Here is a 57,276-nt window from a genome sequence, read left to right as displayed (position 1 = left end):
GGTGCACCCGGTCGGTCACCCGGCGCCGCGTTCGCTGCCGCTGGTCGACTGGGCCGAGAACTGCTCCTCCCACACGCGTGCCTGGTGGGCCGCGCAGGACTGGATCCCGGCGGCGACGGTGCGCGCCGAGGACGACGGGGCGGTGCTCTCCATGGTGGGCAGCGGTTTCGGCATGGCCATCATGCCGAGGCTCTCGCTCGCCGGGGCGCCGCCCTCCGTCGAGGTCACCGATCTCGGGGCGGAGCGGCCGACGCGGAAGGTCGGCTATGTGACCACCCCCGAACTGGCGGCGACGGCGGCCGTCAGGGCACTGGTCCGCGAACTGCGGGCCGGAAGGAAACCGCAGGTCAACGCAACGTGACTCGTTTCACCGTCTCAGATAGTAGGAAGTCCGAGTAATTGTGGAGACAGATGCGCGGTCCTGTCCTAGCTTTGTAGGAGCCGAACGTCTCGCTAGACCAAGCGAATGGCGGCCGTGAGCCGGACAGCATGCAGGCAACCCCTGCGGTCCGTGGCTCCCCGCCTCTTCCGGCGTCTCGTAACCCCCTTCAGCACTCCAGGAATTATCGAAGGAGTCGATTCTCCATGGCCGAGACGACCGTCCGCCGCCGCGTCCGCCACGTGACCCGCACCAGCGAGTCCGAGCGCAAGAACGCCGCCGCCGCTCTCCAGCGCGCCCTCGACCGCCGGGACAACGGCGGCGAGACCGGCCACTGAGCAGCGGAAGCCGTGGTAACACCACCCATCAGCCGGGAGCCGCGCCCGCACGGGGTGCGGCGCGGTCTCAGCGACCGCGCCGCACCTCGAAGTGGTCGATGCGCTTGCCGTTCTGGTCCAGCGCCGACACCCTGAGCCTCGGCGTGCTGCCGCTCTCCGCCTCCACCGAGAGGAGGGAGAAGCCCCGGTAGCGCACCCGCGACCACTCCACCGTCTCCGCCTGGCTGTGCTGGCCCTTCGCCCATTGCATGGTGTCGACCGTCCCGTGCCGGGTGACGTGCCCCTCGTAGCTCTCCTTGACGCCCGCCGGGAACCCGTACAGATCACGGCCGCCGCCGCCCGCCGTGACGTAGACGATCCCGTCCTTCGTCGGGTCGGTGGATGCGCCGATGGGCACCGCTCGGCCGACCTGCCCCTTCTTGATGGCGTCGGTCCGCTCGTACACGTGGTTGTGCCCGTTGATCACCAGGTCCACCTGGTGCTTCGCGAACACCGGCAGCCACTCGCTCCGCACCCCGCCGTCCGAGGCGTGCGCGGAGGTCGAGTAGGCGCAGTGGTGGAAGAAGACCACGAGGAAGTCGACCCCCTTCGCCGCCCGCAGTTCACCCAGCCTGCGGTCCAGCCACTTCGTCTGCTTCCCGCCGGTGTAGCCGAGGTTGGCGGTGATCTCGTACGACACGTCGTTCGCGTCGAGCGCCACGACGCCGACGTTGCCGTAGGCGAAGGAGTACACGCCCGGGGCGTGCGACGGGTCGAAGCCGTTGTCCGGGAGGGACCAGCGGGCGAGCTGGCCGCCGTAGCCGTCGGGGGAGTACCAGGCCTCCATGTCGTGGTTGCCGGTCGTCACCATCCACGGGACGGTCCGGGAGACACCCTCGTTCTGCTTGAGGAAGAGGTCCCAGTACGTCGGGTCGTAGCCGTCCGTCGTCTTGCCCTGCCCGTTGGTGTCCGCGTAGCAGATGTCACCCGCGTGCAGATGGAACGCGGGATTCTCGCGCAGGATCAGGTGATCGTTCGCCGCCGCCGCGTTGCTCACGCCCTGGTCGCCGAAGGCCGTGAACACGAACTTCTCCGGGCTCGCCGGCGCCGTACGGAACGAGCCGATCGTCGAGCGGTGGGCCGGGGCGGCCGGGTCGAAGCCCTCGTGGCCGACGCCGTAGTAGTACGTCGTGCCGGGGCGGAGGCCGTCCAGGGCCGCGTGGACGTAGTACTGCTCGACCGCCGAGCGGACGCCGGTCAGGCCGGGGGTGTGCAGGGCGCGCACCTCGGCGGTGATCCTGCGGCCGAGGTCGTCGGGCTTCGTCCCGACGCGCACGTACGGCTTCCTGACCGCGAACGGCACCTGCCAGGAGATCCGCATCTCCGTCCTCGGGTCGGTGCCGAAGGCGAGATGGCGGCCGAAGGGGGTGACCACCGCGCCGGGGACCTTCGAGGTGGCGGGGGAGGGGAGCGTGGTTTTGGCGTCGGTGGTGCTCTTGCCGGCGCACCCCGTCAGCAGCCCGCCCGCCACCGCGCCCGCCGTCACCAGGGTGCGGCGCCGGGTCAGCTTGGTGCGCAGGTACTCGTACTGCTCGGCCATGCTCATCCGGACCGCGAGGTGTTCCGGGATGCCGACGTCAGGTGTCTCCATGTCGATGAAGTTCCCAGTGAAGGTCAACGGGCGCCATGCGTAAGGGTGAACGTACGTCGAACGGCCGACACCGCTCCCTCGATGCGCGTCCGTATCATGGACACCCGGTGTCATCCCATGGGACGCGGAGTACGGTGGCGGGCATGTCTCGCAGCATCGATCTCGCAGTGATCCCCGGTGACGGCATCGGTCAGGAAGTCGTGGCCGAAGGTCTCAAGGTCCTCTCCGCCGTCCTTCCGCAGGACGTGAAGCTGGAGACCAAGGAGTTCGACTTCGGCGCCCGCCGCTACCACGCGACCGGTGAGACCCTCACCGACGCCGACCTGGCCGCGCTGAAGCCGCACGACGCGATCCTGCTGGGTGCGATCGGTGACCCGTCGGTCCCGTCCGGGGTACTTGAGCGCGGCTTCCTGCTGAAGCTCCGCTTCGCCTTCGACCACCACGTCAACCTGCGGCCGAGCAAGCTGCTCCCGGGTGTGGCGACCCCGCTCGCCGGTGAGCCGGAGATCGACTTCGTCGTGGTCCGCGAGGGCACCGAGGGCCCGTACACGGGCAACGGCGGCACCATCCGCAAGGGCACCGAGCACGAGGTCGCCACCGAGGTCTCCGTCAACACGGCCTTCGGTGTCGAGCGCGTGGTCCGGGACGCCTTCGCCCGCGCCCAGGCCCGCCCCCGCAAGAAGCTCACGCTGGTCCACAAGAACAACGTGCTGACCTTCGCGGGCCACCTGTGGACGAACGTCTTCAACAAGGTCGCGGCCGAGTTCCCCGAGGTCACCACCGACTACATCCACGTGGACGCGGCGACGATCTACCTCGTCACCGACCCGGCCCGCTTCGACGTGATCGTCACCGACAACCTCTTCGGCGACATCATCACCGACCTCGCCGCGGCCGTCTCCGGCGGCATCGGCGTCGCCGCCAGCGGGAACATCAACCCGTCCGGCGAGTTCCCCTCGATGTTCGAGCCCGTGCACGGCTCCGCGCCCGACATCGCGGGCCAGGGCAAGGCCGACCCCACCGCCACGGTCCTGTCCGTCGCCCTCCTGCTGCGCCACCTCGGCTACGAGGCCGAGGCCGTGCGCATCGAGGAGGCCGTCTCCGCCGACCTCGCGGAGCGCACCGGCAGGCCCGCGCGCAGCACCACCGAGATCGGCGACGCGCTCGCCGTACGAGTAGCCGGCTGACCCGCCGCTCTTCTCGAAATCTCTCGCAGTATTTCGAAGCCGCCGGGTCGCACATGCACCCGGCGGCTTTTCTTACGTCCCCGCCGGGTGCCACCATCATCCCTGGGTCGCATTCACGCCGTTTTCGTCCACGGTCCACCTCGCGCGATAATCGAACGCGGAGCCGCGGAATGAGGCAATGCTCGGACGTCCTAACACTGGCCACTGGCAGTCGAGGGCGTGAGCGCGGCCCGTCACACACAACCGGTGAAGGACAAGCACTCATGACGACGCCCACGATCGAGCTCAAGCCCTCGGCCTCGCCACTTTCCGCCGCCGAGCGCGACGCGATTCTGGCGAACCCCGGGTTCGGCCGCCACTTCACCGACCACATGGTGACGATCAAGTGGACCGAGGGCCGCGGCTGGCACGACGGCCAGCTCGTGCCGTACGGCCCGCTCTCCCTCGACCCCGCGAACATGACCCTGCACTACGCGCAGGAGATCTTCGAGGGCCTCAAGGCCTACCGTCAGGCCGACGGCTCGGTGGCCACCTTCCGCCCCGAGAAGAACGCCCGCCGCTTCCAGACCTCCGCCCGCCGCCTCGGCATGCCCGAGCTGCCGGTCGAGACGTTCATCGAGGCCTGTGACGTGCTGGTCCAGCAGGACCGCGACTGGGTCCCGGCGCACGGCGGCGAGGAGTCCCTCTACCTCCGCCCGTTCATGATCGCGACCGAGGTCGGGCTGGGCGTGAAGCCCGCCAACGAGTACCTCTTCCTCGTCATCGCCTCCCCGGCCGGCGCCTACTTCCCCGGCGGCGTGAAGCCCGTCTCCATCTGGGTCTCCGAGGACCACGTCCGCGCCGTCCCCGGCGGCATGGGCGACGCCAAGACCGGCGGCAACTACGCCGCGTCCCTCCTCGCCCAGGCCGAGGCCGCCGAACAGGGCTGCGCCCAGGTCTGCTACCTCGACGCCGTCGAGCGCAAGTGGGTCGAGGAACTCGGCGGCATGAACCTGTACTTCGTGTACGGCAACAGGATCGTCACCCCCACCCTCACCGGCTCCATCCTGGAGGGCGTCACCCGCGACTCCCTCCTCACCCTCGCCCGCGACCTCGGCTACGAGCCGGAAGAGGGCCGGATCTCCATCGACCAGTGGCAGCGCGACTCCGAGAACGGCACGCTGACCGAGGTCTTCGCCTGCGGTACGGCCGCGGTCATCACCCCGGTCGGCACGGTCAAGCGCACCGGCGCCGAGTGGCAGCAGTCCGCGGGCGAGCCCGGCGAGGTCACGCTGAAGCTCCGCGCGGCACTTCTCGACATCCAGCGCGGTGACGCGGTGGACAAGCATGGGTGGATGCATCCGCTGGGCTGAGCCGGGCTCCCGGTCGAGGGCCGGAAGTTGGTTCGACGCGTATCGCCTCCCCCGTGCGGGTATCCACTGATTCCGCAGGAGACGGGAACACGGGGGAGGGAACGCGGTGAGTGGTGGGCCGATACCGCGACTGCGCTGGCTGCTGCGCGCGTTACGCACTCCGCGCCGCCCGCAGAGCCTCACCGTGCTCGCGCTGCTCGCCGCCGTCGCCGGACTCCTGCTGTGGCGGGCCGGCACGATGGACAGCTACGCCGAGAACCTCTCCCTCAACCTGGGCACCGACCTGGTCGGCGTGGTCATCACCGTCTTCGTGATCGGTCCGCTGATCTCCCGGGCCCAGGAGGGCCGGGTCCGCGAACACACCCGGCTCGACTACGAGTGGTTCGCCGCGCAGGTGTACGGCTCCACGTCCAACGTGAAGGTCCTCGACACCTTCTCCAACCTGTTCGGCCCGCAGTTCTCCGAGCGCCTCTTCCGCGGTGTCCGCTCGGCCACCGCGCACGGCGCCCGGGTGCAGATCCTGCTCCTGGACCCCGACTCGCTCGCCGTGATCCTGCGCGGGCGCGAACTCGGCGAGCAGAGCGCCGACATCCGCCGCGACATCATGCGCAACCTGCGCACCCTGGACCGGTTCGTGCAGCGGCTCGACGAGCACTCCCGGAACCTGCTGGAGGTACGGCTCTGCTCGACCTCCCCCGGAGTGACCCTCTACCGCTGGGACGAGCGCTGTCTCGTCTCCTTCCTCACCGTCGGCCGGCTCTCCGGCGAGGGCGTCCAGTTGGAGGTCGCCGTCCGCTCCCCGCTCGGCACCTTCGTCGAGCAGCGCTTCGACGAGCTGTGGCAGCAGGGCAAACCCATGGACCGTTTCACCCATCTGCCGGTGACCCTGGTCGACGCGTCCGACGGACGGCGGGAGTTCAGCTGCCGCTTCGTCTACGTCGACGACCGTCTGTACGTCGAGGCCCCCGACCTCGTCACCTACCTGGCGCGCCGCCGCCTCGACCAACTCTCCGCCCACAGCGGGGTGCTGGGCCCCGGCGAAGAGTTCGAGGTCATGGTGGTCGACGACCGCAGCGAGCTGCACGGGCGGCTCATCCACCACTTCACGGAGAAGTACGATGCGCAGGCGGCGGCCTTCGTGGAACTACGGCCGCCTACGGTCCTGGTCACGGAATAGAGGGCCCCGGCACACATGAGTTCAGCGCACCACCCCCGCTTTCGCGCCTTCACGCCCCGTGACCTGGACGGACTGCTGAAACGCGTGTCCCTGTCGGCCGGCGAACGGCTCGCCCTGAGGGCCGTTTCCTCGGTGCTGCCCTTCCGTACGAACAGTTACGTCGTGGACGAGCTGATCGACTGGTCGGCGGTGCCCGACGACCCGATCTTCCGGCTGACGTTCCCGCAGGCCGGGATGTTGCCCGAACCCGACGTCAAGCAGATGGCCGACCTCCTCTCCCAGGAGGCACCGAAGGCCGAAGTCCTGCGCACGGCCCACGAGATCAGGATGAAGCTGAACCCGCACCCCTCGGGCCAGCTCGACGCCAACGTGCCCGTGCACGAGGGCGAGCGGTTGGAAGGACTCCAGCACAAGTACCCGGAAACCGTGCTGGTCTTCCCGCGCCAGGGCCAGACCTGCCACGCCTACTGCACGTACTGCTTCCGCTGGCCGCAGTTCGTCGGCGAGTCCGAACTCCGCATCGCCACCGACGACATCGCGACCACGTCCGCCTACCTCCGCGCCCACCCCGAGGTCACCAGCACGCTCATCACGGGCGGCGACCCGCTGGTCATGAGCACGGAGGTCCTGAGCCGTTACGTCGACCCCCTCCTGGAGATCGACACGATCCGCTCGATCCGCATCGGCACCAAGTCCCTCGCGTTCTGGCCGTACCGCTTCACGACCGACCGGGACGCCGACGACCTGCTGCGCCTCTTCGAGAAGGTGGTGGCGAGCGGCCGTCACCTGGCCCTGATGGCCCACTTCACGCACCCCCAGGAGCTGCGCCCGCCGGTCGTACGGGAGGCGATGCGCCGGGTACGGGGCACGGGCGCCGTGATCCGCTGCCAGGGCCCGCTGGTGGCCGGCATCAACGACAGCGCCGAGGCCTGGGCCGAACTGTGGGACGAGACGACCACGCTCGGCGCGGTGCCGTACTACCAGTTCGTCGAGCGCGACACCGGCCCCCAGGGCTACTTCGGCGTCCCGCTGGCCCGCGGCCACCAGATCTTCCGCGACGCCTACGCCCGAGTCTCCGGCCTCGCCCGCACGGTCCGCGGCCCGGTCATGTCCGCGATGCCCGGCAAGGTCTGCGTCGACGGCATCGCCGAGGTGGCCGGCGAGAAGGTCTTCGTCCTTCACCTCATCCAGGCCCGCGACCCGTCCCTGGTCGACCGCCCGTTCTTCGCGGCCTACGACGAGAGCGCGACCTGGTTCACGGACCTGAAACCGGCTTTCGGCGCGAGTGAGTTCCTGCCGGGGCTCGCGGCGCACTGACGCCTGCCCGGCCGTGAGCGCGAGGTACACCACACCGCCCACCACCCCCGACAACAGGAAACTGCAGTCCACCCCGCCCGTCAGCGACAGCAACGGCCCCTCGTACGACGGCAGGGACACGGCCAGCAGCCCGACCCTCGCGCCGACCGCCCAGGAGACCGCGGCCGGGATGTTCCAGCCCGCGCGGTACCAGTAAATGCCGCCCCGGGAGCGGCGGTTGAAGACCTGGAGGGCGTCCGCGTCGTACAGGCCCCGGCACCGTACGAATCCGATGAGCGTGATGACCGCCCACGGCGTGCCGATCGCCGTCAACAGCAGTACGAAGGACGTCATCGCCGACTGCGCGTTCCAGGCGATGGGGGTCCCCCCGGGCGCGAGCGAAGCCGAGCGTTTGGGGGAGGCCGACGAACACGCACACCGTGGCGACGATCGCGACCGTGCAGGTGGCCCGGGTCCGCGACGCGCGGGACAGGATCGCGTCCAGGTCGAGGCCCATGGAGTAGAGCATCAGCCCGGCGTTGCCGACCGAGCCCGCCGAGGCGGCGAGCAGGAGCGGGACGAGGTACCAGGTGGGCGACGCCGACACCAGCGGGCCCGCGTAGTCGAGGGCCGCGCGCGCCCCGAACGCCGTGAACGTGCCGAAGAGCTGGGGGATCAGGAGACCGGCGATCAGGCCGAGCCAGGTGGCGTGCAGGATCTTGCGGGAGGTGTGGCGGGCCGGGGAGATGTAGCGCGTGTAGTCGCCGAGGAGGGTGATGAAGGCGATCGGCCCGGACAGTCCCGCCGCCACCGTCGCAAGACACCACGTCGGCCAGAACCCGCCCAGCAGATAGCCGCCCGCGTCCGGCAGCGCACCGGTCGTGAAGTGCGGGGCGTACGCGATCACGCCCAGGACCAGCAGCGCGGTCATGCCGACCGAGAGCACGCGGGACATCGCGAGCAGCACCCGGTAGCCGTAGACCGCGCCCGCGACGGTCGCCCCGGCGAGCAGCGCGTAGACGACGGCGTACGACGTTCCGTCCGCCGGCAGTCCGAACAGCCGCCCCAGCACGCCCACCATCACATCTCCGCCGATCCACACGGTCAGCGCGGTGTAGCCGAGGGCGAGGAGCAGTCCCACGACCGAGCCGACCAGCCGCCCCCGCACTCCGAACTGGGCGCCGGACGAGGTCGACAGGTTGGTGGCGGTGCGCAGGGAGACCAGGGCGAGCGGGGCCGTGAACACCGTCCCGACCGCCGTGCCCGCGACGATCGACGAGACCGAGGCCCACCAGTCGAGCCCGAAGGACGGCGGCAGCCAGCCGAAGATGATCACGCCGAGGCAGAGGTTGGAACCGAGCAGGATCGACACGAGGTCACGCGGACCGCTGGTGCGCTCCTCGTCGGGGATGGTGTCGACTCCGTGCTGTTCGATCGGCATGGTGGGTCCCTTCAGTTTTAGAGTGACGCTCAATGTGAACCGGGGATGGCCAACCCGTCAACCGTTCCAGAAATGGGTTTTACCGTTTAGAGTGATGCTCTAAAGGAGGGACATGGGATGAGACTGACCCCCACAGAACGCGACCGGCTGCTGCTCTTCTCGGCCGCCGAGCTGGCCCGCGCCCGCAAGACGCGCGGCCTCCGGCTCAACGTGCCGGAGGCCACCGCGCTCATCGCGGACACGGTGTGCGAGGCGGCCCGGGACGGTGCGCGACTTGCCATCGCGATCGAGCGCGCTCGGTCGGTCCTGGGGCCGGACGACGTCCTGCCCGGGGTCGCCGATGTCGTCACCGAGGTCCATGTCGAGGCGGTCTTCGACGACGGTTCCCGGCTGGCGGTCGTCTCCGATCCCATCGGCGGGGGACTCGGGGGCGAGGCCCCGGGCGCGCTCCTTCCCGGGCCCGCGCACGCCGAGCCCGAGGCGGTCGTCCGGCTCACCGTCACCAACACCGCGACCGTGCCCGTCTCCGTGACGTCCCACTTCCACTTCTTCGAGGCCAACCCGCGCCTCGACTTCCCGCGCGCCGAGGCCTACGGCATGCGGCTCGCCGTACCCGCCGGATCCTCCGTCCGCTTCGGCCCGGGCGAGAGCGCCGAGGTCGGTCTGCTGCCGATCGGCGGTGAGCGGATCGCGATCGGTTTCGCCGGGCTCGTCGACGGTCCGCTGGACGCGCCGGGCGCGAAGGAAGAGGCGCTGCGCCGGGCAACCGCCTGCGGTTATCTGGGAGTCGAGCTGTGAACCCGTACGAGTACGCCGCGACCCACGGCCCCCGCGCCGGCGACCGCGTCCGCCTCGGCGACTCGGGTCTGACGATCCGCGTCGAGTCCGACTCGCAGCGCTACGGCGACGAGTTCCTCGCCGGCTTCGGCAAGACGGCCCGCGACGGACTCCACCTCAAGGCAGCCGCCGTGCGCGAGACCTGCGACGTGGTCGTCAGCAATGTCGTCGTGATCGACGCGGTGTTGGGCATCCGGAAGGTGTCCATCGGGATCCGGGAAGGCCGGATCTGCTCCATCGGGCGGGCAGGGAATCCCGACACCCTCGACGGGGTGGACGTCGTCGTCGGAACCGGTACGTCCATCGTCTCCGGCGAGGGGCTCATCGCCACCGCCGGTGCCGTCGACACGCACGTCCATCTGCTGTCGCCGCGCGTCATGGAGGCCTCCCTCGCCTCCGGGGTCACCACGATCATCGGGCAGGAGTTCGGCCCGGTGTGGGGCGTCGGCGTCAACTCGCCCTGGGCGCTGCGCCACGCCTTCAACGCCTTCGACGCCTGGCCGGTCAACATCGGCTTCCTGGGCCGGGGTTCGTCCTCCGACGCGGCTCCGCTGGTCGAGGCGCTGGCCGAAGGGGGCGCGTCCGGCTTCAAGGTGCACGAGGACATGGGCGCCCACACCCGCGCGCTGGACACCGCGTTGCGGGTCGCCGAGGAGTACGACGTCCAAGTTGCCCTGCACAGCGACGGGTTGAACGAGTGCCTGTCCGTCGAGGACACCTTGCGGGTGCTCGAAGGGCGCACCATCCACGCCTTCCACATCGAGGGCTGCGGCGGCGGACACGTGCCGAATGTGCTGAAAATGGCGGGAGTTCCGAACGTCATCGGCTCCTCCACCAACCCCACTCTGCCCTTCGGCCGGGACGCGGTCGCCGAGCACTACGGCATGATCGTCTCCGTCCACGACCTGAAGACCGACCTGCCGGGCGATGCCGCCATGGCCCGCGACCGTATCCGCGCCGGGACGATGGGCGCGGAGGACGTGCTGCACGACCTGGGCGCGATCGGCATCACCTCGTCCGACGCGCAGGGGATGGGCCGGGCGGGGGAGACGGTCCGCCGTACGTTCGCGATGGCCGGGAAGATGAAGGCCGAACTCGGCGCCCCTGAGGACCACGACAACGAACGCGTCCTGCGCTACATCGCCAAGCTGACCATCAACCCCGCGATCGCGCACGGACTTTCGCACGAGGTGGGGTCGCTGGAGGTCGGCAAGCTCGCCGACATCGTGCTGTGGCGGCCCGAGTACTTCGGCGCGAAACCGCAGCTGGTGCTGAAGTCGGGGTTCCCGGCCTACGGCGTGGTCGGTGACCCCAACGCGGCGACCGACACCTGCGAACCCCTCGTCCTGGGCCCGCAGTTCGGCGCGCACGGCAGCACGCCCGCCGACATCTCCGTGGCGTTCGTCGCGCAGGCGGCCCTGGACCAGGGCGGGGACTCCATGCCGACTCGCCGCCGCCGGGTGGCAGTTCGCGGCACCCGTGGCATCGGTCCCGCCGACCTGCGCCTCAACTCCCGTACCGGAGCGGTCGACGTCGACCAGCGCACCGGCCTGGTCACCCTGGACGGCGAACCGATCCGCTCCGAACCGGCCGAGTCCGTCTCCCTCAACCGCCTCTACTTCCTCTAGGCCCCCCGGAGTTCCTCATGACCTATCGCATGCCCCCCGAGTGGGCCCCGCACGAGCGCACCTGGATGGCCTGGCCGGGACCCAACCCCACCTTCGCCACCGACGAGGAACTGACGGAGGCCCGCGCCGCCTGGGCGTCCGTGGCCCGTGCCGTGCGCCGCTTCGAACCGGTGACGATGGTGCACGGGCCGGGCCAGGGCGGGTCGGCGCGCGAACTGCTCGGCCCGGACGTCGAGTTGGTCGAGCGCGACCTCGACGACGCCTGGATGCGGGACATCGGCCCCACGTTCGTCACCGACGGCCGTGAACTGGCCGCCGTGGACTGGACGTTCAACGGCTGGGGCGGCCAGGACTGGGCCCGCTGGGAACACGACTCCAAGATCGCCCGCCATGTCGCGGACCTCGCCGGAGTGCCGGCCCTGAGCAGCACGCTCGTCAACGAGGGCGGCGCCATCCACGTCGACGGCGAGGGCACCGTCCTGCTCACCGAGACGGTCCAGCTCGGCGCCGGCCGCAACCCCGGCTGGGCGCGCGAGCAGGTCGAGGCGGAGATCCACGCCAGGCTCGGCACCACGAAGGCCATCTGGCTCCCGCACGGCCTCACCGGCGACTACGGCGTCTACGGCACCCAGGGCCACGTCGACATCGTCGCGGCCTTCGCCCGGCCCGGCACCGTACTGGTCCACAGCCAGCGCGACCCGGCCCACCCGGACCACGCCCGCTCCCAGGAGTACCTGGCCCTCCTCCGCGCCGAGACCGACGCGAAGGGCCGCCCCCTGGAGGTCGTGGAGGTCCCCGCGCCGACCGTCCTCAAGGACGAGGACGGCCACTGGGTCGACTACTCCTACATCAACCACTACCTCTGCAACGGCGGGGTCGTGCTCTGTGCCTTCGACGATCCGAACGACGAGGTCGCGGCCGGTATCCTCCGGCGCCTCTTCCCCGAGCGGACGGTCACGCCGGTGGACGCCCGTACGATCTTCGCGGGTGGTGGCGGTATCCACTGCGTCACGCAACAGCAGCCGAGGGTCTAGGGAGTCGGGCGATGGCCGGTGCGCGGAAGAACGCGCCGCCGCGCGAGGAAGTCCTCGCCGCAGCCATGCGCATGATCGCCGAACGCGGTCTGGAACAGCTCACCATGGCGGCGCTCGGCCGCGAGGTCGGCATGAGCAGCGGCCATCTCCTCTACTACTTCCACTCCAAGGACGAACTGCTGCTCCAGACCCTGGAGTGGAGCGAGGGCAGACTGGGCGCGGAGCGCGGACGCCTGCTCACAGGCCGTGCCACCGCTCGCGAACGCCTCGACGCGTACGTCTGCCTGTACGTCCCCGACGGCCACCGCGACCCGCACTGGACGCTCTGGCTGGAGGTCTGGAACCGCTCGCAGAACGCCGACGACGCGGCCCGCGACCGGCAGGCCGCCATCGAGGGCGTCTGGCACCGCGACCTCGTCGCCCTGATCGCGGAGGGCGTCTCGCGCGGTGAGTTCCGGGCCGTCGACCCCGACCGCTTCGCCACCCGCCTCCGCGCCCTCCTCGACGGCTTCTCCATCCACGTCGCGATCGGCCTGCGCGGCACGGACCGGGCTCAAGTTCTCGTCCACGTGAGGGAGTTGGTGGAGGAAGGGCTTCTCGCGGACGCGTGACCTTCCGTCCCGGTTGTACGCAATACGGCCGATTGACCCGGTAGTGCGTGGTGCGTTTGCCTCGAATGGAGCCCTCGGCGCAGGGCCGGGGGAGAAGCGTCCACGGGGATCTCAGGGGGAAGCATGTCCAGATCCGCAGGTGTGTTCGGCGTCGGCCTGGGGGTGACGCTGCTGCTCGCACTCGTCTCGCCGGCCGCCGCGTCCGCCGCACCGCATGTGCCCGGCACGGAGAGGGTGAGCACGGCCGCCGACGGAAGCCAGGCCGACGGACCCTCGGGCGACCCGGCGATCAGCGCCGACGGCCGCCATGTCGCGTTCGTGTCCCGGGCGGCGAGCTTCGGCTGCGCGGAGTTCACCCCGTGCCTGCTGGAGAAGGACCTGGGCACCGGCGCGGTCACCAGGATCGACCTCGGCAGCGGCTACACGTACGGCTCGCCGATGCTGAGCGCCGACGGGAGCCGCGTCGCGTTCTCCGCGGGCACCCGGTTCCTGGCGCCGTACCTGTACGACCGCGCCACCGGCCGCACGGAGCGGCTGTGGCCCGAGAACCCGCCCGGATCAAACGAGTTGGGCCGCGCCCAGTCGATCAGTCCGGACGGCACGCACATCGCGTACACCATCGGCAACCGCAACGGATCGTCGAACTTCCGGCTCCTGTACGTCCGTGACACGGCCACCGGCACCGACACCCTGGTGTCCCCGGCCGAGGAGGGCGACAAGAACGGCGTCTCGGTGAGCGGCGACGGTCAGAAGGTCGCGTACGGCACCCGCAGCGACTCCGAGGCGGACCCGGCCGACGTCTTCGTCCGGGACCGGCGGACGGGCGAGCGGACCCAGGTCGACCAGGGGCTCGGCGTGGCCTTCCTGGTCCGGATCACCGCGGACGGCAACCGCGTCCTCCTCGACGCCGAGGGCGGCCTGTACGTCCACGACCTGCGCACGGGCACGTCGCGCCGGGTGGCCGAGGGGCAGCCGCGGGCGGCCACGGCGGACGGCCGGTACGCCGTCGTCACGGGCGAGGACGGCACCCGGGTGCGCGACCTGCGGACCGGGCTGCGCGGGGCGGACCTCGCGCCGTACGCGATACCGGGCGAGGAAGGGCTGGCCGCCGGAGGACGTGCGGTGGCGTTCGCCTCGGACGCGTCCCACCTGGTGACCGGCGACACCAACAAGGCGGCGGACGTGTTCGTCTTCTCGGGCGGGATCGGGAAGAACCCGACCCCGATGCCGTCCGTCACCGAACGGATCAGCACGACGCGGGACGGACAGCAGCTCGCCACCGCGTCCCACGACCCGGTCATGGCGGACGGGCGGACCGTGTCCTTCACGTCGGACGGCAATGTGTTCGTCAACGCGTTCGACACGGTCTCCCTGGTCAACTCCAGCACCCAGAAACCCTCGGCCGAGGGCACACCCTGCACCAGCGGGCGCATGACCGGCTACGTCGCACCGCACGCGACCGACGCCGCTCCCGAGGTCTTCGTCCGTGACCTCTCGGTCGGCAAACTGGGCGGCATCTCCTCCTACCAGGGCATCCGCTTCACCTGGATGGGACAGCCCGCGGTGGACCCCGGCTGCCAGTGGATCACCTACGCGGCCACGCTCCCGGCCACCGACACCGACCCGCATCCGCAGCCCCGGATCTACCGCTTCAAGTTCAACGGCGGCACGGTGGACGTGGTCAGCGCCCCCACGGGCGAGGCGGCGGACCACCCGGCCATCAGCGGCCAGGGCCGTTACATCGCCTTCGAGCAGGGCGGCGCCGTCCACGTCCGTGACCTGGACACCGGCACGCTGGAGCAGGCCGGCGACCACGCGTCGCGGCCTTCCCTCAGCGAGGACGGCCGCAAGGTCGCCTTCCAGCACGGCCGGTACGTGGACGTCCGCGACCTCGACGCCGGGACCACGATCCGGTTGCGTGGCAGCCGGCCCTCGCTCGCCGGGAACGGCGCGAGTGTCGCGTACGTCCGGGACGGGGCCGTATACCTGCGTGAACTGGCCACCGGGGCAACGCAGTTGATCAGTGTCGACGTCCGGGGTCACCGTAACGACCTGCCGGCCGGGCACCCGTCCGTCAACGCGGACGGCACGGTCGTCGCCTTCGAGTCGGCGTCCCCCGATCTGCTGGTGGGGGACACCAACGGGGTGTCGGACATCTTCCTGCGGACGGTCGGGTGATCGACCGCATCCTGAGACACCCATGAGCGGAGCACGGGGGCTGTGCCAGACTGCCCCCGTGTTCTCGTTCGCCACGATTATTGGCAGCAGGCGCGCCGGTCCGCAGTGACCGCCTCGTACGACCAGGTACGGGCGATCACCGTCGTCTCTCGACCCGCGCGCAGACCTCTCGCACCCGCGAGGGGTTTTTCGCTTTTCTGGCCCACCTTCAGCCGGGAGAGCAGTGCGAGGGATCATTGAGGGACGGTGGAGCCGGTCATTCCGGTACAGACCGAGATTCAGATCCTCAGGAGCCAGACACCATGACGGAAACCAGCGCACTCGACGATGCGTTCCACGTCTTCGACACGACCCTGCGTGACGGCGCGCAGCGGGAGGGCATCAACCTCACCGTCGCGGACAAGCTGGCCATCGCCCGGCACCTGGACGACTTCGGCGTCGGTTTCATCGAGGGCGGCTGGCCGGGCGCCAACCCGCGGGACACCGAGTTCTTCGCCCGCGCCCAGCAGGAGATCGAGTTCAAGCACGCGCAGCTGGTCGCGTTCGGCGCCACCCGCCGCGCCGGCGCCAAGGCCGCCGAGGACCCGCAGGTCAAGGCGCTCCTGGACTCCGGCGCCGATGTGATCACGCTGGTCGCCAAGTCCCACGACCGGCATGTCGAGCTGGCCCTGCGCACGACCCTCGACGAGAACCTGGAGATGGTCCGCGACACCGTCTCCCACCTGGTCGCCCAGGGCCGCCGCGTCTTCGTCGACTGCGAGCACTTCTTCGACGGCTACCGCGCCAACCCCGACTACGCGAAGGCGGTCGTACGGTCCGCCGCCGAGGCCGGCGCGTCCGTCGTGATCCTCTGCGACACCAACGGCGGGATGCTCCCGGCGCAGGTCCAGGCGGTCGTCGCCACGGTTCTCGCCGACACCGGCGCCCGGCTCGGCATCCACACCCAGGACGACACGGGCTGCGCGGTCGCCAACACCCTTGCCGCCGTCGACGCGGGCGCGACCCACGTCCAGTGCACGGCCAACGGCTACGGCGAGCGCGTCGGCAACGCCAACCTCTTCCCGGTGGTCGCGGCCCTGGAGCTGAAGTACGGCAAGAAGGTCCTCCCCGACGGCAAGCTCCGCGAGATGACCCGCATCTCCCATGCCATCGCCGAGGTCGTCAACCTCACCCCCTCCACGCACCAGCCGTACGTCGGCGTATCGGCCTTCGCCCACAAGGCCGGCCTGCACGCCTCCGCGATCAAGGTCGACCCGGACCTGTACCAGCACATCGACCCCGAGCAGGTCGGCAACACCATGCGGATGCTGGTCTCCGACATGGCGGGCCGTGCCTCCATCGAGCTCAAGGGCAAGGAACTCGGCGTCGACATCAGCGGCGACCGCGAGCTGGTCGGCCGGGTCGTGGACCGCGTCAAGGAGCGCGAACTCAAGGGCTACACCTACGAAGCGGCCGACGCCTCCTTCGAACTCCTCCTCCGCGCCGAGGCGGAGGGCAAGGCCCGCTCCTACTTCCAGGTCGAGTCCTGGCGCGCGATCGTCGAGGACCGCCCCGACGGCAGCCACGCCAACGAGGCCACCGTCAAGCTGTACGCCAAGGGCGAGCGCATCGTCGCCACCGCCGAGGGCAACGGCCCGGTCAACGCCCTCGACCGCGCCCTGCGCGTGGCCCTGGAGAAGATCTACCCCCAGCTCGCCAAGCTCGACCTCGTCGACTACAAGGTCCGCATCCTGGAAGGCGTCCACGGCACGTCCTCCACGACCCGCGTCCTGATCTCCACGTCCGACGGCTCGGGCGAGTGGTCGACGGTCGGCGTCGCGGAGAACGTCATCGCCGCGTCCTGGCAGGCGCTGGAGGACGCGTACACCTACGGCCTCCTCCGCGCCGGCGTCGAGCCCGCCAAGTAGCCCGCCCTCAGCAGGAGTTCTCGGCGAGTCTCTCGAACTCGCCGAGGCTCATGGCCTTGTCGTCGGCCCAGACCTGGCCGGGCTTCAGGGCGGTGATCTGTTCGGTGGAGAAGTCGACGAACCCGTTGTACGAGTCGCCGGTGACGTAGTGCCCGAAGGTCAGCGAGTAGTGGTGCTTCGCCAGGAGCCGCTGCTCGCCCCGGTGCCGGGCCCGCCAGGCCGCCGGCGGCGAGAACAGCGGGAACTCGGCGTCCCCCTTCAGCTTCTCCTTCCGCACGTCCCACCCCGTGGTGACCGGTCCGTCGTCGATCCCCCTGGCCCACCCGTCGAGCGACGGCGACTGGTAACTGTCGTCCCCGCAGGGCCGGATCAGCGCGTACGGCGCCCCGTCCGCCCCGACCCGCACCCCGGCCAGCGGCAGATCCTCGGCCGTGCACCCGCCGAGCAGCAGACACCCCGCCACCGCACCCACGACCGCCGCCGCCCTCCGGGTCAGCACGCGTCGTCCACGAGGTCGTCGAAGTCGTCCCGGCTCATCGCACGGCTGTCGGCCCAGACCTGGCCGGAGTGCAGCGACGTGAGGTCCTTCGCGGTGAAGTCGAGGACGCCGGTGTACTTGACGCCGGGGCCGTCGATCACCGTGAACTTCAGGTGGTAGGTGCGGTCGGGCGCCAGTGTCTGCGGCCCGGCCGCCTCGGTCCGCCACGAGCGGGGCGGCTCGAAGAGCGGGAACGTCGTTGTGCCGAAGGGCTCCCCGGGGGGCCCGATGAGAGGTGTCCCCCAGTGGGTGTCCGCGCCCGGGTCCTCCGGTGTCCCACTCGCCCCGTCCGCTGCTTCTTCCGCGGTCCAACTGTCGAGGTCGATGCTCGCCGCGCGGTCGTGACCGCACGGCCGTACCAGCGCGACCGGCCGGCCGGCCGTGTCCAGCCAGGCCGCGGCCAGTGGCAGCTGCGCCGGACTGCACGCGCTCAGTAACCCCACCCCGGCCGACACACCCACAACCGTCACTACGACATGTCTCATGCCCCGCCCCCCCCGTCGAGGGCGGGACACGACCCGCCCTGCCTACTGCAAGTGCCACTTCTGGTTGGCAGCCCCCGTGCACGTCCAGATCTGCGCCCGCGTCCCGTTCGTCGACGAATTGCCCGTCACGTCAAGGCACTTGTTGGCCGCCGTATTCACCACATCACCGGTCGAGGAGTTGTACGACCACTGTTGCGCGGCGGTTCCGTTGCAGTCGTACAACTGCACCTTGGCCCCGTCCGCCGTCGAAGCCGACGTCACGTCCAGGCACTTGCCGAGCGCCCGCACCGTGCCGTCGGTGCCCACGGTCCACTGCTGGGCGGTCGAGCCGTTGCAGTCGTAGAGCTGGACGGCGGTGCCGTTGGTGGTCGAAGCACCGGCCACATCAAGGCACTTGCTCGCGAGGCCCACGAACGCACCGGTCTGGGCGCCCCCGCCGGACTGCGTGCCCGTCCACGTGAACGTCGCCGAGGTCTTGCCGGGGAGGGAGTAAGTCGCGTGCTGGCCACCCCAGTTGATGGTGACGGTCTTCGCGGTGGACGCGTCGTTGTACGCGATCAGCGCCTTCGAGCCGTCGGGGTTGCGCCACGCCACGTTGGGCACGTTGGTGGACGCCGTGGAGGCGATCCGCTGGGCGCCCGGCCGGACGAACTTCGTCAGCTGGCCCATCGTGTAGTACTCGACGGTGTAGTCGACGGTCCCGCTGGCGCCGTCACCGTTGTGCACGGTGATCAGGCCCGTGCAGGTGCCGCAACCGCCGTTGTGCGGGCCCATGTTCTGGTCCACGGCCAGCGACCACTTGGTCACCGACTTCGCCCAGTTGCGGGTGTAGTCGATGATGTTGTTCATGTCCTCGCGCTGCTGGTTGGCGATCCAGGTGCCGCCGGAGTGCTCGGTGCCGAAGGCGTCGAGGGTGGGGTACTGGTTGTGGACGGTGGTCTGCTTGGTGACCCCGCTGATGTCGCTGTAGCCGTGCCAGGCGATGCCGCCGAAGTTGGGGTTGGAGCGGACGGCCGCGTCGTCCACGGTCGCCGCCGCGTACGAGTCGTATACGTCCCAGTTCCAGTCGTGCGCCAGCACCTTCGTCGTCAGGCCGGACGCGTTGAGCTTGGGCAGCAGCTCGCTCTTCGTGAAGTAGGCGAGCCCGGAGGCGTTCCAGCTCATCGACGGGTAGCCGGAACAGCAGGTCGGCTCGTTCTGGACGGTCACGTACGAGACCGGAATGCCCTGGTCCTTGTACGCCTGGAGGTACTTGATGAAGTAGTTGGCGTAGGCGCCGTAGTCCTCGGACTTCAGCCAGCCGCCGTTGAGCGAGCCGCTGTCCTTCATCCACGCGGGAGCCGTCCATGGCGAGGCCATGACAGTCAGAGAGGGGTTGAGGGAGAGCGCCTGCCTGGTCAGCGGCACCACGTCCGCCAGGTCGTGCGCGATCGAGAAGGAGGTGAGGTTCGGGTCGGTCCGGCCGGAGGCCACGTCGTCGTACGTGTACCCGTACCGGGCCAGGTCGGAGGCGCCCATCGGATTGCGCAGGAACGACAGCCCGATCCCGTCCGTCGGCGAGAACAGCTTGGTCATGGTCGCGTTGCGGGTCGCCGTCGACAGCGCGCCGCTGCTGTTCATCAGCCAGGCCGCGGTGTCCGTGAAGGACGCGCCGCCGCCGGTGAAGGTCTGGTAGCGGGTGTTCTCGTCGACGGTGATGTTCTCGCCGCTGCCGCCCGTCCCGGACGAGAAGGCGAACGGGGTCTGGGCCTGGAGGCCGCGCGTGACATGGCGTCCGGCGGCGTCGTCGGTGGTGGTGAGCCAGGCCGTGACCTGTTCACCGGCCGCGTGCGCGGGTGGTACGGCGGCGGTGAAACCGGCCACGGAGAGCAGCCCGGCGAGCAGCAGCCGGGCCGTGCGGGGGGTTCTCCTGGACATGGATGCGTTAGCCCTTCCTGACGAGACGTCTTGACGGGTCTGCGGGCCGTTAGTTAACTCACGGCGTGATCTAAGTCATGAGTGAACTGTGCGATCCCAGAGTGAACCAGAGCCCCAGAGCCGAGGGAAGGTCCATGCCAAGAACCGCCCTGCTCGTTTCCACCGCCCTGTGCGCCGCGCTGCTGTCACCGGCCGCCGTGTCCCAGGCGGCCGCCGCCGCCGACCCAGCCCCCACCCCCGTAGACCGCTTCGAGGGCGAGGTGCCCTTCGCGAGCCAGCCCGCCGAGGGCATCTTCACCTGGGGCGGCGACAACGACGACCCGCCCCAGCTGGCCCTGACCGCGAGACCGGACGCCCCCGAGGGCGCCAAGGTACTCACCGGCACGTACGACATCAGCGGCTACGGCGGCTTCACCCACGACTACGCCGCGACCGAGCCCGCCCACGACTGGTCCGCCCACCAGGGCATCCGCTTCTGGTGGGACGGCCAGAACACGGGCAAGTCGGCCAACTTCGAGATCAAGGACGGCGGCGCCAACGGCGAGGCCTCCGAGCTGTGGACGACGTCCTTCACGGACAACTTCACGGGCTGGAAGCAGATCGAGATCCCGTTCACCGACTTCGTGTACCGCACGGACTACCAGCCGGTCGGCGGCATCGACCACGTCCTCGGGCTGACGCAGATGTGGGGCTACGCGGTCACGCTCCCCGTCGGCATCAAGAGCCAATTCGCCATGGACGACGTCGAGTTGTACGGCAAGGCGGATCAGTCGCTGCGCGCGAACGTCACCACCGACTCGGCCGTCCACCCGGTCAAGGAGGGCGGAACGGCCACGGTCAAGGTCACCGTCGCCACCACCGGTTCCGCGCCGATCGACGACCCGGTGACCGTCGCCTACACGTCCGACGGCGGCACCGCGGAAGCGGGCAAGGACTACACCCCGGTCTCCGGCACCCTCACCTTCCCGGCGGGCACCGCGTCCGGCACCACGCAGACCGTCAAGGTCCGCACCCTCAAGGACAAGTCCGCCGAGAACGCCGAGACGATCCCGCTGAAGCTCACGGTCACCGGCGCCAAGGCCCCGGCCGAGACCCCGCAGGTCGTCATCGACGCGCACGGACTGCCGTACCTGGACAGCAAGTTGCCGGTCAAGAAGCGCGTCGCCGACCTCGTCAAGCGCATGTCGCCGGAGGAGAAGGCCGGGCAGATGACCCAGGCCGAGCGCGGCGGCATCGGGACCGGCGCCGACATCGCCACCTACGACCTCGGCTCACTGCTCTCCGGCGGCGGCTCGACCCCCACGCCCAACACGGCGGCCGCCTGGGCGAAGATGATCGACTCGTACCAACTCCGGGCGCAGGCAACGCGGTTCCAGATCCCGCTGATCTACGGCGTCGACGCGGTCCACGGCCACAACAACCTGGCCGGCGCCACGATCATGCCGCACAACATCGGCATCGGCGCGACCCGCGACCCCCAACTCGCCGAGAGGACAGGCTCGGTGACGGCCAGTGAGGTCCGCTCGACCGGTGTCCCGTGGGACTTCGCGCCCTGCCTCTGCGTCACCCGTGACGAACGCTGGGGCCGCTCCTACGAGTCCTTCGGCGAGGACCCGGCGCTGGTGCAGTCCATGGAGACGATGATCCAGGGCCTCCAAGGCGCCGCGAACGGCAAGCAGTTGAAGGACGACGACAAGGTCCTCGCCACCGCAAAGCACTTCGTCGGCGACGGCGGCACGGCCTACGGTTCCTCCACCACCGGCACCTACACCATCGACCAGGGCGTCACCACCGTCACCCGGCAGCAGCTGGAAGCCATCCACCTGGCGCCGTACCAGACGGCCGTGGACCGGGGCATCGGCACGGTCATGCCGTCGTACTCCTCGCTCGACATCGTCGGCGACGGCCTCGGCCCGGTGAAGATGCACGCCCGCGCCGACATGATCAACGGCGTCCTCAAGAACCGGATGGGCTTCGACGGCTTCGTCATCAGCGACTGGAACGCCATCGACCAGCTCCCCGGCGACTACGCCTCCCACGTCAGCACCTCGGTCAACGCGGGCGTCGACATGATGATGGTCCCGTACAGCTACAAGGACTTCAGCTCGACGCTCGTCGCCGAGGTGAAGGCGGGCCACGTCACCGAGAAGCGGATCGACGACGCCGTGTCGCGCATCCTCACCCAGAAGTTCAAGCTCGGACTCTTCGAGAAGCCGTACGCCGACACGAGCAACGCGGCCCGGATCGGGTCCAGTTCGCACCGGGCCGTGGCCCGGCAGGCGGCGGCCGAGTCGCAGGTGCTGCTGAAGAACGCGGGTGGTGTGCTCCCGCTGAAGAAGTCGCAGAAGGTCTATGTCGCCGGTTCCAACGCCGACGACCTCGGCAACCAGACCGGCGGCTGGACCATCACCTGGCAGGGCTCGTCCGGTACGAACACCACCGGCACGACGATCCTCCAGGGCATGAAGAACGCCGGCGGTGACGTCACGTACTCCAAGGACGCCTCGGCCCCGACCAGCGGCTACGACGTGGGTGTGGTCGTCGTCGGCGAGACCCCGTACGCCGAGGGCGTGGGCGATGTGGGCAACGGCAACGACCTCACCCTCACCCCCGCCGACCAGGCAGCCGTGGACAAGGTGTGCGCGGCGATGAAGTGCGCGGTGCTGATCGTCTCCGGGCGGCCGCAGCTGATCGGCGACCAACTCCCCAAGATCGACGCCCTGGTGGCCTCCTGGCTGCCCGGCACCGAGGGCGACGGCGTGGCCGACGTCCTCTACGGCAAGCGCTCCTTCACGGGTCAACTCCCGGTCACCTGGCCGAAGTCGGAGGCCCAGTTGCCGATCAACGTCGGCGACACGACGTACGATCCGCAGTTCCCGTACGGCTGGGGTCTGACGACCGTGGCGAAGGCGCCGACGGGTGGCGCGTCCACGCTGAAGGCGCTGGAGGCCGCGGCGGCGAAGGCCCGGTCGGCGGAGACGGGCAAGGCGCTCGTCACCCAGGCGCGGCTGATCGTCCAGCAGAAGGTGGGCCAGAACATCACGGCGGCGGTGTCCAAGCCGTTCGCCGACGCGGACCATCTGCTGCTGACCGGGAAGTACGCGGCGGCGGTGAGGAAGCTGGAGGAGGCGTACAAGGCGGCGTAGCCCGCTGCGCATGACCGGTTCCGGAGGCTTCGGGTAGCGTCGAATCATGAAGGCCGTGATTCGGACCCGAAGCCTCCCGGGGCTGCTGCTGGCCCTGCTGCTCGCCGCCCTGACCATGGCGTCCCCGGCCGCCGCCGACACCGGCGTCTCGACGATAGGCCAGGCCCTGCGCAAGGGGCCCGTCTACGTCGACCCGGGGACGTCCTCCTTGTCGTCCGCCGACGCCGACGCGCTCGCCCAGCGCATCAAGAAGGCCGACAAGCCGGTCTTCGTCGTGGTCCTCCCGGCCGACTACCCGACGGCGAACCTTTTCTCCGATGTGCGTACCGCCACCGGCATCACCGGCCTCTACGCGATCCGCCTCGGCGACCGTTTCGACGCCCGCGCGGACTCCCGGGTTCTGTCGAACGCGGCCGTGAAGAACCTGGTCAGCAGCGTGCAGGGCGAGGACGCGAAGAGCCAGCTCACCGACTTCACCGACCGGGCGCTCGCCAACATGGGCGGCTCGGCACCCGCGTCCTGGGGCGGTTCCTCGGACGGCGGGGGAGTCTCCGGTACGGCGCTGATCGTCGCGGGCGGGGTCCTGGTGGTCGGCGGCGCGGGGGCGTACACCCTCGTACGACGCTCCCGGCGCCGCAGGCTGGAGGAGCAGCGGGCCGCCCTCGACAAGCTGCGGGTGGTGGTGGACGAGGACATCACCGCGTTCGGCGAGGAACTGGACCGTCTCGACTTCCACCCGGCCGAGCCACGCGCCGACGACGCGATGCGCGCCGACTACGAACGCGCCCTCGACGCCTACGAGCAGGCGAAGACGTACATGGCGGCGGCCGCGAAACCCGAGGACGTCCGGGCCGTCACCCAGGCCCTGGAGGACGGCCGTTTTTCGCTCGCGCAGCTCGCCGCCCGCCGCGAGGGCCGTCCGCTGCCCGAGCGCCGCGCCCCCTGTTTCTTCGACCCGCGCCACGGCCCCTCGGTCGCCGACGCCACCTGGACCCCGGCCGGGGGCGCACCCCGTGAGGTCCCGGTCTGCGCGGCTGACCAGGCCCGGCTCGCCGACGGCCGCGACCCGATGATCCGCGAGGTCGACACGGACTACGGCCGCCGCCCGTACTGGGACGCGGGCCCGGCCTACGGCCCCTGGGCGGGCGGCTACTTCGGCGGCGGCCTCCTCCCCGGCCTCCTCGTCGGCACGCTGCTGGGCAGCATGATGGCCACCCCGTCCTACGCCTCCGACTACGGCACCGGTTACGGCGACTTCGGCAGCGGCGGCTACGACGGAGGCGATGTGTCCGGGGCGGACTTCGACCCCGGGGACTTCAGCGGCGGTTTCGGGGGAGGGGACTTCGGAGGGGGCGGCGACGGGGGAGGCGGCGGCGACTTCGGCGGCGGTTTCTGAACCGCGTCAGGTCACGATGGCCGCCGTGTCCCACACGATGAGTGTCTTGCCGCGGTCCAGGGTCAGCAGGTGTTTGCGGTCGGGCGACATGCGGCAGTCGAGTACGAGGTCCGTGTGGGCTACAAGGGTGTGCAGGAGCTCGCCGGTGCCGGTCGACCGGATCTGCACGTGTTCGCGGGCGGGGACGGCCGGCCACTTCTCCGTGGCGGCGAAACGCGTACCCCTCAGCTTGAGCGTGAAGCGCTCGCGATGGCCGGGCAGTTCCAGCACCCGGAGCGTGTCCAGGTCGCCGATCGCGATCCATGAGCCGTCGGCGGCGAGGCCGAGCCGGTGGACCTCGTGCGGCTGGGCGGGCAACTCGGCGAGCAGCCGGCCGGAACGCGGGTCCCAGAGCATGATCTGCCTGCCGAGGCCACGGGTGGCCAGGGTCTTCCCGTCGGCGCTGAGCGTCAGATGCGACATGCCCTTCGTCGTGGGCTTCGTTCCCCGGCGTTCGTTGGTGAGCGGGGCGACGAAGCTGCCGGTGAAGCTGTTGTAGGCGATCCACATGCCGTCCGGACCGTGCACGAACTCGTCCACGGTGCCGACCTTGAAGGGGCCTGTCTCCCGCTGCCGGCGCTCGATGAACCAGCGATCACGCCGACGCTGACGCCACTTCCCGATCACCTTGCCTCCCCCTCCGCCCGGAGGTTCAGTGAAACTGTTCGAACGCCCGTACGCAGGCATTCAGGGCACATCGGCCAACCGCTCCATCAGCGCCCCCGCCAGCTCCAGCACCCCCCGCTCCGTCGGGCTCAACGACGTCAGCGCGCCCGCCAGCCACACATCCCGCTCGGCCATGTCCCGGTCCAGCGCCCGCCGCCCCGCCGCCGTCAGCGTGAGCACGGACTGACGCCGGTCCGCGGTGCCCGGCTCGCGTGCGATCAGTCCCTCCGCCTCCAGTTCGGCGAAGGTCCGGGTGAGCGACTGGGGCCGCTGCCGCTCGGCCGTCGCGATCTCGCCGGGCGTCGCCGACCGATGCCGGTGCAGATGCCCGAGCACGATCAACTGGTTCGGACTGAGCCCGCTCTCATTGCCGCGCTCCTGCCGCAGCCGCCGGTTCAGCCGTACGACACCGCGACGGATCCGGGCGGCTTCGGAGAGATGATCCATGGCAGAGATAGTACGCGAATACTTACTATCCTTGAATGCATCACCCAGCTATCGTAAGGCAAGTGACCGCCAAACTAATACGCAATGCGTACGAAGCGGCTCTGACGATGACCGCCGTGCTGCTCTGCTGGGGCGTCGCCCTCTGGCTGGAGGGCGTCGAAGGACTCCACACCGACGTCCTCGTCCTCGCGGTCGCCCTGACCCTCACCCTGTCCTCCACCCAGCGCACCGCAGACACCCGCCGCAGGCTCACCGCGCTCGTCCTGCTGCCGGTCACGGCCGGCGCCTCGATCTTCCTCGGCAGGCTGTTGGCCTCCCACTACACACTCGGCGCCGCCGTCTACACCGCGGGCATGGCGCTGGCCATCTGGATCCGCCGCTTCGGTCCCGTCGCCACGAAGGCCGGCACCCTGCTGGCGCTCCCGCTGGTGGCCCTCCTCGTAGTACCGGGTCCGGCGCTGCCGCCCAAGGCGCAGAGCGGGCTGGTCACTTGGGGCTGGTCGGCGTTGGTCGGGGCGCTGGCGTGCGGGGTGGTGTGGCTGGTGCAGGGGTTGGGGGACCGGTTCGGGCCCCGGCCCTGGCGTGCCGAACCCGACCCCGGCCAACCGCCGCGCCCCTCCCGACTCCACCCTCGCCCGAGCACCCGCATGGCCCTCCAGATGGCGGCCGGGATCGCCGCCGCCTTCGCCGTCGGGCGGCTGTTCTTCGACGACCACTGGCCGTGGGTGGTCCTCACCGCGTACGTCGCCGCGAGCGGCAACCGGGGCCGAACGGACGTACTGCGCAAGGGAATTGAGCGGCTCGCCGGGGCCACGGCCGGCACCCTGCTGGCGGCGGGCGTCGCGTCGATCGGCGTCACCGGCGACACCTCCGTGGCGCTGATGTTCGCCGTCCTCACGGTCGCGTTGTGGCTGCGCCCCCTCAACTACGCCTACTGGGCCGCCGGAATGACCTGCGCCCTGTCCCTCCTCCTCGGCTACTTCGGCCAGGACGCGCTGCACCTGCTGCCCACCCGGCTCGAAGGGATCGCGGTCGGCGCGGTGCTGTCGGTGGCGTCGGCGTGGTGGCTGCTGCCGGTGGCGCGCAGGCGGACGCCGGTGGCACGGCTCGCCGTACGGTCAAGTGATGGCTGAAAAAGGGTTGTTCGGCCGATATTCATCGGGCAGACCCCGCGTCTAGGCTCTCGCCATGGTGACCCCACCCGACGGGGACGACAGGGACGTCGTCGAGGTTCCCGGCGCGGACCGGGCGCTGTTCCGGGAGCGCTGGCGGGCGTTGTCGCGTCGCACCCGGGTGACTGTCGCAGGCGCGGCCTGCGTGGCCGCACTGGGCGCGCTCCTCGGCTACGTCGTCACGAACCGCCCTCCGCCCCCGCCGCCCGACCCGGTCGCCGTCACCGCCGTGCGGATCACGGAGGTGGGCCGGCCGGCCGGTCTCCAGCAGGACTTCCCCCTCACGCTCCGCGCCGAGGCCGCCTCCCGTGTCACGTACCTGGGGATGCGCGACGGCTACGAGAGCCTGTTCCTGTCCGTCATCCCGGCGCCCGGCACCGCGCTCCTGCCCGGCCGGGCACGCACTCTGCACACCCGCGTCACGGTCTTCTGCCACGCGCCCTTCCCGAGGCGCGGAACGGCCCTGCTGTTCGTGATCGTGCGCAACGCCCGCGGTGACGGCCGGGCCCAAGTCATACCCACCGACGCCCAGTTCACGTGCGTCATCCGCGCCATGCGGCACGCCTGCGCGAGCTGACCGGCTCACGTCGTCCCGGGCACGACCAGCCCCGTCTCGTAGGCCATCACCACCGCCTGTGTACGGTCCCGCAGTCCCAGTTTGGACAGGATGCGGCTGACGTGGGTCTTCACGGTCTCCTCGCCGACGTGCAGGCGGTCGGCGAGTTCGGGGTTGGAGAGGCCCTCCGCGAGCAGGCGCAGGACGTCGGTCTCGCGTGGGGTGAGGGTGTCAAGTGCGGTTCGTGTGGGGGCGGTTCGGGGGCGTTGGCGGGCGAACTCGGAGATGAGGCGTCGGGTGACCGCGGGTGCGAGGAGGGCCTCGCCGGCCGCTACGACCCGTACCGCGTCGAAGAGCCGTTCCGCCGTCACGTCCTTGAGCAGGAAGCCGCTCGCCCCTGCCGTCAGCGCGTCGTAGACGTGTTCGTCGAGGTCGAAGGTCGTGAGTACGAGGACGCGTGGCGCGTCCGGGCCCTGGAGGCGCGCGGTGGCCTCGATGCCGTCCATGACCGGCATGCGTACGTCCATCAGGACCACGTCGGGGAGCTGTTCGCGGCAGACGCGTACCGCCTCCGCGCCGTCGTGGGCCGTGCCGACGACGGTGAAGTCCGCCTGGGTGGCGAGGAGTCCGGCGTATCCCACCCGGACGAGTTCGTGGTCGTCGGCGACGACGATACGGATCATCGTTGTCATGCCGGTGCCTCCTCGTCCGGGTTGACGGGCAGGCGGGCCTCCACGAGGAATCCGCCGCCGGGTGCGGGGCCGGTGCGCAGGGTGCCGCCCACGGTGGCGGCGCGCTCGCGCATGCCGAGGAGCCCGTGGCCGGAGGTGTGGGTGGCGGGCTGTCCAGGCCCGTTGTCGCGGACGCGCACCGCCAAGTCGTCGTCCCCGTAACGGAGTTCCACGTCCACGGCGGCGCCGGGCGCGTGCCGGCGGGCGTTGGTGAGGGCTTCCTGCACGATGCGGTACGCGGTGACCTCGATGCCGGGGTCGAGGGTCGTGACCGGTCCGCTGATGATGAGGCGGGTGCGGGAACCGGCCGCGTCCCGTGACTCGTCGACAAGTTCCATGAGTTGGCGCAGGCCGGGCTGGGGCCGTCGTTGGACCCCGGTGTGCGCGTCCTCGCGCAGGACGCCGAGCAGCCGCCGCATCTCGGTCAGCGCGGTGCGCGCGGTGTCGCCGATGGCGAGGAGGCGGGTGGCGCCCTCGGGCGGCAGTCCCGGGGTGGTGAGGCGGGCGGTCTCCGCCTGGACGGCGATCATCGAGATGTGGTGGGCGACGACATCGTGCAACTCCCGTGCGATGCGCGCCCGTTCACCTCGGGCGGCATGTTCGAGGAGGGTGTCCGCGAAGGCCTGTTCCGTGACGCTGTGGGCGAGTGCGGTGCTGCGCACACGGTGGGCGACGCCGGTGGCCGCGGCGGCGGAGGCGAGGGTCGCCACGAGGACGGCGACGATCCGGGTCGGGTCCTCGTGGCCGGCCAGCGCGACGACGACGTAGGGGAGGACGAACAGCCCGCCGAGCGCGGTGGCTCCGGCCCGTCCCAGCACGTACACGCACACGAGTTGGGCCACGACCCCGCCCACGGTGAGCATTCCGAAGGGCACGAGGGACAGCACGCAGGCCGCGCTGACCGCGACGGCGGCACCACTCCGCGCGAGCCGCCCGGCCCCGGTCCCGAGGACGAAGGGGAGGGGGAGGGTGGTGGCGAGCGCGAGCAACAGCAGTGTGGCGAAGCCTCCGGCCAAGTCGCGGCTGCGCAGAAGGACTTCGGAAACCGCGAGCACGGCCAGGCCGACGGGGACGGTGAGAGCGGCGCGGCGCGAGACGACGGCACGGCCCGCACGGCCCATGGCGACCAGCCGCTCCCGGCCCGGCGGCCCCATCGGCATCGGCTCACTTCTCTCCGCCGCGGCGGCGCTCACCCCGACGGCGTTCTCCGGCGGTGCCGAACTCTCCGCACCCGACGACCCCTCCTCGCCCACCCGGCCATTGTGCCGACCTTCGTCCCGCCCGGCGTCCCTCGTGTGAGGGACCTCGCCGGCGTGACGACACCGTGTGGGGTGCGCGCCTAGCCTCCCTCAGCATGAGCGACGCAGGTATCGAAGTGCGCGACTTACGGAAGCGGTTCGGCCGGACCCTCGCGGTGGACGGCCTCTCCTTCAGGGTCGAGCCCGGGACGGTGACCGGGTTCGTCGGTCCCAACGGCGCGGGGAAGTCCACCACCATGCGCTCCCTGCTGGGCCTGGACACACCCGACGAGGGGCGGGCGCTGATCGGCGGGCGTCCCTATCAGGCGCTGCGTACACCGCTGTTGGAGGTCGGCGCGCTGCTGGACGCCGCCGCCCTGCACCCCGCCCGCCGGGGCCGTGACCACCTCCGCTGGCTGGCCAACTCGCACGGGCTGCCGATGCGCCGCGTGGACGAGGTCCTCGAACAGGTCGGTATGGAGCAGGCGGGCAGGAGGCGGGCGGGGGGCTATTCGCTCGGTATGCGTCAACGGCTCGGCATAGCGGCCGCGTTGCTCGGTGATCCCCCGGTTCTGCTTCTCGACGAACCCGTCAACGGTCTGGACCCCGAGGGCATCCAGTGGATCCGCACCCTGCTCCGCCACCTTGCCACCGAAGGCCGGGCGATCCTTGTCTCCAGCCATCTGATGAGCGAACTCGAAGACACCGCCGACCACTTGGTGGTCATCGGCCGGGGACGTCTGATCGCCGACACGGCAGTCGCCGACCTCCTCGCGGCGGCCTCCGGCGACCGGGTGCGGCTGCGCACGAGCAGTCGTACGGAAGCGATGGAACTGCTTGCCCGGGAGGGCGGCACGGTGGCCGTTGTCGACCGTGACCTCCTCACCGTCACCGGCCTGCCCGCCGAACGGATCGTGGAACTGCTCTCCGCGTCGCGCGTCCCCTTCGCCGAAGTGGGCGCGCACCGGGCCTCGTTGGAGGAGGCGTACATGGAACTCACCCGGGACGCGGTCGAGTTCACGTCGGCGCCCGCCGGGACGGACGAGGTGACCCGGTGACGGCGCCGACGACGACGCCCGCGCCGTACCGTTCGGCGCTGCACCCGGCTCGGGCCGGCTTCGGGCGGTTGCTGCGCGCGGAGTGGACGAAGTTCTGGACGGTCAGGGCCTGGCTGCTGGTGCTGGGGATGGCGGCCGTGGTCGTGGTCGGGATCAGTCAGATGGGCGCGAGCGGGTCCGTCACGGGTGGTGGTCCCCCGGTCGTGCTCGGGCCGGGCGGTGAGGTGGTCAACGACTCCTTCCGCTTCACCCATCGCACGCTGACCGGCGACGGCACGCTCACGGTCCGGGTCACCGGTCTGAGGAGCAACGACGGCGAGGAGCTGGAGCCCTGGGCGAAGGCCGGGATCATCGTCAAGGCGAGCCTGAAGCAGGGCTCGGCGTACGCGGCGGTGGTGGCGACGCCCGCGCACGGCGTCCGTATGCAGTGGAACTTCACGCATGACACGGCCGGCCCGAGCAGCGATCTGGGCACCACTCCGCAGTGGCTCCGGTTGAAAAGGCTGGGGGGAAAACTAACCGGCTATGCGTCGGTAGACGGTGAGAAATGGACACGGCTTGGGGAGGTGGGGGTTGGGGGGCTCGGGAGGACGGTTCAGGTGGGGCTGCTGCTGGGGACTCCCGATCATGAGGTCGTGCGGCGTTCCTTCGGCGGCACGAGCGCGACGGCCGGCCGGACCACGGTCACCGGCACCTTCGACCACCTCACCCTCCGGGGCGCCTCGACCGGCACGGGCTGGACCAGCACGGACATCGGCGCGGCCGGCCCGGGCGACCCGAACGCCGGGAACGTGCCGCCGAACACCACCCAGGTGTCCTCGACCGGCATTTACACCCTCACCGGCCAGGGAGACGTCGCCCCCGAGGAGAACAGCCCCGACCTGGTCCAGATGGGCTTCCAGGGAGTCTTCGTAGGCCTCCTCTTCATGACGGCCCTGGGCACGCTCTTCGTGACGACCGAATACAAACGGGGCCTGATCCGTACGACGTTCACGGCGACCCCGGCCCGACTGAAGGTACTGGCGGCGAAGGCCACGGTCATCGCGACGATCACCTTCACAACTGGCCTGCTGGCGACGGCAGTCGGCTTCACCTGGGCCCAACACAGCTTGCGTTCCAACGGCTTCAAGCCCCCCGAGTTCCCCAACCTGTCCCTGCTGGAGAACCCGTCCCTGCGGGCGGTGGTGGGCAGCGCGGCACTCCTGTCCCTGGTGGCGGTCCTGGCCCTGTCCGTAGGGGTGGTGCTGCGCAACAGCGCGGGCACGATCGCCACGGTCGTCGTCCTCGTGGTCCTCCCGCAGATCCTCTCCTTCGCCTTCCCGCTCCCAGCGGCGCAATGGCTCCTACGAGTCACCCCGGCGGCGGCCTTCGCGATCGAGCAGGGCAAGACGTACTACCCCCAGGTCCAGCACAACTGCCTCCCGGAGAGCGGCTGTTACCCCTTGTCCCCGTACAACGGCCTGGCGGTCCTGGTCGCCTACACCCTGGCGGCATTCCTGCTGGCGGCCTGGACGGTAAGGAGGCGGGACGCGTGAGGCGCCTGCTGCACGCTGAGTGGACCAAACTCCGCACCCTACCCAGCACTTGGTGGCTCCTGACCGCAACGGCCGTCCTCACGGCGGCGGTAGGCGCGGCGGCGGCGTCCTCGGTCACGCCCAGGATCTGCCCGTCCCCCTGTCACGCGGACACGACCAAACTGACCCTCTCGGGCATCCAGTTGAGCCAGGCGATATGCCTGGTCCTGGGCGCGCTCTCGTTAGGTGCGGAGTACAGCACGGGCACGATCCGCACGACGCTCACCGCGATGCCGGGCAGATGGCGGGTACTGGCGTCGAAGGCGGCGGTCCTGTCACTGCTGACGGCGCTGGCGGGAGCGGTCGGGATCCTGTCCTCCCTGGGCCTGGCCCGCCTGATCCTCCCGACCCCGCCGGACGGCGCCCTGCTCCGACCGGCGACGGGCTCGATCCTGATCCTGGTGCTGGTAACACTCCTGGGCCTGTCCCTGGCCACCCTGCTCCGCGACACGGCAGGCTCGATCACCCTGGGACTAGGCATCCTCTACGTCGTCCCGATCCTGTCCCACCTGGTCAACTCCCCGACCTGGCAACACCGTCTGCAACGCTGGGCCCCGATGCCGGCGGCCCTGTCCATCCAGGCAACGAAGAACCTGGGTGCACTGGCGATCGCCCCGTGGCCGGGCCTGGCCGTTCTGGCGGCCTACGCGGTGGGCTTGTTGGGGGCCGGGGGAGTGTGGTTCAGACTGCGGGATGCGTGACCGTGTCGAGGAAGGTGGCCCAGGTGCCGGGGGTGACGGTGAGGATGGGCCCGGCGGTCACCTTGGAGTCCCGGAGGCACCGTGGTGTGGTGCGAGTTCGCGCTCAGGTGAGGGCCGCGGCCAGGAAGGCGAACGCGGTGATGATGATCGCGACGCGGACGTAGTGGTAGCGGTCCCAGCGGTTCAGCTGCTCCTTCCAGTCGGCGGGCCGGTTCTCGGGGGTCCAGGTCTTGCCCCGGTTGTTGATCGGGACGAGCAGCAGGATCGACATGATCACGCTCACGACCAGCAGCGCGGCGGCGGTGACGACGAGGCCGGCGCCGGAGTGGTGCCGTTCGGCGACGGCCCAGACCGCGCTGAGGACGAGCGAGCCGATGTACCAGAACGGCATCACGGCGCCGAGCATCCGGCCCCCGTGGGCGCGGGCGAGCTGGTCGCTGTCGTCGGGAAGGGCGTTGAAGATCCGGTTCATGACGAAGGCGACGGAGAACTCCACCCCGACCATCACGCCGACGACCACGGTGGTGAAGACCTCAAGTGCGGTGAGCATCGTGACTCTCCCTGTTTTCTAGCATTGCTAGCCGATGAGGCAACGCTAGACCTTCTGCCGCTCGATTGTCTAGCGGTGCTAGGATCGAATCATGTCGGTACAGGAACGCAAGGAGCGCGAACGGGCGGGCCGAGAGCGCCTCATCTTGGCGACGGCCCGCGAACTCGCCGAACAGCAGGGCTGGGACGCGGTCACCACCCGCCGGCTCGCGGAGCGCATCGAGTACAGCCAGCCCGTCCTCTACAGCCACTTCCGCGGCAAGCGCGAGATCATCGGCGCCGTAGCCCTCCAGGGCGCCGCCGAGATGGCCGTAGAGCTGCGGACCGCGGCCTCCGCCGCGAAGGGCCCGCACGCCCGGGCCACCGCCCTCGCCCGCGCCTACCTCGACTTCGCCGAACGCAACCCGGCGGTCTACGACGCGATGTTCCAGCTCGACGGCGGCCTGGCCTTCGCGCAGGAGGACACCCCGGCGCCGATGAAGGACGCCTTCGCCGCCCTGCTGGAGAACCTCGACGCGGTCGCCGGGGAAGGCGTCCAACCCGGCCTGTTCACCGAGGTGTTCTGGGCCTCTCTGCACGGCCTGGCCACCCTGACCCGAGCGGGCCGCCTGCCCCCGGCCGACGCCGAACGAAGGACCCGGCTCCTGGTGGACCGGCTCGCCGTGGTCTGACGCTCGCCGCGAGTCCGCAACGCGTGCTTTTACCAGACCGGAAGGCGTGCGGGCGCGGAAGAACGAAACGACGCCCGGCACGCCGGTCGCCCGCCCATGCTGCTCCCAGCGTCGAGAACGGGGGAGGAAATGTGCAGGAGTTTCTGGCGGGGGCCGTACTTCTGGTGGGTCTGAGCGCGTCGCTCATCGGTGGGGTGCAGCTGCCGCGGCTGAGGTCCAAGCGGCTGACACCCGAGTTCCTGGGGTGGGCGCCGTTCGCGGTGGGCTTCGGCTCGTGGGTGATGTGGGTGCTGATGTTCACGGTGAGCCGGGTCGGCTTCACCGGCACCAGGAACACGTGGATCTGCGTGGGGATGCTCGCGCTGTGCGTGCTGGTGGCCCGCCCGATGGTCCGGATGGTGGCGCCCGAGCGGCTCGATGGGCGCCGCCTGCTGGTCGCGGCACGCGCGGTGGGCCTCTGCGGTGTCGTGGCGGGCGTCATGGCACTCGTGGCCACGGGGATCGGCAATCAGTTCATGGCCGGACTGACCGTGGTCTACGCGACGGCCGCCGCCGTACTGGGGCTGCTGCGCACGGTGGACCACGGCTACTTCCCGCTGGTCCTGTTGTGGTCGGCGCTGCGGAAGGCGCTCCTGGCCGCCGTGACCGGGTACTGGATCGGCCACACCGGCTCCACCCTCGTCCCCGACCCGGACCATGCCACGGCGGGGGCGCTGCTGCTCGCCGTCCTGTGGTGGTCGACGGTGGCGGTGTCCGCCGGGTGCGCGGTGGCCGCGGCCGTCCGACTGGTGCCCTGGCTGCGGACCGGGCCGCCGGCCAGTCCCGCACCTCCCGGAGTGAAGTCCTGGCCGCCGGCCGTGGGCGATGTGTGGACGGCCGAACTCACCCACGACGACAACAACTTCAAGGAGCGCCCGGTGCTCGTGCTGGAGCACACCCCGGACTTCGTCCGCGTGCTCGGCGTCACCAGCGTCGACAAGTCCGGCCGGCGCCACGGCTACATGAAGCTGCGCCTGTCCGAGTGGGAGGGCGTGCTCAAGAAGGACGGCTGGCTGAACCTGGAGATCGCGCACATCCCGTACTGCGACTTCCTCTGGCGGCACGGGGGTTGCCCGGACCGGGTGTGGGACCTGCTGTGCACGAAGGCCGATGTGCGGGAGCGGCCGGCGAAGTCGGGACCCGCTCCCGGATTCACGTTCCAGCACCGGCTGCGGTCGGCGATGAACAGGCACGTCGGCCGTGACGCGCGCACGGTCCGTGCCGACGCGGGCAGCCGGGTGCGCCAGCCGTGGACGCGGGAGCGGGTCTGACCCGACGCGGCAGTGGTCGGCTCACGCAGCCGCCCTGGTCGTCTCACGCGCCGTCAACACCGGCCCCGGCGCGGTCGGTTCGGGCAGCCCCCGGAACAACAGCCAGCTCAGCGCGGGCAGCACGATCAGCGGGGTCAGCGCAGTCCGCAGGGACGTCGCGTCGGCGATCGTGCCGATCAGCGGGGTGACCATCCCGCCGATGCCGACGGTCAGGCCGAGCGTGATCCCGCTGGCCGTGCCGACGCGGGTGGGCAAGTAGTCCTGGCCGAGGGTGACATGCAGGGAGAAGGGGACGTAGAGCGCGAGCGACGCCAGCGCCACGAAGACGTAGAACGCCGGGCCGGGGACGAAGACCGTGCCCGCGATCGCCGGGATCGTCAGCACGTACGACCAGCGGGCGACCGTAACCCGGTCCCAGCGGTTGGCGAGGTTGCCGCCCACCACGGAACCCAGGGCGCCCCCGAGATAGAGGACGAACAGCGCCACGGTCCCGGCCGCCGCACCGCCTCCCACGCGCTGCTGGGCGTAGAGGGAGATGAAGGTGCTCAGGCCGATGAACTCTATGGAGCGGAGGACGACGGAGAGCGAGAGCCGTACGAACGACGCCCGGTCGTCGGAGGCTACCGCGACCGTGCCGTGGGCGGCACCTCTCTCCCGCTTCCCCAGCGCGCGCAGCACCGGCAGGCACAGCGCGCTGCCTGCGAGGGCGGGGAGCACGAGGAGTGGTGACAGGCGCAGGCCGCCGGTGGCGACGACGCCGCCGACCATGAGTGGCGCGGCGGCGAAACCGAGGTTGCCGCCGACCGAGAACCAGCCCATCGCACTGTGGCTGCCTCCGCTGACGAGCCGCGCGACCCGGGCGGACTCGGGGTGGTACGCGGCGACCCCGACACCGGACACGGCCACGAACACCAGGGTGAGCGCGTAGGACCCGGTCAGGCCGCTCAGTGCGATGCCGAGTCCGCCGAGGACGGTGCTCAGCGGCAGGATCCACGGCATCGCCCAGCGGTCGGTGAACAGGCCGAACACCGGCTGCGCCACCGAGGAGAGCAGGGACGCGGCGAGCACGATGCCCGAGACCGCGGCATAGCTGTAGGCGCGCTCGGCGACGAAGAACGGGATGAGAGCGGCGACCGCGCCCTGGTAGATGTCCACACAGGCATGGCCGACAGCGAGCAGCGCGATGGCTTTCTTCTGTGACATGGCGCCATGGTCGGCGCCGGGCCGTTTGTCGCGCTTCCGATAAACTGCCAGACAATGACAGAAATCCGCCATCAGCCGGTGGCACCGACCCGCACCCAGTGGCTGGCCCCCGGCGCCGCCATCGAGGCCCACCGCCACGACGACCACCAGATCGTCTACGCGGGGCGCGGTGTGCTGGCCGTGACGACCAGCTCGGGGTCGTGGATCGCGCCGGGCACCCGCGCCATCTGGGTACCGGCCGGTACCGTCCACGCCCACCAGGCCCACGGCGAACTCGAACTGCGGACGGTCGGCCTGCCCGCGAGCGACAACCCGCTGGGGCTCGACCGACCGACAGTCCTCGAAGTCGGGCCGCTGCTAAGGGAGTTGATCCTCGCTCACACCCACACTCCGGACGACGGCAGTCCCGAACGGGCGCGCCTGCGGGCCGTGTTGCTCGACCAGTTGAAGGCCTCGCCCCAGCAGCCCCTGCATCTGCCGACCCCAACTGCCCCTCTCCTGCGGGCAGTCTGCGGGATCCTGCGCGAAAACCCGGCCGACGACCGGACCTTGGCCGCGCTCGGCAGGGAGGTCGGCGCGAGTGACCGTACGCTCTCCCGGCTCTTCAGGTCCGACCTCGGGATGAGCTTCCCGCAGTGGCGCACCCAACTGCGGCTGTACCGCGCCCTGGTGCTGCTCGCCGAGGACACCCCGGTCACCGCAGTCGCCCACCAGTGCGGCTGGTCGTCGGCCAGCGCCTTCATCGACGTCTTCCGCCGCACCTTCGGACACACCCCCGGAACACATCAACCCCGCCGACGGGCACCGTCGACGGGGTGAAGGGGAGAGTGACCTCAGGCGCTCTTGATCGCCGAGATGTCGAAGTTCAGCTTGATCTTGTCCGAGACGAGGACGCCACCGGTCTCCAGCGCCGCGTTCCAGGTGAGGCCCCACTCGGAGCGCAGGATCTCGGCCTTGCCCTCGAAGCCCACGCGCTCGTTGCCGAACGGGTCCTTCGCGGCGCCGTTGAACTCCAGGTCGATGGTGAGCGGCTTGGTGGTGCCGAGGATCTCCAGGTCACCGGTGATGCGGTAGTCGTCGCCGCCGAGGGCCTCCGCGGAGGTGGAGCGGAAGGTCATCGTGGGGAACTCCTCCGTCTTGAAGAAGTCCGCGCTCTTGAGGTGACCGTCGCGGTCCGGGGAGCCCGTGTCGATGCTCTCCATCTTGACGTCCAGGGAGGCGGTGGACTTGGCGGGGTCCGAACCGTCCAGGTGCAGCGTGCCGGTGAAGTCGAGGAACTTGCCCTTGACGTTCGTGACCATGGCGTGGCGGGCGACGAAACCGAGCGTGGTGTGCGACGGGTCGATGGTGTAGTCGCCGGTCAGCGCGGCCAGGTCGGGGTTGACGGCGGCGGGCGCCGACGTGGCGTCGGTGTCGTCGCTCTTGCGGCCGAAGATGCCCATGACGTGCTCCTAAGGGGGACGGGAGTGGTGCGGGGTCGAACCTGTTGAATGTTCAACGATGCCAACACGAAGGACCGTAGACCTATTCCATTCAATTTTCAACATCATCCGCAGGGTGTTGCGCCAACTACTACGAGTACGCCTTTCCGGTGCGGTCGGCAACGCGGGAATCACTCCGGGGATGGCATCCTCCCCATGTGAATGTGAGGTGGCTCTCAGCTGTCGCCTTTGTGTGACTCCTACAACGGGCACGCCCCTTGAGCAGTCGGAACGGCTGCATGCCGGTGAGGTTCTGTTCGGTGGCACCAGGAAAACGGGCCGGAGACTGTGCAGAGTCGACGGCGCACAATCCTTGGTGTGCTTCGTAGGGTCGGTACATGACCGTTTTGGATGAGGCGCCGGGTGAGCCGACGGACGCGCGCGGGCGAGTGGCCGAACTGCACGAGATCCGTGCCCTGGCACTGGCCGGCCCGAGCGAGAAGGCGACCGAGGCGCAGCACGCCAAGGGGAAGCTGACCGGCCGGGAGCGCATCGACCTGCTCCTCGACCCCGGGTCCTTCCGCGAGGTCGAGCAGCTGCGCAGGCACCGCGCGGTCGGCTTCGGCCTGGAGGCCAAGAAGCCGTACACCGACGGTGTCATCACCGGCTGGGGCACGGTCGAGGGCCGTACGGTCTTCGTCTACGCGCACGACTTCCGGATCTTCGGCGGCGCACTGGGCGAGGCCCACGCCACGAAGATCCACAAGATCATGGACATGGCCATCGCGGCGGGTGCTCCGCTGGTGTCGTTGAACGACGGCGCCGGTGCCCGTATCCAGGAGGGCGTCAGCGCGCTCGCCGGCTACGGCGGCATCTTCCAGCGCAACACCAGGGCGAGCGGCGTCATCCCGCAGATCAGCGTGATGCTCGGCCCGTGCGCGGGCGGCGCGGCGTACTCGCCCGCCCTGACGGACTTCGTGTTCATGGTCCGCGAGACGTCGCAGATGTTCATCACGGGTCCGGATGTGGTGAAGGCGGTGACGGGCGAGGAGATCACGCAGAACGGCCTGGGCGGCGCCGACGTGCACGCCGAGACGAGCGGCGTCTGCCACTTCGCCTACGACGACGAGGAGACCTGCCTCGCCGAGGTGCGCTACCTCCTGTCGATGCTCCCGCAGAACAACCGCGAGAACCCGCCCCGCGCGGAGTCCTCCGACGCCGCCGACCGCCGCTCCGACATCCTGCTCGACCTGGTCCCGGCCGACGGCAACCGGCCGTACGACATGGCCAAGGTCATCGAGGAGATCGTCGACGACGGCGACTACCTGGAGATCCACGAGCGCTGGGCCCGCAACATCATCTGCGCGCTGGCCCGCCTCGACGGCCAGGTCGTCGGCATCGTCGCCAACCAGCCGCAGACCCTCGCGGGCGTCCTGGACATCGAGGCGAGCGAAAAAGCTGCGCGCTTTGTCCAGATGTGTGACGCTTTTAACATTCCGATCGTTACGTTTCTGGACGTCCCGGGATTCCTTCCCGGCGTCGACCAGGAACACGGCGGAATCATCCGGCACGGAGCGAAGCTGCTCTACGCGTACTGCAACGCCACCGTGCCGAGGATTTCGCTCATCCTGCGCAAGGCGTACGGAGGCGCCTACATCGTCATGGACAGCCAGTCCATCGGTGCGGACCTGACTTACGCCTGGCCCACCAACGAGATCGCCGTGATGGGCGCCGAAGGTGCCGCCAACGTCATCTTCCGCCGCCAGATCGCCGACGCCGAAGACCCCGAGGCCATGCGGACGCGGATGGTCAAGGAGTACAAGTCCGAGCTGATGCACCCGTACTACGCGGCCGAGCGCGGACTCGTCGACGACGTCATCGACCCGGCCGAGACCCGCGAGGTACTCATCCAGTCGCTCGCGATGCTGCACACCAAGCACGCGGACCTGCCCTCGCGCAAGCACGGCAACCCCCCGCAGTAACCCAGCGGACCCTCCGCGCTACCCCCGCGGAAACCTCTCTCACGGAGACTGAGACCTATGACCACGCCTGACATTCGTGTCGAGAAGGGCCACGCCGAGCCCGAGGAGGTCGCCGCGATCACGGCGATCCTGCTGGCTCGCGCGGCGGCTGCGCCTGCCACCGAGACCCACCGTCCCCTTCGCAAGGCCGGCTGGCGCCGGCTGGAGCGCGAGGGTGGATTCCGGGCGCCGCATAGTTGGCACTGAGGCTTCAAGCGCGTTTACGGCGGCCCCACTTCTCCTGCGGGAGGGTGGGGCCGTTGGCGTTCGTGGGTCACTCGATGATGAGGTTCTTGACCGGGAGGTCGAGGGCGGTGATGGGAGCGCCGTCGGGGGTCTGGCAGGAACTGATGGTCAGCGAGTCGAGGGAACTGAGCTCGCGGTAGGCGCGGGAGTCTCCGGGCACGACGCAGTCATGCAGCGTGAGCGCCCGCAGTTCGGCCGGAAGGGGTTCACGCGTTGTCAGCCACTCCGGCAAGTGCATGTTTCTGAGGCGGAGGTTGTAGAGCCCGGCCATGGCGGAGACGCTGCTCAGGCCCCCCGGCGTACAGGTGCCAGAGGCCGACAGAAGGAGGTGTCTGACATGGGGGAAGCTGCCCAGAGCGGATAGTTCGCTGGTATCGCTAAGCCCAAGGAGATTCAGCCAGGACACGGCCGGCCCAAGACGCACGCTGTCCAGCTCGGCCGCAACCTCGTAGCCGAGGCCCAGGTAGAAGAGGTTCCTCAGGTTCTCCACGGATTCGAGCCCCTGCAGCTTCCCCTGCCCCATGACCGTGAACAATTCCAGGTCCGGGTGAGCCGTCAGTGCTGAAAGGTCCCCGGAGCCACGGAAGTTGTAGACGGACAGATTTTCCAAGGGTGGGAGCTGATCCAGGCTGCCGAGCGCCGAGAACGGGTAATGGATCGACAGCGTCGTGATGGACCTCAACCGAGTGGCCGCGTGCCACTGCTGGGAGTGCCTGAGAATCACGTGGTGTCCCGCCAACGGCAGCCCGGCCAGTACCTGCTCGCTGTAGGCGTCCGCGTCGAAGTATGCCCACGCATCGATGATTTCGTCGACGACACGTTCGCGCCGGTCCTCGGCGTATCCCACCATCAACGCCAACGCCTCCTCCCCGCCGACCATCGCCACGGTCCGCACCGTCTGTGCCGCGGCCTTCTCCGTCAGCTCGCCCAGTGACCGGGGCAACCGCCGCAGCAGGCTCGGCCCCACAGCCGCCAGAGCCGGCGGATCCGTGCGCCGGCGGGCCGGAAGCAGCGCCGACACCGCCCCGTCCAGCCGCTCGGCCAGTTCCTCCGGAACCGTCGGCAACGTCTCCTGACAAGAAGCCGCAAGCAATCGCAGCACCCGCGTATACCGGGGCTCCGCCTCCGCCCGGTCCAGGATGCCGTCCAACAACTCCTCCCGCTGACGGGAGTTGGCATGCCCCGCAGCCATGATGATCGTCTCGCGCCACAGGTCCAGATGCGCCCGCCCGACCAGGTTCCCGATCCGGTCCTCCTCCGTCGCCTCCTCGGCGGCCAGGTACTCCTGGAACGTCCGGTGGACAAAGTCGAGGCGCCCCTCCACGGGGGAGCGGAGGATGCCAGATCGGTCCCGCAGCTGCTCCAAGACCCCGTGGCCGTCCTGCACCTCAAGGTGTCGCATCGCCGAGAGCTTGGCTGTGACATGGACAGAGGCCTGGTCCAGAGCGATCTCACTGCGGTTGTTGTCCGACAGCCGCCACGCCAGATCCCGCAGCACGACCAACTTGTCACCGAGACTGAGCTTGCTGTCCAGCGCGCTCGGCACGTTCCGATCCGCGTCGCGATCGTGGACCAGCGTGTGGAGCGCGTTGCGGTACAACTCCATCCGGTCTCGGGGGAGTTGGCTGCCCCGGTTCAGATGCATCGTGCACAGCATCGCTGCCAGCAACGGCGTACCCGCCAGCGACTGGAGATGCGCCCGGTCCTTGAGGCTGTTCAGCAGTGACTGCTCATAGCGCGGCAACTCATCCAGCGCGCACGGGAGTTCCTCGCCAAGTTCCCGCACCGCCTGATGCCACTGCCGTACGAACGCGGCCAGGTCCGGCGGTGTCATCCGGTCCAGGTGGAGCGCGGTGAAGTCCTCGCGGCGCAGCCAGTCCGCCCCGGCGGCGGTCGGACGCGAGGTCACCACGACCCGTATGCCGGCGTACGTCCCCAGCAGCTTGCGCAGCCAGTCCCGTACCGAGCGCCGCTCCGAGCCGAGGAGCTCATCTACTCCGTCCACCAGCAACAGCACCTTGTTGTCGCGTAGTTGGCGTTCCACCCAGCCCTTGGGCATGATCCCGGTGATGTTCCCGGCGACACCGTCGAGGAGTTCCTCGGGCTTCTTCGGCAGCGAACGGCCGCTGTACTCACGGAGCTTGACGAAGACGGGCGTGAGGCCGTTCCAGTCGGCGAGTTCGGCGGTGAAGGCGCCCCGGGCCGCCGTGATCGCCAGCCAGCGCAGCAGGGTGGTCTTGCCGGAGCCCGCTTCCCCACGCAACAGCACCCGTGAAGCGCCCCCCAGCGCGGCCTCCACCCGCATCCCGGAGCTCTCGCCCCGAACTCTTCCCAGCCGCTCAGATCCGGCCTCAGGGGCGGCAGCGCGCGGACCGTGCGGCGCCGGGTCCCATCGTCCCCGGTGGCCCGCAGGCTGACGTAGGCCACAGAAAGGCGTACCTGGGCCGCCGCGCGGTCGGACGTGCGCCGGAACAGCTCGACCTCGTCAAGGTTGTTGCTCACCAGTTGCATGTACCAGCGGCGGAACTCCTGGTCCTTGTCCGTGCCGTCGGGGGCGAACAGCGAACGGTCCGGGAGCCGTTCGAGAACGCGGGCGACCCCGTCGCTCAACGAGCTGGCGCGGGCCAGCAGTTCGGCCAGCGTCCGCTCCTCGAAGACCGGCAGCGTCCGCACGATGCTGACGTAGTACTCGCAGCACTCGCTGAAGAGAAGCTCGTACAGCCGCGTCTCGGGCTCGCTCAGGCCGACCGGTGGGCTCACCGATCGCGTGATGCGGCGGATCAGCTCGGCCGGCTGCGCGTCGGCCGCGAGGACCGCCTCGTCGGACAGGTCGGCGCGCGCGAACGTGTCGCACACCCCGTTGAGCGCGGCCTCCCGGCTGCTCTCGTCGAGGCCACGGAACTCCTGGGCCAGGAACGGTTCGATCCGTTCGGCGACGGCGTCGGCCATTCCCTCGAACTGCCGCCGGACGCTGCGTTGTTGGCGCAACCCCGGGACCCGTAGCCGTACGAGATCCTCCATCGGCAGCCGGCGTTCCTGCTCCCTCCGTTTGCCCCCGAGCCACGTCTGCGCCGCCGTGTTCGCCACGGTCGTGCCCAGCCGTAATGCCGCCGCCTCCGCGCTCATCCAGTCCCCCTCGCCGAACCGAAGAGCGTCCATTGTGGCAGGGGGCGATACGACGAAGGGGCCCATTCCGGCAGGAAAGGGCCCCTCGACACAAGCGAGTTCGGAGTTACCGCAGCCGCGCCATCAGCGCGTGCTCCACCAGCGTGATCAACGCCGACTTCGCGTCGGCCCGGTGCCGCGCGTCCGTCGTGATGATCGGGGTGTCCGGGCCGATCTGGAGCGCTTCCCGGACCTCGTCCGGGTTGTACGGCTGCTGGCCGTCGAAGCCGTTGAGGGCGATGACGAAGGGGAGGCCCGAGTTCTCGAAGTAGTCGACCGCGGGGAAGCAGTCGGCGAGACGGCGGGTGTCCACGAGCACGATCGCGCCGATCGCGCCTCGTACCAGGTCGTCCCACATGAACCAGAAGCGGTCCTGGCCGGGGGTGCCGAACAGGTACAGGATCAGGTCCTGGTCCAGGGTGATGCGACCGAAGTCCATGGCGACCGTGGTGGTCGTCTTGTCTCCGGTGTGGGTGAGGTCGTCGATGCCCGCGGAAGCGGACGTCATGACGGCCTCGGTACGCAGCGGGTTGATCTCCGAGACGGCCCCGACGAACGTGGTCTTGCCCACGCCGAAGCCACCCGCCACCACGATCTTCGCCGAGGTGGTGGAGCGGGAAGGACCGCCGCTAGAGCTTGCGAAGTCCACTGAGCACCCTTTCGAGCAGTGTCACGTCTGGCTGGCCGCCGGCGTTCTCGTCGCCGCCGGGCTGATGAATGGCGACCAGGCCCGCCTCCGCCAAGTCGGCGACGAGGATCCTGGCCACACCGAGAGGGATCGTCAGGAGGGCCGAGATCTCGGCCACCGACTTGATCTCCCGGCAGAGGTTGCAGATCCGCTGATGCTCGGGCAACTGACCCTGCATCTGGTGCGGCTGCGCGGTGGTGTGCACCAGCGCCTCGATGGCGAGCTGGTAGCGGGGGCGGGTCCGGCCGCCGGTCATGGCGTACGGACGCACCAGGGGATTGCTCGACGAACCCGCGGGCGCCGCCTCGGGGGAGCGTCGGTGCGGCTGCACGGGCTGGATGCGCGGCGCCGGCGGCTGGTCGTACGGTGACGGACCGGGGCCCTGCGGGTACTGAGGGTGACGCGGGGACGGTGCGGAGGGGAAGTTGTACCGGTTCTGGGAACCGTCGCCCTGCCCCTGACCGGGGCCGTACGACCAGTTGCCCGAAGACGAACCGCCTGGGGGTGTTGCCACTTTCTCCTCCTCCGACTGTGCCGGGCACCCATCAATGTGGAGCCGCGTCCCGAAACCTTATGGCCTCGGGACGCCAAAACGCACCGTCCGTCTGTTAGTTGAGAAGGCTCCCCTGGAGCTCTGCTCGAAGGTCAGGGGTCAGGACCGTGCCCGCGCGGTCCACCAGAAGGGCCATCTCGTACCCAATGAGGCCGATGTCCGCCTCGGGGTGTGCGAGAACCGCGAGGGAGGAACCGTCGGACACGGACATGATGAAGAGGAATCCCCGCTCCATCTCCACAACCGTCTGGTTCACGCTGCCGCCCTCGAAGATGCGCGAGGCACCTGCGGTCAGTGAGGTCAGACCCGACGCGACGGCCGCCAGCTGGTCGGCACGGTCGCGCGGGAAACCTTCGGACATCGCCAGAAGGAGTCCGTCGGCGGAGACCACCACCGTGTGGGACACACCGGGGGTGTTGTCCACGAAGTTGGTGATCAACCAGTTCAGGTTCTGCGCCGCCTGGCTCATCGGGCTCACACTAACGCTCCTGGTTGTAGGTGCTGCCAGAGCCGAAGCCCTGACCGTTCGTTTCGCTTCCTTCACTGCGTCCCCGCTGGACCCCGCGGCGCAGGTTGCTGAGCCTGCCCCGGATGTCCTCGGGAGCGCGGGAGACCTGGGGGCCGCCCTGAGGGGTGCTCTCGGCGGTGCCCTCGACCAGGTTGGCCTTGGGCACCCGCCTCGGCAGGCCGGAGGAGGTGACCCCGCCGGCCTTCGGCTTCTTCAGCGCCGAGGCCTGCTGCCACCGCTCGTCGTTCGCCGAGCGCCAGTCCACGGTCCCGGTGCTGCCGTTGGCGCTGCCGTTTCCGTTCGCGGTGCCGTTCGCCGTACCGAAGATGTTGGTGCTGCTCTCCGGGGCGGAAGCCGTCGACTCCTGGCGCGCGGGCTGCGAACCGTTGGTGCCTTTCGCGGCCGAACCGCGGCGCGGCAGCCCGGCGTCGGTCAGCGCGTGAACAGCCGAGGGGGCCGGTCCCGGACGCTCGAAGCCTACGTGATCCCGCTCACTCACGTCAGCGGCCTGCGAAGATTCCGCTTCCGGAGCGTACTGGTCCGGGTAGCCGTTGCGGTAACCGTCCTGCTGCGGCCAGTCATCCTGATAGGACGGCTCTTCGAAGCCCGTATACGTCTCCGGGGCCGCGGCGTGCGCCGACGCGTGCTCCTCCCGCACCGGCTCCGCATACCCGGGCTCCGGGTAACCGCCGTTCGACGGGAAGGAGTCGGCGAAGGTGTCGTTCTGCGTCCCGTTGCCGTTCGGCGCGAAGTACTGCTCGTCGTACGAGGGTTGGAGCGGCTCGCCGTACGACGTCTGCTGCTGCTCTTCGTACGCCGGCTGCCCGGTGTACGCCGTCGGCTGCTCCTGGTACGCCTGCTGGCCGTTCTCGGCGTACGGCTGCTGCTGCGGTTCCTCGAACTCGGTGAACTCCGGGTAGGCGCCCGGTTCCAGGGCCTCCTGGCCCGGCTTCTGGGACTCCAGGGCCGCCCTGCGCTCCTCGCGCATCAGCGAGCGGCCCACCGGGTCGAGCTCGCGGATGTCGTCCGGCACCTCGGGGTAGCGGGTGTCGTCGAAGCCGAGCTCGGCGGCCGTGCGGATCGGGGTGTGGTTGAAGTCCTCACCCTGGTACTGCGGCTGCTCCGGCATGATCTGCGAGACGGTGAACTCGTCGCGCTGGAGCTGCTGTTCGCCACCGCCACCGTGGGTGATCGCGTCCGGCAGCATGACCAGCGAGGTGGTGCCGGCCTGCTCGCCCGAGGGGCGGAGCTGGACGCGGATGCCGTGCCGGTCGGACAGCCGGCCGACCACGAACAGGCCCATGCGCTGGGAGATCGCGACGTCCACGGTCGGCGGGTTGGCCAGCTTGTGGTTGATGTCCGCGAAGTCCTCGGCGGTGAGGCCGATGCCCTTGTCGTGGATCTCGATCATCACGCGACCGTCGGGGAGACGGGTCGCGGTGACGCGGACCTTGGTCTGCGGCGAGGAGAACGTCGTCGCGTTCTCCAGCAGCTCGGCGAGCAGGTGCACGAGGTCGGTGACCGCGCGGCCGTGGATCTCGGCCTCCGGGACACCGGAGAGCTCGATGCGCTCGTACTGCTCCACCTCGGAGGAGGCGGCGCGCAGCACGTCGACCAGCGGGACCGGCTGGTCCCAGCGGCGGCCGGGCTCCTCGCCGGCGAGGACCAGGAGGTTCTCGCCGTTGCGGCGCATACGGGTCGCGAGGTGGTCCAGGCGGAAGAGGTTCTCCAGCTGGTCCGGGTCGGCCTCGTTGTTCTCCAGGTCGGTGATCAGGGTCAGCTGGCCCTCGATCAGGGACTGGTTGCGGCGCGAGAGGTTGGTGAAGATCGCGTTGATGTTGCCGCGCAGGAGAGCCTGCTCGGCGGCGAGCCGGACGGCCTCGCGGTGGACCTGGTCGAAGGCTCTGGCGACTTCGCCGATCTCGTCCGTCGTGGTGATGGGGATCGGCTGGACGCGGGTGTCGACGCGGCCGGGGTCGGTGCGCGAGAGCTGGTCGACCAGCATCGGCAGGCGCTGCTCGGCGATGCCGAAGGCCGCGTTGCGCAGCTGGCGCATCGCGCGGCTCATCTGGCGGGCGACGGTACCGGCGAGGATGAAGGCGAGGAGCAGGGCGACGACGACGGCGGCACCGGTGATGATGGCGTCACGCTTGGCGTTGTCGGCGATGTCCGAGGCCTCGTTCACCGCGATCTCGGCCTTGTCGGACTCGATCTTGCGGTAGGCGTCGTACTTCAGGGTGGTGGCGCCCCACCAGTTCGTCACGCTGACGCCCTTGGCGGCGAGGGCCTGGCGCGCGGCCGGGTCCGTGGTCTGCAGCTGCGACATGGCCTTGACCATGTCGGTCGGGTCGTCGGACGGCGGCGGTACATAGTCCTTGCTCTGGGCCGCTGCCTGCTTGACCATCGCCGTGGCGTCGGACTTGAGTTTCGTCTCGGCCGCCTGCAGCGTGGCCACGTCCTCGGCGGTGCCGCCGTACTGGTACTCCTGGATGCCGATGCCCTCCAGGTAGGCGTACGAGGTGAGGGCTGTGCGCTGCTGCTGCAGGCTCGTGGTGCTGGTGCCCGGCCTGATCAAAAGGTGGATGCCGATGGAGCGCTCCAGGGACACCGCACCCTTGGCCAGGGCGATGGCGTAGAGCGAGCGGCCATAACTGGTGATGTTGCCGGTACCGAGGCCGAGTTCGTTGGTGAAGGAGAGGAGCGGCTGCTCGACGCTGGTGTAGGCCTCTTCGGTCTTCACGCCCGTCACCTTGGAGGTGTAGGCGATCGTGCGGATCTGCGCGAGTTGCGGCTCCACCTTCTTGAAGTTGGCCAGGCGGCGTTTCAGGTTGGCCCGGTCCGGCATCTTCAGGGCGGCCTTGTCGAACTCGTCCGCGGCCTGGTCCGTCGCCGTGCGGGCGGTGGCGACCGTCTTGTCGTTCTTGCCCTTGCCTTCCAGCAGCGGCTCGGCGCTCACGTCGCGCTCGACGAGGATCGCGTTGCTGTACGTCAGCGCGGCCTGCACCAGGCGCGCGGTGTTCTCCGCGTCCTGGGCGTTCTGCCAGGTGTCGATGGAGTTCTTCACCTGGAAGCCGCCCATCACGAGGCCGACGGCCACGGGTATGAGCAGGATCGCGTTCAGCCGGGTCGGCACCCGCCAGTTGCGGGGCGAGAAACGGCCCCCGCTGGGAGGGGGTGGTGCCGAGGGCTCCGAGCCTGGCACAGGGGCGGGCGCCGCTCCGCGCGGCGGCGGGGTGAAGTTGCCCCGGGCCGACGGCTCGGGACCGTTCTTGCTTCGCCTCACTCGACCAACAACCTTCCGGCGGTCGGCACCTATCCTCGTGCCGCAGTGTCTCAGGCCCGTCAACGAGCTCTGACTATCAGTACGTCGTTGACTATTGGGCAGTTCAGGCATTCCAGCACGTCAGCCTGCGCGATTCCAAACAGTCGGAACCGCGGATTCCGAGTGATGTAAGCCCCAGATAAAACGGTCATAAAGAGCGAGCCCCGCCAAAAGGCGGGGCTTTGTTAGCGCAGTGGCACCGGCTGACCGCGACGCGTTGCGGTACCACCGGATTCCTCTGCCGAAACGTTATGAACACCGGGGCCGGCCGTGTCAAAGGCCACAGCCGGCTCCGGGGTGTCTACGACAACTGCCGTATGGCGCTGCCGACTTGAAAACTGCATGTCGAGGCCCGCCAACAGCTACCGGAGCCGGGCCATCAGTGCGTGCTCGACCAGCGTGATCAGCGCACTCTTGGCGTCCGAGCGGTGCCGGGCGTCCGTCGTGATGATCGGCGCGTCCGGCCCGATCTGCAGGGCCTCGCGCACCTCCTCCGGGTTGTACGGCTGGTGGCCGTCGAACCCGTTGAGGGCTATGACGAAGGGCAGCCCGCTGTTCTCGAAGTAGTCGACCGCGGGGAAGCAGTCGGCGAGACGGCGGGTGTCGACCAGGACGACGGCGCCGATCGCGCCGCGCACCAGGTCGTCCCACATGAACCAGAAGCGGTCCTGACCCGGCGTACCGAAGAGGTACAGGATCAGGTCCTGGTCCAGGGTGATACGGCCGAAGTCCATGGCCACCGTGGTGGTGGTCTTGTCCCCGGTGTGGGTGAGGTCGTCGATGCCCGCCGAGGCGGACGTCATGACGGCCTCCGTGCGCAGCGGGTTGATCTCGGAGACGGCACCCACGAACGTGGTCTTGCCGACGCCGAAGCCACCCGCCACCACGATCTTCGCGGAGGTGGTCGCCCGCCCTCCGTCAGAGCTTGCGAAGTCCACTGAGCACCCTTTCGAGCAGCGTCACGTCCGGAGCGCCGCCGTTGTTCTCGTCGCCGCCCGGCTGGTGGATGGCCACCAGTCCGGCCTCGGCGAGGTCCGCGACGAGGATCCGCGCCACACCGAGGGGCATGGCGAGGAGTGCCGACACCTCCGCGACCGACTTGACCTCACGGCACAGGTGGCAGATGCGCTGGTGCTCAGGGAGCAGTCCCATCAGCGCTGCCGGGTCGGCCGTGGTGCTGATCAGTGCCTCGATGGCGAGCTGATAGCGCGGCCGGGTCCGGCCGCCGGTCATCGCGTAAGGACGTACCAGCGGCTGGTCGCCCTCGTCCCCGTACGGCTCGGCGTACGGATCATGAGAGGCGGTGGGCGGGGTCATGAATCCTCCGGGCGGGAGCGCAAGTCGGTCGGGCTAGCCGTCTGACAGGGCCGGTGGGGGGATTGTGGCGGCCGGACGGTGTTTTGGTGAGACGGGTGGTGCCGGGGCCGGTCAGTGAAGCAGACTGCCCTGGAGTTCGGCGCGCAGGTCCGGTGTGAGAACCGCCCCTGCGCGGTCGACGAGCAGTGCCATCTCGTAGCCGACGAGGCCGATGTCGCACTCGGGGTGCGCGAGCACCGCCAGCGACGAGCCGTCCGAGACGGACATGAGGAAGAGGAATCCCCGCTCCATCTCGACGACCGTCTGTGCCACGTCGCCGCCCTCGAAGATCCGGGAGGCCCCGGCCGTCAGCGAGGTCAACCCGGAGGCCACGGCCGCGAGCTGGTCGGCGCGGTCGCGCGGGAAGCCTTCCGACATGGCCAGAAGGAGTCCGTCGGCGGATACGACGACGGTGTGGGACACACCGGGGGTGTTGTCCACGAAGTTGGTTATCAACCAGTTGAGGTTCTGTGCCGCCTGGCTCATCTGGCTCAACTAACGCTCCTGCTGGTGAGTGGGGCTGGGGAAGCTGCCGGTCTGGCCGGTACCCGTACCGGCCTGGCGGCCCTGTGCGATGCCCCGACGGAGATTGGTCAGCCGGCCGCGTACGTCATCAGGCGCACGCGAGACCTGCGGACCGGTTTGGTGCTGTTGCTGCTGAGCCGTACCCGGGACGAGGTTCGCCCTGGGCACCCGGCGCGGCAGGCCGGAGGTGGTGACGCCGCCCGCGGCCGGTTGCCGTACGCGCTCCGCCTGCCGAACGAGATCGTCGTTCGGCGAGCTGCGCCAGGTACCGCCCGTGGGACGCTGAGGGGGTGTCGCCGGAGCCTGCGGTGCCTGCGGCTGCGGGGCGGGCGCGGAGCCGTTGCTCTGGCTCTGCGCTTCCGCCTGCTGGCCGTGGAACCAGTTGGTCTCCAGCGTGTCGTACAGCGGCGTCCTGCCGTCGCCGGGACCCGTGGCAGGCGGCAACGCCTCGGGCTCCTGGCGGGTGGGACGCTGCGGGGCGGGCGGCCGCGCGGTGCCGAAGTCGGCGCCGTTGCGATTCCCGTTGACCTGCGGACGGTCGAACTGCCCGGTGTTCCCGGGGTTCTGACGGCCCGGCAGATTGTGCTGACCGGTGGACCCGTTGTCAAAACCGGGCGTCGCGAACTGGCCGGTGGAGCTTCCGTCGTAGGCCTGCGGGACAGCGAACTGTCCCGTGTTGGCCGGGTTCGACGGGTTGTTGGCTGGGCTGTTCGGGGAGCCGAAGACGTCCGAGCGGACGAACTGGCCGCCGTTCTGCTGCGAGTTGGAGCCGGGACGCGGGGGCTCGAAGTCCTGCCGCGGGAACTGGCCGTTGGCCGGTGCTCCGTTGGCGCCCGGACGAGGCAACTGGCCCGTGTTCTGGGACCCGTTGAGGTTCGGCCGGGGGAAGGAACCCGTGTCCTGCGGGCCGCCCGCACCGGGGCGCGGGAAGGAGCCGGTGTCCTGCGGTCCACTGGTGCCCGGGCGCGGGAACTGCCTGCTGTCCTGCGCGTCCAGGCGCGGGATCGCCGGCATCTCCTGGGTGCCGGGGCCCTGACGGTCGTCGATGCGCGGCATCCGGGAGGTCTGCTCGGCGTCGCGCTCGTCGTGACCGCGCGGGGCGTCGAGGTTGCCGCGGCCCAGCGGGGGCTGCGCGTTCTCGTCGCTCCAGCTCGGGCGCTGGTCGTTGCCGCCCGGCAGTTCGGCCCGCGCACCACCGCGCGGCGGGAGCTGCGGCTGACGCCCGCGGCGCCGGCCACCGCCACGGGGCGGCTCGGGCTCGTTGTTCGCGCGCTGCGGGGGAACCGCGCCGTTCTGCTGCTGAGGGGGAGTCCCGCCGAAGGCGTCCTGGCGTCCGTCGCCGAAGCCCTGCGGAGCACCCGGACCGGCGGCCTGGAGACCCTGCGGGGCACCGGGCGCCTGGCCGAAGAGACCGGCACCGGAGCCGGCGGCGGGACGGCCCTGCGGCGCCGAGGGACCCTGGGGCCCACGCGCACCGCCGGGAGCACCCGGACCACCCGGACGTCCACCGCCCGCACCGGGCAGCGCGGCCCGCGGGCCCTGACCTGAACCGACCTGGCCGCGCGGAGCGGCACCGGCACCGAGCAGTCCGCCGTTCCCCGGCGCACCGGCGCCGAGGGCGGAGCCGCCCTGACCGTTGCCCCGGCGGGCCGCACCGGCACCGGCGGCGGCAGCCGCCGCACCGACAGCGGCCTGGCCGGGCTTGCCCGGAGCGGGCTTCTTGCCGCCCTGGGCGACGTCGACCGGGAGCATGACCAGCGCGGTCGTACCTCCGGAGTCGGACGGGCGCAGCTGGATGCGGATGCCGTGGCGCTGGGACAGCCGGCCGACCACGAACAGACCCATGCGGCGGGAGACCGAGACGTCCACGGTGGGCGGCGAGGCGAGCCGCTCGTTGATCGCCGCGAGGTCCTCGGGGGAGAGGCCGATACCGGTGTCGTGGATCTCGATCAGCACGCGGCCGTCGGGCAGCGCGTGACCGGTGACCTTGACCTTGGTCTGCGGCGAGGAGAACGAGGTCGCGTTCTCCAGCAGCTCTGCGAGCAGGTGCACGAGGTCGTTGACCACGCGGCCGGCCACTTCGGTGGTCGGCACGGAGGAGAGCTCGATGCGCTCGTACTGCTCCACCTCGGAGGCGGCGGCGCGGAGCACGTCGACCAGCGGGACCGGGCGGGTCCAGCGGCGACCGGGCTCTTCACCGGCGAGAACGAGAAGGTTCTCACCGTTACGGCGCATGCGGGTCGCGAGGTGGTCGAGCTTGAAGAGGGAGGACAGCTGGTCCGGGTCGGCCTCGCGGGACTCCAGCTCGGAGATGAGCGAGAGCTGACGCTGGATGAGGCCCTGGGAGCGGCGCGAGAGGTTGGTGAACATCGCGTTGACGTTGCCCCGCAGGAGGGCCTGCTCGGCGGCGAGGCGGACGGCCTCGCGGTGCACGTCGTCGAAGGCCGCGGCCACCTGGCCGATCTCGTCCCGGGAGTGCACACCGACCGACTCCACGGACGTGTCGACGTCCTGCGGGTCGGACTCGGAGAGCTGCTTGACCAGCTCGGGCAGCCGGTCCTGGGCGACCTTGTTGGCGGTCTCCTGGAGCCGGCGCAGCGAGCGGATCATGGAGCGGGCGATGACGAAGGCGCCGACGAGGGAGACGCCGAGCACGAGCAGGATCAGCGCACCGGAGATGATCGCCTCGCGCTCGGAGGCGGAGCGCAGCTCGCGGGCCTTCTGCTCCATGTCCTCGAGGAGCGTGTGCTCGATCTTCTTCATCTGCTCGATCTTGGTCGAGCTGTCGTCGATCCAGTCCTTGTACGACCGCTTGTCCAGCGAGGCCAGGCCGTTCGTGTTGGCGAGGGCGCGGTCCGCGTACTTGTCCGCGGCGTCGATCGTGGCGTTGCCGTCCTCGATCGGCTGGATGAGCTGCTCGGCACCCTGGTCGCCGTAGATGTTGCGGAAGATGCTCAGGTCCGACTTCTCGCTCTCCAGCGCGGAGTCGGCGTACAGCCTGTCGTTGTCGGAGAGTTTGCCGATCGTCGTGTTGTTGGCCGGCAGGGCCGCCGCGATGACGGCGCGCTGCACGGACGCGAACTCCTTGGCCGAGGAGAAGGCGGCCAGGGCGCGCGTGCGCTGGATCATCTCCGTGTTGCTGGTCGCCTCCGCCATGTCCTGCGAGAGGCCGAGCAGCTGGGTGATCAGACGGTGGTAGGCGTCGACCGTCTGCGTCGAGTTGCTCTTCGACTGGTAGGCCGTCTTGCGGATCTTGTCGAGGTTGTCCAACTCGGTGGCGAGGCCGACCACGGTCTCGCGGACGCCCTGCAGGTTTCCGTTCCTGCTGGCGCTGTCCACCTCTTCCGAGGAGTTGATGAAGTTGTCGCGGGCCCGGTCGGTCTTCTCCTCGTAGCCCTTGATCTGGTAGTCGGTGGCCTTGACGCCGTGCGACAGGGGGCCGGCCGACTGGTCGCGCTCCTCCTGGAGCGCGGTGGCCAGCTCGGTGGCCTGCTTGGTCATGTCCGTCAGCAGCTTCATGTTGTCGAGCTGCTGGATCTCGGTCATGGAGTCGCTGATGCGCAGGGCGCCCAGCGAGGTGGCCGCGACCACGGGGAGCGCGAGCAGCGACACCAGGCGCGTGGAGATGCGCCAGTTGCGCAGGGCGACGCGCGAGCCGGGTCCGGGCGTGCCGCTGGGCGGCTTCACCGGGGGCGCGGGGGTCGGGGCTGCGGACACACCGGGGCGCCCGGGGGCCCCGCCTTCACCTGACGGTGCCGGGCCCGGGTTCTGGGCGTGCTGGGGCGAGGAGCTGCCGGTGTTGGGGCCAGCCCCGCCATGCGGCTCCGGCTCCGCCGGAGCACTGCCATCCCTCTTGAAACGTCCCTGCACTAGCGTCGCAACCTCTGGACCAGGCGTCCCCCGCGCGAACGGAAGGACGGTGTCGGCGTCTTGGGGAGCGCCCTGAACGCGCACCCCATGTGTGGTCGTGAGTGACCGGCGCTGCTCCCCCTTCCGCCGCCCTCGGCGCTGCGTTGCGCCCCCTGCGCGCCGGGCTGATTCTGCGGCGGTCCGTGGAATTCCAGCACAGTGCCGGATCTCCAACAAGGCCCGTAGGCCAGGCTGTGACCTGTGTGACACCCCGTGAGGACAGTGTCACGAGACGTAGAAAGCTATTCACTCCAAAGTGGGCAAATCCGCACCATCCCGCCGCGTGAGGGATGTGCCCAAGTCGCCATGATCAGGAGCGGAATGACAGCTTCAGGTGGGCAATGTCCGTTTCGTTGAGGTGAGTTGGGGGTCCGAATTGGCCGGTATGCCTACAGCGTGGTGAGCAAACTCACACACGGATCATGGGCTCTTCACGCGTTCGGCCGGGAATTGGATGTTTAGCCTGACGCTTTACACGAGGGCACAATCTGCCAACCACCCACCCAAGACATTGACGAGGGTCGAGTACAACAGTGAAGACGACGATGATGTTCCGCAACATTGCCAACCCGCGACGCACGACACTGGCGCACCTCTCGGACGCCGACGCGCTGCAGACGCCGGAGCAGCAGGAACACTCGCTCGACCTGCCGGCCCAGACCGCCAACCCGCGCCGCACCATCCTCACCGAGATCCCGGTCGGCGCCGCCGCCGAGTAATCGCGCGAGCAGGGGTCCCGCACCGCGTTAGCCTGGAGCGTCAGACTCCAGCCAGCTCAGTGAGGGGTGCCGGGATCCCGTGCGCATCGCCAGATTCTCCATCGACGGGAACGTCGCCTTCGGCGCGGTCGAGGGCGACAAGCCGGACGAGCTCGTCCTCGACATCATCAAGGGCATCCCGTTCGCGGACTTCGAACTCTCCGGTACGAAGGTCCCGCTGAGCAAGGTCAGGCTGCTGCCGCCGGTGCTCCCGAACAAGGTCGTCGCCTACGGCCGCAACTACGCCGAGCACGCCAGGGAACTGGGCAACGAGGTGCCGGACGCCCCCTTCGCCTTCTTCAAGCCGTCCACCTCGGTGATCGGCTCCGGCGACGACATCCAGTACCCCTCCTTCACCGAGGACCTCCACCACGAGGCCGAACTGGCCGTCGTCATCGGCCGGATGTGCCGCGAGGTCCCGCGCGAGCGCGTCAAGGACGTCATCCTCGGCTACACCTGCGCCAACGACATCACCGCGCGGGACGTCCAGAAGCGCGAGAAGCAGTGGGCCCGCGCCAAGGGCTTCGACACCTCCTGCCCGCTCGGCCCCTGGGTGGAGACGGACCTCGACCCGAGCGACCTCACCATCCAGCTCACGGTCAACGGCCAGCAGCGGCAGCTCGGCCGCACCAGCGAGATGATCCACTCGATCGAGGACCTGATCGTCAACATCACCGAGGCCATGACGCTGCTCCCCGGCGACGTGATCCTCACGGGCACCCCGGCAGGCGTCGGACCGCTCACCGTCGGCGACGAGGTCGCCGTCACCATCGAAGGCATCGGCACTCTCACCAACAAGGTTGTCAAGCGTGGCTAGCGCATCCGCCCCAGCAGTCCGTGTCCGTTTCTGCCCCTCGCCGACCGGCAACCCGCACGTGGGCCTGGTCCGCACCGCCCTGTTCAACTGGGCCTTCGCCAAGCACAACCAGGGCACGCTGGTCTTCCGCATCGAGGACACCGACGCGGCCCGCGACTCCGAGGAGTCCTACGGCCAACTCCTCGACGCCATGCGTTGGCTGGGCTTCGACTGGGACGAGGGCCCCGAGGTCGGCGGCCCGCACGCGCCCTACCGCCAGTCGCAGCGCATGGACATCTACAAGGACGTCGCCAAGAAGCTCCAGGACGCCGGCCACGCCTACGACTGCTACTGCTCCACCGAGGAACTGGACGCCCGCCGCGACGCCGCCCGCGCCGCCGGCAGACCGTCCGGCTACGATGGCCACTGCCGCGACCTCACCGCCGAGCAGGTCGAGGCGTACAAGGCCGAGGGCCGCACGCCGATCGTCCGCTTCCGGATGCCCGACGAGACGATCACCTTCACCGACCTGGTCCGCGGCGAGCTGACGTTCACCCCGGAGAACGTCCCGGACTACGGGATCGTACGAGCCAACGGCGCCCCGCTGTACACGCTCGTCAACCCGGTCGACGACGCCCTCATGGAGATCACCCACGTCCTGCGCGGCGAGGACCTGCTCTCCTCGACGCCCCGTCAGATCGCCCTGTACAAGGCGCTGATCGACCTCGGCATCGCCAAGTCGGTACCGTCCTTCGGCCACTTGCCGTACGTGATGGGCGAGGGCAACAAGAAGCTCTCCAAGCGCGACCCGCAGTCCTCCCTCAACCTCTACCGGGAGCGCGGCTTCCTGCCCGAGGGACTGCTCAACTACCTTTCCCTGCTGGGCTGGTCGCTCTCGGCCGACCAGGACATCTTCACGATGGACGAGATGGTCGCGGCCTTCGACATCGCGGACGTGAACCCCAACCCGGCCCGCTTCGACCTGAAGAAGTGCGAGGCGATCAACGCCGACCACATCCGGCTGCTCGACGTGAAGGACTTCACCGAGCGCTGCGCCCCGTGGCTGCGGGCCCCGTTCGCCCCCTGGGCACCGGAGGACTTCGACGAGGCCAAGTGGCAGGCCGTCGCCCCGCACGCGCAGACCCGCCTGAAGGTGCTGTCGGAGATCACGGACAACGTCGACTTCCTCTTCCTGGCCGAGCCGGTCGAGGACGAGGCGTCCTGGACGAAGGCCATGAAGGAGGGCTCCGACGCCCTCCTCCGCACGGCCCGCGAGAAGCTCGAGTCCGCGGACTGGACCTCGGCCGAGTCCCTCAAGGAGGCCGTCCTGGCCGCCGGCGAGACCCACGGCCTCAAGCTCGGCAAGGCCCAGGCCCCGGTCCGTGTCGCCGTCACCGGCCGCACGATCGGCCTGCCGCTCTTCGAGTCCCTGGAGGTCCTGGGCAAGGAGAAGACCCTCGCCAGGATCGACGCGGCCCTGACGAAGCTGACGGCCTGACCGAAGCGCATGAGAGGGGGGGGGGGGGGGGGGGGGGGGGGGGGGCCGGGCCCGCCCCCCCCGGGCGCGCCGCGCGGGCGCAGGCACGCGGACCGAGGCGCGCGGAGGGCGGGGGCGC

Annotated in this window: 47 protein-coding genes and 3 pseudogenes (1 of these 50 running past the window's edge); 27 read left to right on the top strand and 23 right to left on the bottom strand. The window is 69.9% G+C overall.

From position 1 onward, the window contains the following. Positions 1–361, top strand: partial view of a LysR family transcriptional regulator gene (locus ACFXC1_RS20945; RefSeq protein WP_381244684.1) — the final stretch only. It extends 539 nt beyond the left edge of the window; 361 of the gene's 900 nt are visible here — the last part of the coding sequence; the start codon falls outside the window, past its left edge; the stop codon is at positions 359–361. A gap of 224 nt (positions 362–585) precedes the next feature. Next, positions 586–717 (top strand): hypothetical protein, encoded by a 132-nt coding sequence (locus tag ACFXC1_RS20940; protein WP_019068673.1) that lies wholly within the window; start codon positions 586–588, stop codon positions 715–717. Between the two features lie 67 nt (positions 718–784). Here ACFXC1_RS20940 and ACFXC1_RS20935 read toward each other — a convergent pair whose 3' ends face one another. Continuing rightward, on the bottom strand, positions 785–2,347 hold the full coding sequence (locus ACFXC1_RS20935) for a purple acid phosphatase family protein (RefSeq protein ID WP_381244682.1): 1,563 nt from the start codon (positions 2,345–2,347) through the stop codon (positions 785–787). A gap of 143 nt (positions 2,348–2,490) precedes the next feature. On the opposite strand from ACFXC1_RS20935, the gene ACFXC1_RS20930 reads away from it, so the two are divergent. The 4 genes from ACFXC1_RS20930 to ACFXC1_RS20915 all read left to right on the top strand — a co-directional run bounded on the left by ACFXC1_RS20930 (position 2,491) and on the right by ACFXC1_RS20915 (position 7,380). After that, the gene (locus ACFXC1_RS20930; RefSeq protein ID WP_381244680.1) at positions 2,491–3,534 is read left to right on the top strand and encodes a 3-isopropylmalate dehydrogenase; all 1,044 of its coding nucleotides are present in this window, start codon (positions 2,491–2,493) and stop codon (positions 3,532–3,534) included. A gap of 263 nt (positions 3,535–3,797) precedes the next feature. Next, on the top strand, positions 3,798–4,886 hold the full coding sequence (locus tag ACFXC1_RS20925) for a branched-chain amino acid aminotransferase (protein ID WP_381244678.1): 1,089 nt from the start codon (positions 3,798–3,800) through the stop codon (positions 4,884–4,886). Positions 4,887–4,992: 106 nt separating this feature from the next. Continuing rightward, complete coding sequence (locus tag ACFXC1_RS20920) at positions 4,993–6,063, top strand: hypothetical protein (RefSeq protein ID WP_381244676.1); 1,071 nt, start codon at positions 4,993–4,995, stop codon at positions 6,061–6,063. Positions 6,064–6,078: 15 nt separating this feature from the next. Further along, on the top strand, positions 6,079–7,380 hold the full coding sequence (locus ACFXC1_RS20915) for a KamA family radical SAM protein (protein ID WP_381244674.1): 1,302 nt from the start codon (positions 6,079–6,081) through the stop codon (positions 7,378–7,380). Here ACFXC1_RS20915 and ACFXC1_RS20910 read toward each other — a convergent pair. Then, a pseudogene (locus tag ACFXC1_RS20910) lies at positions 7,363–8,800 on the bottom strand (cytosine permease); the annotation flags it as partial. The gene ACFXC1_RS20915 and the pseudogene ACFXC1_RS20910 overlap by 18 nt on opposite strands. Before the next feature lie 117 nt (positions 8,801–8,917). Here ACFXC1_RS20910 and ureA point away from each other — a divergent pair. From ureA to cimA, 6 genes are all read left to right on the top strand, one after another. Next, a complete protein-coding gene (gene ureA / locus ACFXC1_RS20905; protein WP_381244672.1) occupies positions 8,918–9,598 on the top strand; it encodes an urease subunit gamma in 681 nt (226 codons plus the stop codon). Next, a complete protein-coding gene (locus tag ACFXC1_RS20900; protein WP_381244670.1) occupies positions 9,595–11,265 on the top strand; it encodes an urease subunit alpha in 1,671 nt (556 codons plus the stop codon). Before ureA ends, ACFXC1_RS20900 begins: the two co-directional genes overlap by 4 nt. Positions 11,266–11,282: 17 nt before the next feature. Further along, on the top strand, positions 11,283–12,299 hold the full coding sequence (locus ACFXC1_RS20895) for an agmatine deiminase family protein (protein WP_381244668.1): 1,017 nt from the start codon (positions 11,283–11,285) through the stop codon (positions 12,297–12,299). An 11-nt stretch (positions 12,300–12,310) separates the two neighbouring features. Continuing rightward, positions 12,311–12,910, top strand: a complete 600-nt coding sequence (locus tag ACFXC1_RS20890; protein WP_381244666.1) for a TetR/AcrR family transcriptional regulator — start codon at positions 12,311–12,313, stop codon at positions 12,908–12,910. Between the two features lie 123 nt (positions 12,911–13,033). After that, the gene (locus ACFXC1_RS20885) at positions 13,034–15,088 is read left to right on the top strand and encodes a hypothetical protein (RefSeq protein ID WP_381244664.1); all 2,055 of its coding nucleotides are present in this window, start codon (positions 13,034–13,036) and stop codon (positions 15,086–15,088) included. 302 nt (positions 15,089–15,390) lie between these two features. Next, positions 15,391–16,995: a citramalate synthase gene (gene cimA, locus ACFXC1_RS20880; RefSeq protein ID WP_381244662.1), complete on the top strand. Its 1,605-nt coding sequence runs from the start codon at positions 15,391–15,393 to the stop codon at positions 16,993–16,995. 7 nt (positions 16,996–17,002) lie between these two features. On the opposite strand, the gene ACFXC1_RS20875 is transcribed toward cimA, so the two are convergent. From ACFXC1_RS20875 to ACFXC1_RS20865, 3 genes are read right to left on the bottom strand one after another with little or no spacing between them, the layout of a single operon-like run. Next, positions 17,003–17,494 (bottom strand): hypothetical protein, encoded by a 492-nt coding sequence (locus ACFXC1_RS20875; RefSeq protein WP_381244660.1) that lies wholly within the window; start codon positions 17,492–17,494, stop codon positions 17,003–17,005. Further along, the gene (locus ACFXC1_RS20870; protein WP_381244658.1) at positions 17,488–18,018 is read right to left on the bottom strand and encodes a hypothetical protein; all 531 of its coding nucleotides are present in this window, start codon (positions 18,016–18,018) and stop codon (positions 17,488–17,490) included. The genes ACFXC1_RS20875 and ACFXC1_RS20870 overlap by 7 nt, the downstream gene beginning before the upstream one ends. Positions 18,019–18,060: 42 nt before the next feature. Next, the gene (locus ACFXC1_RS20865; RefSeq protein WP_381244657.1) at positions 18,061–19,935 is read right to left on the bottom strand and encodes a ricin-type beta-trefoil lectin domain protein; all 1,875 of its coding nucleotides are present in this window, start codon (positions 19,933–19,935) and stop codon (positions 18,061–18,063) included. Between the two features lie 134 nt (positions 19,936–20,069). Between ACFXC1_RS20865 and ACFXC1_RS20860 the strand changes: the two genes are divergently transcribed. Then, positions 20,070–23,081: a glycoside hydrolase family 3 protein gene (locus ACFXC1_RS20860; RefSeq protein ID WP_381244655.1), complete on the top strand. Its 3,012-nt coding sequence runs from the start codon at positions 20,070–20,072 to the stop codon at positions 23,079–23,081. Positions 23,082–23,127: 46 nt separating this feature from the next. Further along, positions 23,128–24,477: a hypothetical protein gene (locus ACFXC1_RS20855; protein WP_381244653.1), complete on the top strand. Its 1,350-nt coding sequence runs from the start codon at positions 23,128–23,130 to the stop codon at positions 24,475–24,477. A 6-nt stretch (positions 24,478–24,483) separates the two neighbouring features. Here ACFXC1_RS20855 and ACFXC1_RS20850 read toward each other — a convergent pair whose 3' ends face one another. Both ACFXC1_RS20850 and ACFXC1_RS20845 read right to left on the bottom strand, forming a co-directional pair. Further along, positions 24,484–25,143, bottom strand: a complete 660-nt coding sequence (locus ACFXC1_RS20850; protein WP_381244651.1) for a WD40 repeat domain-containing protein — start codon at positions 25,141–25,143, stop codon at positions 24,484–24,486. A 60-nt stretch (positions 25,144–25,203) separates the two neighbouring features. After that, positions 25,204–25,629 carry a MarR family winged helix-turn-helix transcriptional regulator gene (locus tag ACFXC1_RS20845; protein WP_381244649.1) on the bottom strand — a complete coding sequence of 142 codons (426 nt, stop codon included), beginning with the start codon at positions 25,627–25,629 and terminating at the stop codon, positions 25,204–25,206. 62 nt (positions 25,630–25,691) lie between these two features. Here ACFXC1_RS20845 and ACFXC1_RS20840 point away from each other — a divergent pair, with 62 nt between their 5' ends. Both ACFXC1_RS20840 and ACFXC1_RS20835 read left to right on the top strand, forming a co-directional pair. Further along, positions 25,692–26,762: an FUSC family protein gene (locus tag ACFXC1_RS20840; protein WP_381244648.1), complete on the top strand. Its 1,071-nt coding sequence runs from the start codon at positions 25,692–25,694 to the stop codon at positions 26,760–26,762. Between the two features lie 55 nt (positions 26,763–26,817). Beyond that, a complete protein-coding gene (locus ACFXC1_RS20835) occupies positions 26,818–27,378 on the top strand; it encodes a hypothetical protein (protein WP_381244646.1) in 561 nt (186 codons plus the stop codon). 5 nt (positions 27,379–27,383) lie between these two features. Here ACFXC1_RS20835 and ACFXC1_RS20830 read toward each other — a convergent pair whose 3' ends face one another. Both ACFXC1_RS20830 and ACFXC1_RS20825 read right to left on the bottom strand, forming a co-directional pair. Further along, positions 27,384–28,049: a response regulator gene (locus tag ACFXC1_RS20830; RefSeq protein WP_381244644.1), complete on the bottom strand. Its 666-nt coding sequence runs from the start codon at positions 28,047–28,049 to the stop codon at positions 27,384–27,386. Next, positions 28,046–29,209 (bottom strand): sensor histidine kinase, encoded by a 1,164-nt coding sequence (locus ACFXC1_RS20825; RefSeq protein ID WP_381244954.1) that lies wholly within the window; start codon positions 29,207–29,209, stop codon positions 28,046–28,048. Before ACFXC1_RS20825 ends, ACFXC1_RS20830 begins: the two co-directional genes overlap by 4 nt. Positions 29,210–29,442: 233 nt before the next feature. Here ACFXC1_RS20825 and ACFXC1_RS20820 point away from each other — a divergent pair, with 233 nt between their 5' ends. The 3 genes from ACFXC1_RS20820 to ACFXC1_RS20810 are packed head-to-tail and all read left to right on the top strand — an operon-like array spanning position 29,443 to position 32,659. Continuing rightward, the gene (locus ACFXC1_RS20820; protein ID WP_381244642.1) at positions 29,443–30,384 is read left to right on the top strand and encodes an ABC transporter ATP-binding protein; all 942 of its coding nucleotides are present in this window, start codon (positions 29,443–29,445) and stop codon (positions 30,382–30,384) included. Then, positions 30,381–31,919: a DUF1349 domain-containing protein gene (locus ACFXC1_RS20815; protein WP_381244641.1), complete on the top strand. Its 1,539-nt coding sequence runs from the start codon at positions 30,381–30,383 to the stop codon at positions 31,917–31,919. Before ACFXC1_RS20820 ends, ACFXC1_RS20815 begins: the two co-directional genes overlap by 4 nt. Beyond that, positions 31,916–32,659 carry an ABC transporter permease subunit gene (locus ACFXC1_RS20810; protein ID WP_381244639.1) on the top strand — a complete coding sequence of 248 codons (744 nt, stop codon included), beginning with the start codon at positions 31,916–31,918 and terminating at the stop codon, positions 32,657–32,659. The genes ACFXC1_RS20815 and ACFXC1_RS20810 overlap by 4 nt, the downstream gene beginning before the upstream one ends. Here ACFXC1_RS20810 and ACFXC1_RS20805 read toward each other — a convergent pair. Beyond that, positions 32,640–32,723 (bottom strand): annotated as a pseudogene (locus ACFXC1_RS20805) (DUF397 domain-containing protein); the annotation flags it as partial. The gene ACFXC1_RS20810 and the pseudogene ACFXC1_RS20805 overlap by 20 nt on opposite strands. 39 nt (positions 32,724–32,762) lie before the next feature. Continuing rightward, on the bottom strand, positions 32,763–33,209 hold the full coding sequence (locus ACFXC1_RS20800) for an anthrone oxygenase family protein (RefSeq protein WP_381244637.1): 447 nt from the start codon (positions 33,207–33,209) through the stop codon (positions 32,763–32,765). Between the two features lie 91 nt (positions 33,210–33,300). Here ACFXC1_RS20800 and ACFXC1_RS20795 point away from each other — a divergent pair, with 91 nt between their 5' ends. Both ACFXC1_RS20795 and ACFXC1_RS20790 read left to right on the top strand, forming a co-directional pair. Continuing rightward, on the top strand, positions 33,301–33,879 hold the full coding sequence (locus tag ACFXC1_RS20795) for a TetR/AcrR family transcriptional regulator (protein WP_381244635.1): 579 nt from the start codon (positions 33,301–33,303) through the stop codon (positions 33,877–33,879). 131 nt (positions 33,880–34,010) lie between these two features. Beyond that, positions 34,011–35,189, top strand: coding sequence for a hypothetical protein (locus ACFXC1_RS20790; RefSeq protein ID WP_381244633.1), 1,179 nt, complete (start codon positions 34,011–34,013; stop codon positions 35,187–35,189). Between the two features lie 21 nt (positions 35,190–35,210). Here the strand turns inward: ACFXC1_RS20790 and ACFXC1_RS20785 are convergent, their stop codons facing one another. Next, the gene (locus ACFXC1_RS20785) at positions 35,211–36,392 is read right to left on the bottom strand and encodes an MFS transporter (RefSeq protein ID WP_381244631.1); all 1,182 of its coding nucleotides are present in this window, start codon (positions 36,390–36,392) and stop codon (positions 35,211–35,213) included. 54 nt (positions 36,393–36,446) lie between these two features. On the opposite strand from ACFXC1_RS20785, the gene ACFXC1_RS20780 reads away from it, so the two are divergent. Then, the gene (locus ACFXC1_RS20780) at positions 36,447–37,211 is read left to right on the top strand and encodes an AraC family transcriptional regulator (protein ID WP_381244629.1); all 765 of its coding nucleotides are present in this window, start codon (positions 36,447–36,449) and stop codon (positions 37,209–37,211) included. A 14-nt stretch (positions 37,212–37,225) separates the two neighbouring features. Here ACFXC1_RS20780 and ACFXC1_RS20775 read toward each other — a convergent pair whose 3' ends face one another. Beyond that, complete coding sequence (locus tag ACFXC1_RS20775; protein ID WP_381244627.1) at positions 37,226–37,834, bottom strand: YceI family protein; 609 nt, start codon at positions 37,832–37,834, stop codon at positions 37,226–37,228. A gap of 377 nt (positions 37,835–38,211) precedes the next feature. Here ACFXC1_RS20775 and ACFXC1_RS20770 point away from each other — a divergent pair, with 377 nt between their 5' ends. Together ACFXC1_RS20770 and ACFXC1_RS20765 are read left to right on the top strand one after the other, a co-directional pair. After that, a complete protein-coding gene (locus tag ACFXC1_RS20770) occupies positions 38,212–39,795 on the top strand; it encodes an acyl-CoA carboxylase subunit beta (RefSeq protein WP_093629345.1) in 1,584 nt (527 codons plus the stop codon). Between the two features lie 57 nt (positions 39,796–39,852). Further along, positions 39,853–40,041: an acyl-CoA carboxylase subunit epsilon gene (locus ACFXC1_RS20765; RefSeq protein ID WP_381244625.1), complete on the top strand. Its 189-nt coding sequence runs from the start codon at positions 39,853–39,855 to the stop codon at positions 40,039–40,041. 67 nt (positions 40,042–40,108) lie between these two features. On the opposite strand, the gene ACFXC1_RS20760 is transcribed toward ACFXC1_RS20765, so the two are convergent. The 10 genes and pseudogenes from ACFXC1_RS20760 to ACFXC1_RS20715 form a co-directional block, all read right to left on the bottom strand. Next, positions 40,109–42,385 carry an NACHT domain-containing protein gene (locus ACFXC1_RS20760; RefSeq protein WP_381244624.1) on the bottom strand — a complete coding sequence of 759 codons (2,277 nt, stop codon included), beginning with the start codon at positions 42,383–42,385 and terminating at the stop codon, positions 40,109–40,111. 335 nt (positions 42,386–42,720) lie between these two features. Further along, positions 42,721–43,206: pseudogene (locus tag ACFXC1_RS20755) on the bottom strand (NACHT N-terminal Helical domain 1-containing protein); the annotation flags it as partial. A 106-nt stretch (positions 43,207–43,312) separates the two neighbouring features. After that, positions 43,313–43,894, bottom strand: coding sequence for a GTP-binding protein (locus ACFXC1_RS20750; RefSeq protein ID WP_009314218.1), 582 nt, complete (start codon positions 43,892–43,894; stop codon positions 43,313–43,315). Then, entirely contained in the window at positions 43,875–44,447 is a 573-nt protein-coding gene (locus ACFXC1_RS20745; RefSeq protein WP_381244622.1) for a DUF742 domain-containing protein, read from the bottom strand. Before ACFXC1_RS20745 ends, ACFXC1_RS20750 begins: the two co-directional genes overlap by 20 nt. Positions 44,448–44,541: 94 nt before the next feature. Next, positions 44,542–44,955, bottom strand: a complete 414-nt coding sequence (locus ACFXC1_RS20740) for a roadblock/LC7 domain-containing protein (RefSeq protein WP_005479603.1) — start codon at positions 44,953–44,955, stop codon at positions 44,542–44,544. Between the two features lie 10 nt (positions 44,956–44,965). Then, positions 44,966–48,277 (bottom strand): sensor histidine kinase, encoded by a 3,312-nt coding sequence (locus ACFXC1_RS20735; protein ID WP_381244620.1) that lies wholly within the window; start codon positions 48,275–48,277, stop codon positions 44,966–44,968. Positions 48,278–48,678: 401 nt separating this feature from the next. Next, positions 48,679–49,254 carry a GTP-binding protein gene (locus ACFXC1_RS20730; RefSeq protein ID WP_006375318.1) on the bottom strand — a complete coding sequence of 192 codons (576 nt, stop codon included), beginning with the start codon at positions 49,252–49,254 and terminating at the stop codon, positions 48,679–48,681. Beyond that, positions 49,235–49,633 (bottom strand): DUF742 domain-containing protein, encoded by a 399-nt coding sequence (locus ACFXC1_RS20725; RefSeq protein ID WP_019058642.1) that lies wholly within the window; start codon positions 49,631–49,633, stop codon positions 49,235–49,237. Before ACFXC1_RS20725 ends, ACFXC1_RS20730 begins: the two co-directional genes overlap by 20 nt. Positions 49,634–49,744: 111 nt before the next feature. Then, entirely contained in the window at positions 49,745–50,158 is a 414-nt protein-coding gene (locus ACFXC1_RS20720) for a roadblock/LC7 domain-containing protein (RefSeq protein WP_005479910.1), read from the bottom strand. Positions 50,159–50,167: 9 nt separating this feature from the next. Further along, positions 50,168–54,067, bottom strand: coding sequence for a nitrate- and nitrite sensing domain-containing protein (locus tag ACFXC1_RS20715; protein ID WP_381244618.1), 3,900 nt, complete (start codon positions 54,065–54,067; stop codon positions 50,168–50,170). A gap of 572 nt (positions 54,068–54,639) precedes the next feature. Here ACFXC1_RS20715 and ACFXC1_RS20710 point away from each other — a divergent pair. From ACFXC1_RS20710 to gltX, 3 genes are all read left to right on the top strand, one after another. Next, positions 54,640–54,825, top strand: a complete 186-nt coding sequence (locus tag ACFXC1_RS20710; protein WP_019068714.1) for a hypothetical protein — start codon at positions 54,640–54,642, stop codon at positions 54,823–54,825. A 79-nt stretch (positions 54,826–54,904) separates the two neighbouring features. Beyond that, a complete protein-coding gene (locus tag ACFXC1_RS20705; protein WP_019068715.1) occupies positions 54,905–55,681 on the top strand; it encodes a fumarylacetoacetate hydrolase family protein in 777 nt (258 codons plus the stop codon). After that, on the top strand, positions 55,674–57,158 hold the full coding sequence (gene gltX, locus ACFXC1_RS20700) for a glutamate--tRNA ligase (protein ID WP_381244616.1): 1,485 nt from the start codon (positions 55,674–55,676) through the stop codon (positions 57,156–57,158). The genes ACFXC1_RS20705 and gltX overlap by 8 nt, the downstream gene beginning before the upstream one ends. Positions 57,159–57,276: the final 118 nt, after the last annotated feature.

The sequence above is a fragment of the Streptomyces hokutonensis genome (assembly GCF_042751305.1).
GTDB classification, from domain to species: Bacteria; Actinomycetota; Actinomycetes; order Streptomycetales; family Streptomycetaceae; genus Streptomyces; species Streptomyces hokutonensis_A.
Note: the sequence above shows the minus strand (reverse complement) of the source record. Positions and strands in the feature narration are given on the sequence as shown.

Excerpts from the sequence above, each read along its gene's own strand:
- ACFXC1_RS20860 (WP_381244655.1), top strand. The coding sequence starts at position 20,070 with ATGCCAAGAACCGCCCTGCTCGTTTCCACCGCCCTGTGCGCCGCGCTG.
- ACFXC1_RS20925 (WP_381244678.1), top strand. The coding sequence starts at position 3,798 with ATGACGACGCCCACGATCGAGCTCAAGCCCTCGGCCTCGCCACTTTCC.
- cimA (WP_381244662.1), top strand. The coding sequence starts at position 15,391 with ATGACGGAAACCAGCGCACTCGACGATGCGTTCCACGTCTTCGACACG.
- ACFXC1_RS20825 (WP_381244954.1), bottom strand. The coding sequence starts at position 29,209 with ATGGGCCGTGCGGGCCGTGCCGTCGTCTCGCGCCGCGCCGCTCTCACC.
- ACFXC1_RS20775 (WP_381244627.1), bottom strand. The coding sequence starts at position 37,834 with ATGGGCATCTTCGGCCGCAAGAGCGACGACACCGACGCCACGTCGGCG.
- ACFXC1_RS20780 (WP_381244629.1), top strand. The coding sequence starts at position 36,447 with ATGACAGAAATCCGCCATCAGCCGGTGGCACCGACCCGCACCCAGTGG.
- ACFXC1_RS20915 (WP_381244674.1), top strand. The coding sequence starts at position 6,079 with ATGAGTTCAGCGCACCACCCCCGCTTTCGCGCCTTCACGCCCCGTGAC.
- ACFXC1_RS20885 (WP_381244664.1), top strand. The coding sequence starts at position 13,034 with ATGTCCAGATCCGCAGGTGTGTTCGGCGTCGGCCTGGGGGTGACGCTG.
- ACFXC1_RS20820 (WP_381244642.1), top strand. The coding sequence starts at position 29,443 with ATGAGCGACGCAGGTATCGAAGTGCGCGACTTACGGAAGCGGTTCGGC.
- ACFXC1_RS20795 (WP_381244635.1), top strand. The coding sequence starts at position 33,301 with ATGTCGGTACAGGAACGCAAGGAGCGCGAACGGGCGGGCCGAGAGCGC.
- ACFXC1_RS20935 (WP_381244682.1), bottom strand. The coding sequence starts at position 2,347 with ATGGAGACACCTGACGTCGGCATCCCGGAACACCTCGCGGTCCGGATG.
- ACFXC1_RS20865 (WP_381244657.1), bottom strand. The coding sequence starts at position 19,935 with ATGTCCAGGAGAACCCCCCGCACGGCCCGGCTGCTGCTCGCCGGGCTG.
- ACFXC1_RS20870 (WP_381244658.1), bottom strand. The coding sequence starts at position 18,018 with ATGAGACATGTCGTAGTGACGGTTGTGGGTGTGTCGGCCGGGGTGGGG.
- ACFXC1_RS20765 (WP_381244625.1), top strand. The coding sequence starts at position 39,853 with ATGACCACGCCTGACATTCGTGTCGAGAAGGGCCACGCCGAGCCCGAG.
- ACFXC1_RS20770 (WP_093629345.1), top strand. The coding sequence starts at position 38,212 with ATGACCGTTTTGGATGAGGCGCCGGGTGAGCCGACGGACGCGCGCGGG.
- ACFXC1_RS20940 (WP_019068673.1), top strand. The coding sequence starts at position 586 with ATGGCCGAGACGACCGTCCGCCGCCGCGTCCGCCACGTGACCCGCACC.
- ACFXC1_RS20930 (WP_381244680.1), top strand. The coding sequence starts at position 2,491 with ATGTCTCGCAGCATCGATCTCGCAGTGATCCCCGGTGACGGCATCGGT.
- ACFXC1_RS20725 (WP_019058642.1), bottom strand. The coding sequence starts at position 49,633 with ATGACCCCGCCCACCGCCTCTCATGATCCGTACGCCGAGCCGTACGGG.
- ACFXC1_RS20830 (WP_381244644.1), bottom strand. The coding sequence starts at position 28,049 with ATGACAACGATGATCCGTATCGTCGTCGCCGACGACCACGAACTCGTC.
- ureA (WP_381244672.1), top strand. The coding sequence starts at position 8,918 with ATGAGACTGACCCCCACAGAACGCGACCGGCTGCTGCTCTTCTCGGCC.
- ACFXC1_RS20855 (WP_381244653.1), top strand. The coding sequence starts at position 23,128 with ATGAAGGCCGTGATTCGGACCCGAAGCCTCCCGGGGCTGCTGCTGGCC.
- ACFXC1_RS20720 (WP_005479910.1), bottom strand. The coding sequence starts at position 50,158 with ATGAGCCAGGCGGCACAGAACCTCAACTGGTTGATAACCAACTTCGTG.
- ACFXC1_RS20835 (WP_381244646.1), top strand. The coding sequence starts at position 26,818 with ATGGTGACCCCACCCGACGGGGACGACAGGGACGTCGTCGAGGTTCCC.
- ACFXC1_RS20890 (WP_381244666.1), top strand. The coding sequence starts at position 12,311 with ATGGCCGGTGCGCGGAAGAACGCGCCGCCGCGCGAGGAAGTCCTCGCC.
- ACFXC1_RS20895 (WP_381244668.1), top strand. The coding sequence starts at position 11,283 with ATGACCTATCGCATGCCCCCCGAGTGGGCCCCGCACGAGCGCACCTGG.
- ACFXC1_RS20800 (WP_381244637.1), bottom strand. The coding sequence starts at position 33,209 with ATGCTCACCGCACTTGAGGTCTTCACCACCGTGGTCGTCGGCGTGATG.
- ACFXC1_RS20785 (WP_381244631.1), bottom strand. The coding sequence starts at position 36,392 with ATGTCACAGAAGAAAGCCATCGCGCTGCTCGCTGTCGGCCATGCCTGT.
- ACFXC1_RS20740 (WP_005479603.1), bottom strand. The coding sequence starts at position 44,955 with ATGAGCCAGGCGGCGCAGAACCTGAACTGGTTGATCACCAACTTCGTG.
- ACFXC1_RS20845 (WP_381244649.1), bottom strand. The coding sequence starts at position 25,629 with ATGGATCATCTCTCCGAAGCCGCCCGGATCCGTCGCGGTGTCGTACGG.
- ACFXC1_RS20760 (WP_381244624.1), bottom strand. The coding sequence starts at position 42,385 with ATGCGGGTGGAGGCCGCGCTGGGGGGCGCTTCACGGGTGCTGTTGCGT.